At 29.9% G+C, this 57,671-nt stretch carries 49 protein-coding genes, 1 pseudogene and 1 riboswitch (2 of these 51 running past the window's edge); of the genes and pseudogenes, 11 read left to right on the forward strand and 39 right to left on the reverse strand.

The genetic code is table 11. The features are described 5' to 3' along the window. Positions 1-66: the beginning of a DUF3783 domain-containing protein gene (locus tag Q3304_RS11550; RefSeq protein WP_407815430.1), read on the reverse strand. It extends 357 nt beyond the left edge of the window; only the first 66 of its 423 coding nucleotides appear in the window; its start codon is at positions 64-66; the stop codon falls past the left edge of the window. 193 nt (positions 67-259) lie between these two features. Here Q3304_RS11550 and Q3304_RS11555 point away from each other — a divergent pair, with 193 nt between their 5' ends. Further along, positions 260-1,540 (forward strand): conjugated bile salt MFS transporter, encoded by a 1,281-nt coding sequence (locus Q3304_RS11555; RefSeq protein ID WP_054271750.1) that lies wholly within the window; start codon positions 260-262, stop codon positions 1,538-1,540. 76 nt (positions 1,541-1,616) lie between these two features. Here Q3304_RS11555 and Q3304_RS11560 read toward each other — a convergent pair whose 3' ends face one another. The 8 genes from Q3304_RS11560 to cprR form a co-directional block, all read right to left on the reverse strand. Further along, complete coding sequence (locus Q3304_RS11560) at positions 1,617-2,132, reverse strand: 4Fe-4S dicluster domain-containing protein (RefSeq protein WP_054271751.1); 516 nt, start codon at positions 2,130-2,132, stop codon at positions 1,617-1,619. Continuing rightward, positions 2,132-3,508, reverse strand: coding sequence for a [FeFe] hydrogenase, group A (locus Q3304_RS11565; protein ID WP_223153360.1), 1,377 nt, complete (start codon positions 3,506-3,508; stop codon positions 2,132-2,134). The genes Q3304_RS11560 and Q3304_RS11565 overlap by 1 nt, the downstream gene beginning before the upstream one ends. A 24-nt stretch (positions 3,509-3,532) precedes the next feature. After that, positions 3,533-4,084, reverse strand: coding sequence for a 4Fe-4S dicluster domain-containing protein (locus Q3304_RS11570; protein WP_054271753.1), 552 nt, complete (start codon positions 4,082-4,084; stop codon positions 3,533-3,535). Between the two features lie 40 nt (positions 4,085-4,124). Beyond that, entirely contained in the window at positions 4,125-4,337 is a 213-nt protein-coding gene (locus tag Q3304_RS11575) for a hypothetical protein (RefSeq protein WP_167640292.1), read from the reverse strand. Further along, positions 4,306-5,139 (reverse strand): formate dehydrogenase accessory sulfurtransferase FdhD, encoded by an 834-nt coding sequence (gene fdhD, locus Q3304_RS11580; protein ID WP_054277670.1) that lies wholly within the window; start codon positions 5,137-5,139, stop codon positions 4,306-4,308. Before fdhD ends, Q3304_RS11575 begins: the two co-directional genes overlap by 32 nt. A 48-nt stretch (positions 5,140-5,187) precedes the next feature. Further along, positions 5,188-7,332, reverse strand: a complete 2,145-nt coding sequence (gene fdhF, locus Q3304_RS11585; protein ID WP_407814670.1) for a formate dehydrogenase subunit alpha — start codon at positions 7,330-7,332, stop codon at positions 5,188-5,190. Between the two features lie 246 nt (positions 7,333-7,578). Beyond that, positions 7,579-8,637, reverse strand: coding sequence for a lysylphosphatidylglycerol synthase transmembrane domain-containing protein (locus Q3304_RS11590; protein ID WP_054277672.1), 1,059 nt, complete (start codon positions 8,635-8,637; stop codon positions 7,579-7,581). Between the two features lie 211 nt (positions 8,638-8,848). Then, complete coding sequence (gene cprR, locus Q3304_RS11595; protein WP_407814671.1) at positions 8,849-9,508, reverse strand: two-component system response regulator CprR; 660 nt, start codon at positions 9,506-9,508, stop codon at positions 8,849-8,851. Between the two features lie 312 nt (positions 9,509-9,820). Here cprR and Q3304_RS11600 point away from each other — a divergent pair, with 312 nt between their 5' ends. Beyond that, positions 9,821-10,450: a DUF3786 domain-containing protein gene (locus Q3304_RS11600; RefSeq protein ID WP_407814672.1), complete on the forward strand. Its 630-nt coding sequence runs from the start codon at positions 9,821-9,823 to the stop codon at positions 10,448-10,450. 227 nt (positions 10,451-10,677) lie between these two features. On the opposite strand, the gene Q3304_RS11605 is transcribed toward Q3304_RS11600, so the two are convergent. The 5 genes from Q3304_RS11605 to Q3304_RS11625 form a co-directional block, all read right to left on the reverse strand. Continuing rightward, positions 10,678-11,253 (reverse strand): DUF1062 domain-containing protein, encoded by a 576-nt coding sequence (locus Q3304_RS11605; protein WP_054271761.1) that lies wholly within the window; start codon positions 11,251-11,253, stop codon positions 10,678-10,680. 298 nt (positions 11,254-11,551) lie between these two features. Continuing rightward, the gene (locus Q3304_RS11610) at positions 11,552-11,827 is read right to left on the reverse strand and encodes a CD3324 family protein (RefSeq protein ID WP_054277675.1); all 276 of its coding nucleotides are present in this window, start codon (positions 11,825-11,827) and stop codon (positions 11,552-11,554) included. Between the two features lie 277 nt (positions 11,828-12,104). Further along, positions 12,105-12,866, reverse strand: a complete 762-nt coding sequence (locus Q3304_RS11615) for an epoxyqueuosine reductase (RefSeq protein ID WP_407814673.1) — start codon at positions 12,864-12,866, stop codon at positions 12,105-12,107. A gap of 147 nt (positions 12,867-13,013) precedes the next feature. Next, a complete protein-coding gene (locus Q3304_RS11620) occupies positions 13,014-15,617 on the reverse strand; it encodes an exosporium glycoprotein BclB-related protein (RefSeq protein WP_407815431.1) in 2,604 nt (867 codons plus the stop codon). An 82-nt stretch (positions 15,618-15,699) separates the two neighbouring features. Continuing rightward, a complete protein-coding gene (locus Q3304_RS11625; protein WP_407814435.1) occupies positions 15,700-16,773 on the reverse strand; it encodes a glycosyltransferase in 1,074 nt (357 codons plus the stop codon). Positions 16,774-17,052: 279 nt separating this feature from the next. Between Q3304_RS11625 and Q3304_RS11630 the strand changes: the two genes are divergently transcribed. Continuing rightward, positions 17,053-17,544: a DUF2284 domain-containing protein gene (locus Q3304_RS11630; protein WP_167640306.1), complete on the forward strand. Its 492-nt coding sequence runs from the start codon at positions 17,053-17,055 to the stop codon at positions 17,542-17,544. A gap of 119 nt (positions 17,545-17,663) precedes the next feature. Here the strand turns inward: Q3304_RS11630 and clpP are convergent, their stop codons facing one another. The 3 genes from clpP to Q3304_RS11645 all read right to left on the reverse strand — a co-directional run bounded on the left by clpP (position 17,664) and on the right by Q3304_RS11645 (position 19,506). Further along, entirely contained in the window at positions 17,664-18,248 is a 585-nt protein-coding gene (gene clpP, locus Q3304_RS11635; RefSeq protein WP_054271767.1) for an ATP-dependent Clp endopeptidase proteolytic subunit ClpP, read from the reverse strand. Then, positions 18,245-18,727: a helix-turn-helix transcriptional regulator gene (locus tag Q3304_RS11640; protein ID WP_054271768.1), complete on the reverse strand. Its 483-nt coding sequence runs from the start codon at positions 18,725-18,727 to the stop codon at positions 18,245-18,247. Before Q3304_RS11640 ends, clpP begins: the two co-directional genes overlap by 4 nt. A gap of 260 nt (positions 18,728-18,987) precedes the next feature. Then, on the reverse strand, positions 18,988-19,506 hold the full coding sequence (locus Q3304_RS11645; protein WP_223153354.1) for a nitroreductase family protein: 519 nt from the start codon (positions 19,504-19,506) through the stop codon (positions 18,988-18,990). A 152-nt stretch (positions 19,507-19,658) separates the two neighbouring features. Here Q3304_RS11645 and Q3304_RS11650 point away from each other — a divergent pair, with 152 nt between their 5' ends. Further along, a complete protein-coding gene (locus Q3304_RS11650; RefSeq protein WP_054277684.1) occupies positions 19,659-19,982 on the forward strand; it encodes a helix-turn-helix domain-containing protein in 324 nt (107 codons plus the stop codon). Between the two features lie 4 nt (positions 19,983-19,986). Here Q3304_RS11650 and Q3304_RS11655 read toward each other — a convergent pair whose 3' ends face one another. The 4 genes and pseudogenes from Q3304_RS11655 to Q3304_RS11670 all read right to left on the reverse strand — a co-directional run bounded on the left by Q3304_RS11655 (position 19,987) and on the right by Q3304_RS11670 (position 24,328). Continuing rightward, positions 19,987-20,571, reverse strand: coding sequence for a DJ-1/PfpI family protein (locus tag Q3304_RS11655; RefSeq protein ID WP_407814434.1), 585 nt, complete (start codon positions 20,569-20,571; stop codon positions 19,987-19,989). 72 nt (positions 20,572-20,643) lie between these two features. Then, on the reverse strand, positions 20,644-20,964 hold the full coding sequence (locus Q3304_RS11660) for an Lrp/AsnC family transcriptional regulator (RefSeq protein WP_407815432.1): 321 nt from the start codon (positions 20,962-20,964) through the stop codon (positions 20,644-20,646). Continuing rightward, positions 20,965-21,099: pseudogene (locus tag Q3304_RS11665) on the reverse strand (Lrp/AsnC family transcriptional regulator); the annotation flags it as partial. 358 nt (positions 21,100-21,457) lie between these two features. Next, a complete protein-coding gene (locus Q3304_RS11670) occupies positions 21,458-24,328 on the reverse strand; it encodes an EAL domain-containing protein (protein ID WP_407814433.1) in 2,871 nt (956 codons plus the stop codon). Between the two features lie 523 nt (positions 24,329-24,851). Further along, positions 24,852-25,010: riboswitch (M-box (ykoK) riboswitch) on the forward strand. Positions 25,011-25,354: 344 nt separating this feature from the next. On the opposite strand from Q3304_RS11670, the gene mgtA reads away from it, so the two are divergent. Further along, positions 25,355-28,045, forward strand: a complete 2,691-nt coding sequence (gene mgtA / locus Q3304_RS11675) for a magnesium-translocating P-type ATPase (protein WP_407814432.1) — start codon at positions 25,355-25,357, stop codon at positions 28,043-28,045. A 542-nt stretch (positions 28,046-28,587) separates the two neighbouring features. Continuing rightward, positions 28,588-30,126: an ABC-F family ATP-binding cassette domain-containing protein gene (locus Q3304_RS11680; protein ID WP_074179253.1), complete on the forward strand. Its 1,539-nt coding sequence runs from the start codon at positions 28,588-28,590 to the stop codon at positions 30,124-30,126. Between the two features lie 175 nt (positions 30,127-30,301). Here the strand turns inward: Q3304_RS11680 and Q3304_RS11685 are convergent, their stop codons facing one another. From Q3304_RS11685 to Q3304_RS11710, 6 genes are all read right to left on the reverse strand, one after another. After that, complete coding sequence (locus Q3304_RS11685; protein ID WP_054271776.1) at positions 30,302-31,015, reverse strand: response regulator transcription factor; 714 nt, start codon at positions 31,013-31,015, stop codon at positions 30,302-30,304. Positions 31,016-31,500: 485 nt separating this feature from the next. After that, on the reverse strand, positions 31,501-32,880 hold the full coding sequence (locus Q3304_RS11690; protein ID WP_407812391.1) for an MATE family efflux transporter: 1,380 nt from the start codon (positions 32,878-32,880) through the stop codon (positions 31,501-31,503). 250 nt (positions 32,881-33,130) lie between these two features. Beyond that, positions 33,131-33,652: a CDP-alcohol phosphatidyltransferase family protein gene (locus Q3304_RS11695; RefSeq protein WP_407814431.1), complete on the reverse strand. Its 522-nt coding sequence runs from the start codon at positions 33,650-33,652 to the stop codon at positions 33,131-33,133. A 21-nt stretch (positions 33,653-33,673) separates the two neighbouring features. Continuing rightward, positions 33,674-34,468 (reverse strand): ABC-2 family transporter protein, encoded by a 795-nt coding sequence (locus Q3304_RS11700; RefSeq protein ID WP_176702494.1) that lies wholly within the window; start codon positions 34,466-34,468, stop codon positions 33,674-33,676. Next, a complete protein-coding gene (locus tag Q3304_RS11705) occupies positions 34,465-35,319 on the reverse strand; it encodes an ABC-2 family transporter protein (RefSeq protein ID WP_227832164.1) in 855 nt (284 codons plus the stop codon). The genes Q3304_RS11700 and Q3304_RS11705 overlap by 4 nt, the downstream gene beginning before the upstream one ends. Next, positions 35,312-36,301, reverse strand: a complete 990-nt coding sequence (locus Q3304_RS11710; protein WP_054271780.1) for an ATP-binding cassette domain-containing protein — start codon at positions 36,299-36,301, stop codon at positions 35,312-35,314. The genes Q3304_RS11705 and Q3304_RS11710 overlap by 8 nt, the downstream gene beginning before the upstream one ends. Positions 36,302-37,007: 706 nt before the next feature. Here Q3304_RS11710 and Q3304_RS11715 point away from each other — a divergent pair. Continuing rightward, a complete protein-coding gene (locus Q3304_RS11715) occupies positions 37,008-37,964 on the forward strand; it encodes a GGDEF domain-containing protein (protein ID WP_407814430.1) in 957 nt (318 codons plus the stop codon). Positions 37,965-38,155: 191 nt separating this feature from the next. Here Q3304_RS11715 and Q3304_RS11720 read toward each other — a convergent pair whose 3' ends face one another. The 12 genes from Q3304_RS11720 to Q3304_RS11775 all read right to left on the reverse strand — a co-directional run bounded on the left by Q3304_RS11720 (position 38,156) and on the right by Q3304_RS11775 (position 52,891). After that, positions 38,156-38,302: a hypothetical protein gene (locus Q3304_RS11720; protein ID WP_167640151.1), complete on the reverse strand. Its 147-nt coding sequence runs from the start codon at positions 38,300-38,302 to the stop codon at positions 38,156-38,158. Positions 38,303-38,513: 211 nt separating this feature from the next. Next, positions 38,514-39,872, reverse strand: coding sequence for a 23S rRNA (uracil(1939)-C(5))-methyltransferase RlmD (rlmD, locus tag Q3304_RS11725; RefSeq protein WP_407814429.1), 1,359 nt, complete (start codon positions 39,870-39,872; stop codon positions 38,514-38,516). A 174-nt stretch (positions 39,873-40,046) separates the two neighbouring features. Continuing rightward, positions 40,047-41,807, reverse strand: coding sequence for a pyruvate kinase (gene pyk / locus Q3304_RS11730; RefSeq protein WP_407814428.1), 1,761 nt, complete (start codon positions 41,805-41,807; stop codon positions 40,047-40,049). Between the two features lie 51 nt (positions 41,808-41,858). Further along, on the reverse strand, positions 41,859-42,818 hold the full coding sequence (gene pfkA, locus Q3304_RS11735; protein WP_054271841.1) for a 6-phosphofructokinase: 960 nt from the start codon (positions 42,816-42,818) through the stop codon (positions 41,859-41,861). A 208-nt stretch (positions 42,819-43,026) separates the two neighbouring features. Beyond that, positions 43,027-46,596, reverse strand: a complete 3,570-nt coding sequence (locus tag Q3304_RS11740) for a DNA polymerase III subunit alpha (RefSeq protein ID WP_054275750.1) — start codon at positions 46,594-46,596, stop codon at positions 43,027-43,029. A gap of 153 nt (positions 46,597-46,749) precedes the next feature. Beyond that, positions 46,750-47,700, reverse strand: coding sequence for a DNA-binding protein WhiA (gene whiA, locus Q3304_RS11745; RefSeq protein WP_054271843.1), 951 nt, complete (start codon positions 47,698-47,700; stop codon positions 46,750-46,752). 16 nt (positions 47,701-47,716) lie between these two features. Beyond that, the gene (locus Q3304_RS11750) at positions 47,717-48,142 is read right to left on the reverse strand and encodes an NUDIX hydrolase (RefSeq protein WP_003416968.1); all 426 of its coding nucleotides are present in this window, start codon (positions 48,140-48,142) and stop codon (positions 47,717-47,719) included. Between the two features lie 68 nt (positions 48,143-48,210). Continuing rightward, complete coding sequence (yvcK, locus tag Q3304_RS11755) at positions 48,211-49,317, reverse strand: gluconeogenesis factor YvcK family protein (protein WP_161803422.1); 1,107 nt, start codon at positions 49,315-49,317, stop codon at positions 48,211-48,213. Positions 49,318-49,328: 11 nt separating this feature from the next. After that, on the reverse strand, positions 49,329-50,186 hold the full coding sequence (rapZ, locus tag Q3304_RS11760; protein ID WP_054271845.1) for an RNase adapter RapZ: 858 nt from the start codon (positions 50,184-50,186) through the stop codon (positions 49,329-49,331). A 27-nt stretch (positions 50,187-50,213) separates the two neighbouring features. Beyond that, entirely contained in the window at positions 50,214-50,930 is a 717-nt protein-coding gene (locus Q3304_RS11765) for a PHP domain-containing protein (RefSeq protein WP_054275752.1), read from the reverse strand. A 3-nt stretch (positions 50,931-50,933) separates the two neighbouring features. Continuing rightward, positions 50,934-51,848 (reverse strand): UDP-N-acetylmuramate dehydrogenase, encoded by a 915-nt coding sequence (gene murB / locus Q3304_RS11770; protein ID WP_054271847.1) that lies wholly within the window; start codon positions 51,846-51,848, stop codon positions 50,934-50,936. 272 nt (positions 51,849-52,120) lie between these two features. Next, the gene (locus Q3304_RS11775; protein WP_054271848.1) at positions 52,121-52,891 is read right to left on the reverse strand and encodes a formate/nitrite transporter family protein; all 771 of its coding nucleotides are present in this window, start codon (positions 52,889-52,891) and stop codon (positions 52,121-52,123) included. A 317-nt stretch (positions 52,892-53,208) separates the two neighbouring features. Here Q3304_RS11775 and cls point away from each other — a divergent pair, with 317 nt between their 5' ends. From cls to Q3304_RS11795, 4 genes are all read left to right on the forward strand, one after another. Further along, on the forward strand, positions 53,209-54,690 hold the full coding sequence (gene cls, locus Q3304_RS11780; RefSeq protein WP_054271849.1) for a cardiolipin synthase: 1,482 nt from the start codon (positions 53,209-53,211) through the stop codon (positions 54,688-54,690). A 317-nt stretch (positions 54,691-55,007) separates the two neighbouring features. Then, on the forward strand, positions 55,008-55,505 hold the full coding sequence (locus Q3304_RS11785) for an NAD(P)H-dependent oxidoreductase subunit E (RefSeq protein ID WP_003416946.1): 498 nt from the start codon (positions 55,008-55,010) through the stop codon (positions 55,503-55,505). 16 nt (positions 55,506-55,521) lie between these two features. Next, the gene (locus Q3304_RS11790; protein WP_054271850.1) at positions 55,522-57,408 is read left to right on the forward strand and encodes an NADH-quinone oxidoreductase subunit NuoF; all 1,887 of its coding nucleotides are present in this window, start codon (positions 55,522-55,524) and stop codon (positions 57,406-57,408) included. Positions 57,409-57,430: 22 nt separating this feature from the next. Beyond that, a protein-coding gene (locus Q3304_RS11795) for an NADH-dependent [FeFe] hydrogenase, group A6 (RefSeq protein ID WP_407814427.1) crosses the window boundary here: on the forward strand, positions 57,431-57,671 show its beginning. Its footprint extends 1,541 nt past the window's final position; only the first 241 of its 1,782 coding nucleotides appear in the window; the start codon lies at positions 57,431-57,433; the stop codon falls past the right edge of the window.

Consider the following 57,671-nt stretch of genomic DNA (forward strand, 5'->3'; position numbering starts at 1 on the left):
AAACATGATACACTTTCTATTGTGTATTTTATCTAGATTATTATTATTTATTTTTTCAAATGACATTTCATCCATCCTTTCATTTATCTATCTATATATGTTAATTTACCCCATCCGTTTAAAATAATCAATTTTTAATAGAGAATTTTTATATTAATACCCAAAATTATATTTAAATAGCTACACTATCCAAAACTAATCTGTAAAACTGGAATAATTAGATTAATATTTACAAATCCTAATCTAAAGGAGAGATACAATGAATACACTAAATAATAAATTTAGCATTAAAAACTTTTCAAACGCTTGGGTTATAGTACTTGGTTGTATGTTGATACAGGCTATTCCATTTAATCTCGTAGCTACTATACAACCTCAGTTTATAAGTTATGTTGTTGAAGGGGAAGGCTTTAGTTTGGCATCTTTTTCTCTAATATTCACCATTGGTACGATTGCTTCAGCAATTGTATCACCTTTTATTGGTAAATTGTTTTCTAAAGTCAATCTTAAGACACTCTATTTATTAGGCTGTATAATTTCTAGTATTGCTTTTGCTACTTTTTCTATATGTACTAAGCTATGGCAATTTTATACTTTATCATGTATTGTGCAAGTTGGTGCTACAATTATATCTGCTATAGGTATACCTGTTTTAATAAGTGCTTGGTTTGATGAAGAAAGTAAAGGAAAGGCTCTAGGATTTGCTTTTGCTGGTGGTTCTATTGGTAGTATATTTCTACAACCACTTGTAGTTCGTTTATTAGCATCTCAAGGATATAGTCGCTCTTATCTAATATTTGGGATTGCAGCATTGATAATTGGTATACCTATAATATTATTCATACTTAGAATGCCTAAGGATGCCAGTGAAATAGTAAGGTCTAAAGGAAAAAAAGAGAACTCATCTGATGCAATTTCTTCTTCAGTATGGGGTTATACGTTGAAAGAAGCTAAAAAAATTAAATATTTTTGGATTATGGCAATTGGATTTATATTTGTAGGTATATATGTTTCATCATTATCTGTACAATATCCAACTTACCTTAGAAATTATCTAAATCCAATTTTAGTAGGAACAGTAGGCTCCGTTTTTGCTTTATTCGCTCTCATTGGTAATATATTTGGAGGATTGCTGTTTGATAAATTTGGTCAAGTAAAGCCACTTATTGTAGCTTTTATATTAGTCCTTGTAGCTACTTTATCACTACTACTTGTAGATAAATCTTCCACTTTTGCATTTGTGTTTGCTACCTTAAAAGGGCTTTCTGTATTTGCTTATATGATTGGACCCGCTTATTTAACAGGTACTTTCTTTGGCCAAAAAGAGTTTGGTAGTATATATGGAATCGTACAATTAATTTTTGCAGTAGGCTTTGCATTAGGTTCGACATTATTTGGATTACTAGTTGATAACTTTGGTTATAGATTTTCTTGGTACATCATAATTTTATCAGTTATAATTGCTTATACTTTACTTATTATAACTTCTATAGGAATGAAAAAAATGAATAGAGAAAGGCTCGATAAACTAATGCAATAATTGATTTTTTAATATATAAACAATAATTAAAAAGATGGAACTCTTAATAATAAGGAGAGCTCCATCTTTTTATATATTACAATATAGCTAACTTTCTTTTATTTTTAACTTTGCTATCTATATCCTCATCCTTAACTATAGTAAATGCTTTAGTTGGACAGACATTTACACATGCAGGTCCTTCTGGAGATTCTATACAAAAATCACATTTATTTGCTGTCATTCTTTCTCTAAAACAAAGCTTTCCTTCGTCTATGTCTTTTAATGTAACTATATCTATTGCACCTATAGGACATGCTAACATACAAGTCTTACATCCTATACAATTTTCTTCATTTATTTTTATTGTGTTACCTATCCTAACTATACCACCATTTGGACATGCCTTTGCACAAGGGGCATCTTCACAATGTCTACATTGTATTGGGGCACTTACTTCCTTTGTCTTTATAACAGAAAGTTTTGGATTAAAATTTATCTCATCTGGGTTTTTGTAAAAAATATCCTCATCTGAATGTGCAACTACACATCCTATCATACAAGTTCTACATCCTATACACTTATCAGGGTCCGCTATAACAAAATAGTTCATTACTTAGCCACTTCCTTTCCTATACAATATGTAGTGTGTAATAAATGATGAGATTTTTCTCCTAATGGTTCTACTAGATATTCATCATACAATTTTTTAATCTCAGGGTTCTCATGAGATTTTCTAACTGCCAAATGTTCATCATGCACATATGTTGCCTTTGTTCTGTTTTCATAGGCTAATTCTTTATATTCTTCTAGTAAAATTTTTGGTTGACCTCCGCCACTTACACATCCCACAGGACAAGTCATAACTTCAATAAAATCTACATCTAATTTTCCTTTTTCTAAATCTTCAAGTACTGGTATTACATTTTTTAGTCCACTCACTACTCCAACTCTTAGGTCTAAATCTCCTATCTTAATAGTTGACTTTCTAAAACCATTCTCTCCTCTTACTTGTTTTACTTCTACATTAGGAATACTTTCTCCAGTTATAAGCTCATAACCAGTTCTTATAGCCGCTTCCATAACTCCACCAGTAACACCAAATATAGTTCCAGCTCCACTATAGCTACCTAAAGGACTATCAAACTTTTCTTCTCTTAAGTTTTTGAAATCAATTCCCATATCTTTTATTAGATAAGCTAATTCTCTTGTAGTCAACACTACATCTACATCTCTATATCCACTAGAATCCATTTCTTCTCTATCACATTCATATTTTTTACATGTACATGGCATTATAGAAACACTAAATATTTTTGATGCATCTATATTATTTATTTCTGCACCATAAGTTTTAAATATTGCACCACCCATCTGTTGAGGTGATTTACAAGAAGATAAATGATTAGTTAATTTAGGATAATTTTTTTCCATAAACTTTACCCATGCTGGACAACAAGATGTAAACATTGGAAGAGTTCCACCTTCTGTCACCCTTTTAATCAACTCGCTACCTTCTTCCATAATAGTCAAATCTGCTGCAAAGTTAGTATCATAGACTCTATCAAAATTTAAAGCTCTAAGTGCTGCTGCCATTTTTCCAGCACCTAGGTATCCTAGGTAATATCCAAAATCTTCACCTAAAGCTACTCTAACTGCAGGTGCACATTGAACCATAGTAAATACATTTGGGTCATTTAAAGCCTTTTTAACCTTATCTACATCACATACATTATATGCTGCAAATATAGGTTCATTTATAGATTCTGGTATATCTCTTTCTTGTTTTTTACTTTGCAAAAATTCGAATCCTTCATCTATAACTGAGGCATATGATTTACAAGTTTGAACACATTGACCACACATAACACATCTATCTAAATTTATTTCTTGTGGTTTCCCCTCTTCACCTTCAATAGCATTTACTGGACAGACTTTGGAACATTCTCTACATCCAGTACATAAATCTTTATCTATATTTATTATCATAAACGTCACCTACCCCTGTATCCTTTATTTATTTGTTAACAATAAGCTAAGTGCAGCCTGTCTATTCTTAGCCTTTTTGTCATCTATTGGAGTAACAAGTTTTAAAGCTTCCTGAGGACATGCACTTACACAAGCTATCTTTTCATTGTCTTTACATAAGTCACATTTATAAGCTATTTTTTTATTTTCTTCTAAAATTACTTGTTCTACTTCTTTACCATCTTCATATTGTGGAAGTAAATCTATAGCTCCAAAAGGACATGCTAGCAGACAAGTTTTACATCCTATACATTTTTCTTCATTTACAGACATAATGTTATTTTCTTTGATTATAGCTTTTTGTGGACATGAGTTTAGACAAGGAGCATCTTCACAGTGTCTACATTGTATCGGCATACAGAAAGTATCACCTTTTACCAAATAAAGTCTAGGTATAACAGGTATATCAACCGTTCCAACTGTATAACCTACATTGTTATGTTGATTATGCATTGTAAAACAAGCTACTTCACAAGCTCTACAACCTGTACATTTGTTTGGGTCTGCTATTACAAAAGAGCCTATTTTATTTTTCATATTATCCCACCTTTCAATTTGTATATTTCTAAATCCCTAGTTATTTTTCATTATATATATTTATATATTTTAAGATTTTCTCAGTACTTATATTTCGCTTACATTTTTTACACAAATTGTATGTGTTTTCATATACTTTATCAGTGTCATCAATTAATGCTCCACAGATTTCACACTTTGAATATTTTTGTTCTTCTTTTTTAGCACACATATACTCAGTCTCACTTTTTGATAACTCTCTGTGGGTTTGCATAAATATTCATTCGTCTTCCTCTCACAAACCCAATAAGAGTTATATTTAATTTTTTAGAAAGCTCTATTGATAAATTAGTTGGTGCTGATTTTGATACTACAATAGGAATTTGGGTCATAGCCGCTTTCAATATCATCTCTAATGATATTCTTCCACTTACTGCTATAATTTTATCTTTCAAGGATATCTCATTTAAGACACAAAATCCAATTGCCTTGTCCATTGCATTATGTCTAGCCACATCTTCACAGGTTACTATATTTTCATCGTAATTAAATATGGACACACTGTGCACCCCACCCGTGTTTTTAAATAAGTATGACGAATTTAAATTTCTATCCATTATGCTATAAACTGTATCATAATTTATTTTTATATCACTCTCTACAGGAGTACATTTTATATAGTCTAGTGAATTCAAAAATATAATTTGTTCATCTTCGCTTTCCTGTTTATTTTGAATATTTACTTTTGCAAAACGTTCCTTCTCATTTATCTCCAAGCTCAATAAACTTCTTTTGTTTTCTATATATCCCTTTGTTTTCAAAAAACCAACTACAAGTTCTTCTAAATTATATGGCGTACATAAAAATGTATTTACATATTTATCATTCAAAATAAAACTAAGCGGATATTCTGCAATTATTTCTTCATTGTCTGTTGATAGTTCATATTCATTTACTTTGTTTATTTCTACATTAAAAGAATTTAAATATTTATAATCCACTAGACTATAACTGTTTTCAAAAACTTCATCTTTGCTATTTTCTTGTAATTTAGTTTTTGAGTATATATTATTCATAAAATATTAGCCTTTCCGCTTTTTATAAATCTTTATTACAATTAACTACTAAATATTTGTAGCAGTCATTTTATCTTTAAGATTTTGATACTCTTCTTTCACACATTTTTCTGCTAATTCTTGGTCTTCAAGTTTCTCCAGTTTAACAGCGCAATATTTATATTCTGGTGTTTTAGATATAGGGTCCAAGTTTGCTATTGTAAGTTCATTACAAGCTCCAATCCACCACTGATAAGTCATATATGTTGCACCTTCCTTAACTCTATCAGTAACTGTTGCTCTTGTTATTACACTTCCTCTTCTTGAACTGATTCTAACTAGTTCATCATCTTCAATCCCTAGTCTCTCTGCATCATTACAATTTATTTGAACACGACCTGGTTCATCTTCTAATGAACTAAGAGTTCTACAGTTACCAGTCATAGTTCTTACTGAATAATGCCCAACTTCTCTTACAGTACATAAACTAAATGGATACTCATCATCTTCAACTTCCATAGGAGGTCTCCACTCAGCAGCAAATAAATTACCTTTTCCATTAGGAGTAGAAAACTTCTGACCTTCATATAAATACATAGTTCCTTTATCTTCTACACTTTCACTCTTACAAGGCCACTGAACACTCCCTTGAGCTTCTATTTTTTCATAAGTGGCACCTAAGAAGCTTGGACATAATTGTCTAAGTTCATCCCATATTTCTTTAGTGTTTTTATAGTTCATAGGGTATCCCATTGCTGTAGAAATTTCGCTTATAATTTGCCAATCTGGTTTTACATCTCCTTGTGGCTCTATAGCCTTTCTCATCAACTGGAATCCTCTATCTGCACATGTATATACTCCTTCATGTTCTCCCCAAGAAGTAGCTGGAAGTATAACATCAGCATGAAGCGCTGTCTTATTCATAAATATATCTTGAACAACTACAAACTCCAACTCATCTAGAGCTTCTCTAACTTCTGATGCATCTGGGTCACTTTGTACTGGGTCTTCTCCAAATATATAATAAGCCTTAAGCTTTTTCTCTTTTAGTACTAAATTTGGAACTTGAGTTAAACTATAACCATTATTAGGAGATAACTTTACTCCCCAAGCGTTTTCAAACTTTTCTCTTATCTTATCATCAGTTACATTTTGATACCCTGGATATACATTAGGAAGAGCTCCCATATCGCAAGCCCCTTGAACATTATTTTGTCCACGTACAGGTCCTATTCCAACGCTTTCTCTACCAAAGTTACCTGTAAGTAAAGCAATTGATGCAAGTCCTTTAACTACATCAACAGCTTGTCCAAATTGACAGACACCCATTCCATAAAGTATCATAGCTTTCTTACCTTTTGCATATTCCCTCATAGCTTTTCTTATAAGCTCTTCTGGAATTCCTGTAATCTTTTCAGCATATTTAGCTGTATATGGTTTAACAATTTCTTTATATTCATCAAAACCTTGTGTATGATTTTGAACAAAATCTTTATTATAAAGACCTTCTTCTATCAAGACATTTCCAAAAGCATTTACTAAAACCATGTTTGTTCCACCTTTTATAGGTAGATGTATATCCGCAATTCTTGCAGATTCAGTTAGTCTAGGGTCAGTAACAATTAGTTTAGCTCCATTTTTTTTAGCTTTTATTATTCTATTTGCTACTATTGGATGTGAATCTGCTCCATTATATCCAAATATAAATAAGACATCTGCATTTTCTATCTCTGGTATAGAATTTGACATTGCACCACTACCTAATGAGTAAGCCAGACCGGCTACAGATGGTGCATGTCAGACACGAGCGCAATGGTCAACATTATTAGTTCCTACTGCAGCTCTCATAAATTTTTGCATTATATAGTTTGCTTCATTACCAGGTCCTCTTGCGGAACCTGTTCCCATAATAGAATCAGGGCCATATTTTTCTTTAATTTCATTTAATCTTGAAGCTGTGTAACTTATAGCTTCATCCCATTCAACCTCTTCTAATACACCTTGTTTTCTTATCATTGGCTTTTTTAGCCTAGGTGTTAAAATTTTAGGGTCATTTAGAAAATCCCATCCATAACGACCTTTTAAGCACAAACTTTCTTGATTTGTTCTACCATTAGCTGGCTCAGCTCTTAATATCTTATTGTCTTTTACCACTAGATATAGTTGGCATCCAGCTCCACAGTATGGACAAACTGTTAAAATTTTTTTCTCCATACATTTCCCCCCTTAGATTTATCCCCCTGATAAGTAAAATTTACCTTAAAGATAATGAAATATTTTTATAATATGCAAAATTACAAATATTTTGCAATACTATCTATTAAATTCAACAATTTTCTCACAATTCCTTTTATATTTTAAAAAAAAAATATGTCATAATAATCTTTATATTTCAACTATCTAATTAAAATATTCTAGCTCTTATGACATATTTTTTAATATACGCTTATTTAAATCTATTTAATTTTCACTTAAAACTACATTTCTTCCAATCCTATTTTTCATTCTGTAATGAGTGATTACAGTAAATATTCCACTTCCAATAAGAATCAAGTAGTACATAAACCCACCATATAAAAATACTGCATATCCCATCAAAGATTGAGGGAATACTGATTTGAATATAGTGAAAAATGCCAATTCATTAGCTCCTACATTCCCAGGTGTTGGTATTGGTGATATCGCCATATATAAAAATGCTTGTAGTGTTAATATATAGACGTAACTGTAACCTTGTAAATTAAATGCTTTGTATATCCAAAATGAAACACTAAAGTAAGCACTTAATTGAATAAAAGTTACTATTATAGTTGAAATCAATACTTTTTTATTCTTGGCAAAAAAACTTATCGCTTTACTATAATCATCTATAAAACTTTCTATAGAGTCAATCTTATTATCTAAAAATTTTAAAAATTTAATCTTTGATATATGTTTGATAGAAACTCTCATAAAATATTTTATTTTTTCAGGATTTAAAATAACTAATATTATCATAATTAGGACAAATGAGTTAATAGCTATCCCTAAAAAAACTAAAGGCATAATCATTTTCATCTGTTTTTCTAACATAGAAAAATTCATTAGCACAAGTATTGTACAATAAAAAGTAACTACTATTTGAAAAATAATAGACTTATTGGTAATAACTGCACTTGCCTTACTAAGTGGCATTTTACATTTTTTAAGTACATATATCTGCACTGGTTGACTTCCTGAAGCAAAAGGAGTTATTAAATTATAATAGAATCCCATAATGGCCAACTTAAAACCAATAAATCTAATATTAACTTTGTGAGTACTTTCTATAATTATCTTCATTACTACTCCTTCAAGCATTATATGAGACATTATTGCCAAAGCACCTATGAATAAAAATTTCTTATCTACCATAACTATAACATTTGATAACATTTTAATGTCTAATGTTTTAAACACTAGATAAATCGTTATACCTATTAGTAAAAATAAAAATGTATACTGTAGTAAACTCTTTCTAATATTCTTTAGTTTATCCATTAGAGATAACCATCCTTTTCTCAAGATTTAATACCAAATACCTTATTATTAGTATACACTACGAATATTAATATTTTATAACAAAATACCTTACAATTTTGTCATTCACAAAAAATATTAATCTATAAATTAAATTTTAATATATAGATTAATATTTTACAAACATTTTGTAGATATATATAATATTTTCACTAAATTACACTTCTATTTATTACACCCATTTATATCCTATACCCCATACAGTTTCTATAGTATAAACATCACATTGTTTTAATTTGCTTCGTATATTTTTTATATGTTCTGTAATAGCACTTATATCACTTTCTCCATCAAAGCCATATACTGACTCATATATTCTTTCTTTTGAAAATACTTGCCCCTTATTTTTAGCTAAAAATTCACATATTAAATACTCACTCTTAGTAAAATTAATTTTTTTGCCATCAACTGAGACTTCTTTACCTAAAAAGTTAAATTGAACATTTGATATAGTTAATAAATTTTTTTTCTCTCTATTTTCTCTTCTTAGATGAGCAGTTATTCTAGCCCTTAACTCTCCTACACCAAATGGTTTTGTTATATAATCGTCTGCTCCTATACCAAGACCATACATAATATCACTTTCCATATTTTTAGCTGTCAAAAACAGTATTGGACAATCAACCTTATTCCTTATAGCTTTACATACTTCAAAACCATCAATCTTAGGCATCATTACATCTAATATTATTAGATTAAAAGAGTTAAAATTTATATCCATAGCATTCTCTACATCACTAATTACCTTCACTTCATGACCATCTCTTTTTAATACATTTTCAATCAGCTTTAACATATCTAGCTCATCATCTATTACTAATATCTTAGACATACTAACTCCTCCATTTATATGTTTAATAACATTTTAATCCGTACTTTTAATAAATCTCTTTGCAAATTTACATCTACTATTATACTCCCATATTATAGCTTACAATAACTACTTAATATTTTACAAATAAAATATTTTAGATACAAAAACTTTACATTTCAAGTACTTTGTATTTATTTTATATGTATTTACTTAAATAGCAAAATTTATTTAATAACTTATTATTGTAATATTTTAAATATGTAATAAAATCAATAATAAGAGAACTTCTTCTAAACACATCTTTAATTATTTAAATTGGAGGAAAAAATTATGGATGAAAAGTTAACAAAAAGTAATTATAATGTTCCATTTAACTATGCTCGAGAAAAATTTAAAGAATTAGACCCTCATACAATTAGCAATTTAAGTAATATATCTTTCAACAGTAATTTGAACAGATTCACACTAAATTTTTTTGGTAAACGATATATCATAGATTATCCAAGTGGAGAAGTTTGGAATGATAATGGTAGTATCTGTAAAAACTTTGAACTTAAAATTTTGATAGTTAGATACTTAATTAATGCTAAGGGTATTCCTAGAACTAATAAATATGTAACTTTTAAAGAAATACCTGGTGGCAATGTTTACTATCCAAACTTTTTAAACAGAACTCTAGCTAGGCTTTCAGAAGTTTTTACATCTCAAATAGAAAAATATAAGTTGGTTATGGAAAATATGGGAGCTGAGAAAGTAGACATGGGTGATTTAGCCTACAAGTTTACATATATAGGTAATACTTCTATGATATTTATACTTTGGTTTGGAGATGATGAGTTTCCTCCAAATTCAAATATATTATTTGATTCTAATATAATCTATTATTTTAATGCAGAAGATTTGGCAGTTGTTCCTGATACAGCTATAGATGCTATCCTGAATAAAATAAAGCAAACATAAATATCAATAATATAATAATAAAATTTTTTATAGATTTATGCTAAATATAATATGAAATGGAGTCAAAAAAGACAACTCAAACACATTGGCTATAGCACACTACTATGAGATATTAAAAAATTTAGAGAGATAATAGTTATATAAAAAATAGTGGCTATTCATTTTTAATAGCCACTATTTTTTAAACTGATTTAGTTATAGAAAATATATTAAGTTAGTTATTATAGCTAATTTGAAGACTTCTGCTTCTCCTCACCTATCTCTAACATAATTTCATAATTTAATTTACTTTTCTTTAAATCAACTCCAGATATACTTTTAATAATCCCACAGTCTAACATTTCATCAAATTTCTTTCTGGATAGACCTAGTTTTTCACGTAATAATGTTGATACCTTTAGTTGAGACGGATACTTACTTACAACTCTAATTTGTGTAAATTCATTAATATTAATCTCTTGACCTACTATTTTATATTCTGGAATACCAACTTCTGCTCCATTTCTATGTAAAAGTTCTACATTCATAGCATATTGCTTAACAAGATTATTATCATTTGTATGGAATTGTTCTAGTATTTCTGGATTCAAGCTTTTTGGATTAACACGAGAATATATAGTTGAGTTCCATGTTGAATCACAATTTGAACACTTATATATTAACCATATATCTAAATATTTATGTTGAGCATTAACTCTAAATAAATCTGAACAAATATATTCAGTCTTTTTTCCACATTTTTTACAATACCTAATTACAGGTAGCTGGGAAGTATATTCTACTTCCCAAATTATTTCTTGCATAAACAAAATTTCCTTTCTATTAATATTACTAATCTAATAGAAAGTTATGAAAAGGTGGAATATAATCAAGTATTTTTCTCAAAACAAGACCTCCTAATTTTAATAAATTTTAATTTCGCTTATACAAAAGACTATTACTTCTTATTAAGTACTTTACAACTAACTTTGTTACCTAATTGTATAAGTTATTGAAATTAATTAAATTATAACATCCACCTAAAAGAAACTATACCTCAAACACTTTTACCAAAAGAAAATGAGTCAGTATAATTATAAAATTACACTGACTCACTCTTAACTATCTTTTCTTTTTCTCTTGTAATACAATTCTTTGAATGCTTTTCAAAGATAGATAATATTTTTCTGATAAATATTTCAAATCATATCCAACTTGATAATCTTCGTAAATTTGCATATTTCTAATTGATAACTCCTCACGAGTAGATGTATTACTTCCCCATTCTTTTTTATTATTATATTTTCTAGGAATATATATATATTCTCCATCTACATATTCTTGTATCAATTTGAGTAATTCCTCTGGTAATATATGTATTGCTTTTTTATAGCTCATTTTTGCTCTCCTATTAAATATTAATTTTTTATTAGGAATAGCAAAGGGCTATTTATATATTAAATTTTATATTTGCAATAGCCCTTGCTATGCAAAAATAAAGATTAAATCAAACATAAATTCTCACCCCTCCTTACATGTCACAACGATACATACAAGTCTATCAATAGCATAAATGGTTGTCAATCATTACAAATTCTTTATTTATATTTTATATTTTTTCTATCTTTACGACTCATTACACATATAATCAGAATCTTTAATCGATATTAAATCTTTATCTTGATGGACTTATTACTGAACAAGGAACTCCAACTATACATTTTCCACAAATGTCACATCCACCTATATAAGAATACTTAGCTTCATTTAACATGCACATCTCATAACACTGATTTCTATCAAACCCATCTTCTTTTAAGGCTCCTTTTACACATTTACTTACACACTTTTTGCAACTTTTATTTTTTTTATATAAACAGTATTCTTGTTCTGGTCTTTTAGTTGGTTCTAACTCTAAACTTGTCATTATACTTCCTATCCTTCCACAACACCCTTTTTCTGTAATAAGCATATTATTTAATCCAAAGGTTCCCAGACCTGCTATGAATGCGATATGTCTTTGTGACCAATCACTAACTAATTTGTTGTTATCAAAATTATATGACCCAGGAATAGCATATGAACTAAATCCTATCTTTTCTAGCTCTTCACATAAAAAATTATTCAAATCTGAAATTAATCTATTAGTTTCTATATATGCTTTTGCCCAAATTTCTGAACATTCAAATCCCTCAATGTTACTATCATTTACACTTTCATCAAAAGGTATAAAATATGTAATTATAGTTTTACCATCTTTCAGAAAGTCTTTTGGCATTGCATGAGATGTTCCTACAACACTTTTTAATTTCTGAAACATATCATCTTCAGCAGATGCATAAGCAAATAAAAGTTCTTGCCATTTTGTAGTTATATTATTTGATTTACAATAATCTTTTACAAAGTTATTCATTAATATTTCAATTTTATTTTTCATAATATCCCCCCTAGACAATTTTATCTTTCAAGTTTAATGTTATTATTTTATATTATATAATAGTACTTTCCATTATGCTTATCAATTAATATTAAGAAAGCTTCTAATATCCATAAGATACTAGAAGCCTTTTTTTAATTGTCTAATCTAATTTATTGAAATTCCTGCACTTGCATATCCTGCTACAGTATTAACTAATGAAAGTCCTGAAGCTGTTGCAGTAAATACTAGTAAGAATCGTGTTTCTGCTGTTACTGCTATATTTAATCCAGTTGTAATTCCACTAGAAATTGAACCAATTGATAATATACCTGTAAGAGGAGGAGCCAGTGTAACTGTTGCTCCTGGCACAGCTGTAAATGAGTTATTTGGTGCAGTTGATTGGTAAAGTGTTGCTGTAATTGTAACTGTTGAACCAACAATTGAAAGTGCTGCTGTTGTACTAAAGAAAGCTGAAATAGATGTTATTGTTCCAGCTCTTGGCATTGAGAATGCAAAGTTAGTCAATGTTCCTGCTGCATTTGTAAGGTCTATTACTCCACCAACTATACTTAAACCTGGAGCTGAACTACCAAAACCAACAAATCCTGGTGTACCTACTAATCCGCCAGCTATAGTTGTAAGTGATAGTGGTATACCTGATGTAAAAGGTATTATTGCACTAGCTCCTGCTATTCCTGTATTTCCTGTTACTCCTGTATTTCCTGTTGGACCTGTTGCTCCTGTTGCTCCATTTACTCCTGTTGCCCCTGTTGCTCCTGTTGGACCTACTAATCCATCTGCTCCTGTATTTCCTGTTGCTCCTGTTGGACCTGTTGCTCCATCTGCTCCTGTATTTCCTGTTGCCCCTGTTGGACCTGTTGCTCCTGTTGCTCCATTTACTCCTGTTGCCCCTGTTGCTCCTGTTGGACCTACTAATCCATCTGCTCCTGTGTTTCCTGTTGCTCCTGTTGGACCTGTTGCTCCATCTGCTCCTGTGTTTCCTGTTGCTCCTGTTGCTCCTGTTGGGCCTGCTACTCCATCTGCTCCTGTATTTCCTGTTGCTCCTGTTGGACCTACTAATCCATCTGCCCCTGTTGGACCTGTCGCCCCTGTTGCCCCTGTTGCTCCTGTTATTCCTACTCCTGTTGCTCCTGTATTTCCTGTTGGACCTGTTATCCCTATTCCTGTTGCTCCTGTTGCTCCTGTTGGACCTACTAATCCATCTGCTCCTGTGTTTCCTGTTGCTCCTGTTGGACCTGTTGCTCCATCTGCTCCTGTGTTTCCTGTTGCTCCTGTTGCTCCTGCTACTCCATCTGCTCCTGTATTTCCTGTTGCTCCTGTTGGACCTACTAATCCATCTGCCCCTGTTGGACCTGTCGCCCCTGTTGCCCCTGTTGCTCCTGTTATTCCTACTCCTGTTGCTCCTGTATTTCCTGTTGGACCTGTTATCCCTATTCCTGTTGCTCCTGTTGCTCCTGTTGGACCTACTAATCCATCTGCTCCTGTATTTCCTGTTGCTCCTGTTGGGCCTGTTGGACCTGTTGCTCCATCTGCTCCTGTATTTCCTGTTGCTCCTGTTGGACCAATTAGACCTGCTGCTCCTGTATTTCCTGTTGGGCCTGTTGGACCTGTTGCTCCTGTATCTCCTGTTACCCCTGTTGGACCAATTAGACCTGTTGCTCCTGTTACTCCTACTCCTGTTGGGCCTGTTGGACCTGTTGGACCTGTTATTCCTATTCCTGTTACTCCTGTCGCCCCTGTTACTCCAGTTGCTCCATCTGCTCCTGTTGCCCCTGTCGCTCCTGTTGGGCCTGTTACTCCGTCTACTCCTGTTGCCCCTGTTGCTCCTGTTGGACCTGTTATTCCTATTCCTGTTGCTCCTGTCGCTCCTGTTGGACCTGTTATTCCAGGTGCTCCTGTTGCTCCTGTTGGACCAATTAGACCTGTTGCTCCTGTTACTCCTATTCCTGTTGCCCCTGTTGGACCTGTTGGACCTGTTATTCCAAATCCTGTTGCTCCTGTTGCTCCTGTTGGACCTGTTACTCCATCTGCTCCTGTATCTCCTGTTGCTCCTGTTGGACCTGTTATCCCTGTTGCCCCAGGTGTTCCTGTTGCTCCTGTTGGACCTGTTGGACCTGCTAATCCGTTTGCTCCTGTTGGACCTGTTGGACCTGTTGGACCTGTTGTTCCAGGTGTTCCTGTTGCTCCTGTTGCTCCAGCTGCACCTGTCCCTCCAGCTGCACCTGTCCCTCCAGCTGCTCCATTTGCTCCTGTTGTTCCTGTTGGACCTGTTGGACCTGTTATTCCTATTCCTGTCGCTCCTGTTGCTCCTGTTGGACCTGTTATTCCATTTGCTCCTGTTACTCCTGTTGGACCTGTTGGGCCTGTTACTCCATCTGCTCCTGTATTTCCTGTTGCTCCTGTTACTCCTGTTGGACCTGTTACTCCAAATCCTGTTGCTCCTGTTGGACCTCTTAATCCTGTTGCTCCTGTATTCCCTGTTACTCCTGTATTTCCTGTTGGGCCTGTTGGACCTGTTGGACCTGTTGCTCCTACTCCTGGACCTCTTGGACCTGTCGGACCTGTTGGACCTGTCGCTCCAGTTCTACCCCTTGGACCCATCGGACCGGTTGGCCCTACACATGATGGCGGACATCCATGGTGACAATCACAACTATTAAAATTATCATGACCACCATTGCAATCATCATAGCTATTATTGTCGCAATCATTGTCATCAAATGGGCCAAAATATTTATTTCTACTCATTATTAAAAGCACCTCCTAATATATTTGAGCTTTTAAGCTCTTTATATAATATGTCAAAATTAGTATTATTGTGACTTATCAATTATTTTTTAAGTTTACTAAAATAGGTTTCATTATGCAAAATAGCGCTATCATTAGGTTTGATTTCTTTTGCTTTTTCATGATAATAAATAGCTTTATCTGCTTCTCCTAATCTGTCATAACAAACACTCAATTGTATATATGGTATATATCCATAACAATCATTTGATTTAAATCCTCCATTAATATCATCTTTATCTCTTGTTAATGCTACCTTATACCAAAAAGCAGACTCTTTATATTTTTGTCTATCAAACATATGCTTTCCTACATCACAGCAAACTTCTGCTCTTGGCTCATCAAATTCAAAACTTCTAAATAAAGAATATAAGGCATTTTTTTCATCATTAATTAAGTAATAACATGTGGCTAAATCTCTGCAAGCACTGATACAATCCTCAATCCAACCTCTAGATGAGTCTAAGAACTTAGTAAAACCTGCTATTGCTTCCTCATACCTCGCATTATAATAAAGTTCTCTTGAGTAATAAAATTGATGTCTTGGCTCTAATACTCTACCTTCTGAAATCATTTTTTCAAATATTCTAAGATTTCTTAGAGGGTCCTGTCTGTGTAGTTTTTTATGAGATATTGCAATGTCAGAATAAAATAGTTTTCCAACAAGAGGTATTACTTCGTGAATAGGGTCAACCCATCTGTAATTAGAACTTCTCTTAAATAATCGTTCTCTATAATATGATAAAGTTGGTTTGCCATTTTCATCAAAAGAAACATTGTATTTTGCCATTACAATATCAATAGAAGTATCTAAGCTTTCCTTAATTTTTAATAAATTTTTTCTATCATCTTCTAAAATTATGTCATCTGCATCAAGCCACATTATATAGTCTTTAGAAGCTTTAGAAAATGAAAAATTTCTTGCAGCAGAGAAATCATCTATCCATTCAAAATCGAATACTTTGTCTGTATATTTTGAGACTATTTCTTTTGTGGAATCTGTAGAACCAGTATCTACAACTATAATTTCATCTACGATATCTTTTACACACTCTAAACATCTTCCTATAACTTCTTCTTCATTCTTAACAATCATGCACAAACTTATTGTAATCATAATGTACAACTCCTTTGTCTTCTATATATTACAGACATAAGTAATATATGGTATTTATCATCAATTTGTTATTGAAATTTCATAAACTTTTAACGACAAAAAAATAGTATATAACTTTATTTATCCAGCATATCTATAGTTCATTTTTATTTAATTCAGAATTCTAATACTTTGATTTGTTTGATATATATTTTTGAGCTATCATAAATATAAGAAATCGTTAAATTTATTTATTCATTTATAATAAAAAATCAAACTAATTTTTATGGGAGGCAAATTATGAAAAAATACTTTGAGGTATTAAAATCTAATGGAGCTGATATCGCTATTTCAATAGACCCTAAAACTATTCTTACAGCAGCATGGACGATTTACAAGTGTCAATTTGGTTGTAACACATTTGGTCATAGCCATTGTTGTCCACCTAATGTTCCAACCTATCAGCAAACACAAGCAATAATAGATTGTTATGACAAGGCTATTCTATTTAGATGTCATGAAATGAGTATTGTTACTCCTTTAGCTGTCAAACTTGCAAGAGAAATGTTTTTAGATGGATATTATAAAGTAATTGCTTTTGGAAGTGGACCTTGTACAATGTGTGCTAAGTGTAACCCTACTACTTGTAATTTTCCTAACAAAACAGCTCCATCAATGGAAGCTTGTGGCATTGATGTATTTGCTACAGTAAGGTCAAATGGGCTAGAAATAAATACCTTAAGAGAAAAAGGAGAAATTCAAAACCATTTTGGTCTATTGTTGGTTGATTAAAAAATATGGTTATAATTCCAAGAAACTTTTCTTTTTGAAATAAAAAATAACCAAGTTTATCTAAACATGGTTATTTTTCATTATCTATATATTGTAGATTGGATTCTGAAATAAATTTTCTACTCTTCTTTATTCATTATATAATCAATTAGCCCATATTCTTTAGCCTCTAGTGCAGTCATAAAATTATCTCTGTCTGTATCTATTCTAATATCTTCTATTGATTTTCCTGTATTTTTAGAAAGAATTCCATCCAATTTTTCTTTTGTTTTCAACATATGATCTACTGCTATTTTTACATCGGTTGCTTGACCTTTAGCTCCACCCATTGGCTGATGAATCATAATCTCTGCATTGGGTAAAGCACATCTTTTTCCATTTGTCCCTCCTGCAAGTAAAAAAGCACTCATACTTGCAGCCATACCAATACAAATAGTTGATACATCACATTTTACATAATGCATCGTATCATATATAGCGAATCCTGCTGTAACAGAGCCTCCAGGACTATTTATATATATAATTATATCTGAATCTGGGTCCTCTGATTCTAAAAACAGTAATTGAGCTACTACTAGACTTGCAATATCATCATTAATTTCTTCTCCTATAAATATAATTCTATCTTTTAATAATCTCGAATATATATCATAAGACCTTTCCCCTTGACCAGTTTGTTCAATTACATGTGGTACTAAACTCATGCTACTTTCACCTCACAATTAATGTTAAAGTTAAGATAAGAATTGATTTCATCTCTTCTTTGTTTATAGTTAATACTTGTATAAGACATACATTTTGCATTTTGGATTTGATGATTTAGATTTAAAACAAATCTCTGTTGTATAGGATAAAACTCATCTTTATTTCTATATACTTGTGGAGACTCTTTGTATAAGTTTCTAAATGCCAGTGTAAATGATTGATGTGTAGAATATCCTACTGTAATAGCTATGTCTATAATATATTTATCTGTAAATATAAGTTGTCTAGCTGCTTCAGTAAGTCTCCTTCTTTGTATGTATTGATGAATAGTACATCCTACAATATTTGTAAACATTCTGTGTAAATGATATTTTGAATAATTAGCAATATCAGCTATTTTATCTAAATTTAGATTTTCTGTAAGATTTTCTTCTATATAATCAATGATTTCCATAATCACATCTGTATTTGTTTTCAACTCCATCATCTCCTTTTAAGTATTATAACCTATGCAAAAACTTTTTTCTTAATATAAATTGCTATCTTAACTTAGTGTACAATTGCAAAATATCAATAGCACAATATCAAATATTTTAAACAAATAAATTCGTGAAGTATATCTTTTATTAAAACTAAATATACTCCACTAAAGTTAATTTCATGAAAATATTACTTATTTAGAACTTTACTTATAGTGACTATTTTATGACATTTATATGTAAATAACTTAATTTTTGATTAAAGAGTTTCATAAGAAACTATTTCACTTAAAGGGACACGAGTTTTTTCATGTCTATCTGGACTTTCTGGTGTCTTAGACTCATATCCTATCAATAATATATTTACTGGTTCTAAATTATCTGGCATGCTAAACTCTTCTCTAATTACATCTGGATTAAAATAGCACACCCAAACACTTCCTAATCCAAGTTCAGTTGCCTGTAACATCATGTGGTCAGTGACTATGCTTGTATCAATATCTGTAAGTTGTTTCCCATCAAAAGGTCTTGTCCAAACTTTTTCCTTATCTCCACACACGATAATAGCTAATGGTGCATCATATATATTAGCAGCCTTCGAAAGTTTATTTAGCCCTTCCTTTTCTTGAATAACAATTAATCTTTGAGGTTGACGATTACCACCAGTTGGAGCTATTCTCGCAATATCTAAAATTTTCTCAAGTTTTTCTTTTTCGACCTTTCTATTTTGATAATTACGACAAGAATATCTTTTTTTTGCAAGTTCAACAAAATTCATTTAATTACCTCCCATCATTTTATTAGGTCAAGTTGATGATTCATTTAACCTATGCTATAATTTTATCACTATAGTTTTATATTACAATAATGCACTTTTTTGTAATATAGTACCTAAAAAGATACTTTAAAATATATGAAAGGAGCTTAAAAATGAAAAAATGTTCTAGTGAATACAGTTGTCCAATAGAAGCAACACTCGCATTGATTGGTGGTAAATACAAGACACTTATACTTTGGCATCTTAAAGACACTATATTGAGATTTAATGAACTAAGAAAATTAATTCCTAAAGCAACTCCTAAAATGTTAACTCAACAGCTACGTGAATTAGAAGCAGATGGTTTAATTATCAGAGTTGTTTATCCTATTGTTCCTCCAAAAGTAGAATATTCACTATCGGATTTTGGAAAGAGTATTATTCCAATTCTAGATTGTATGTGTGATTGGGGTTCTGATTACTTAGAACATCTATAGCTCATTATAGTTTAAATCCCATAGCTAGTTTAACAATCTCCATTTGTTCTCTGGATGTCAACATTTCCAAAAGTTTAAAAGCTACATGTGGAGCAGTTTCTGGACAATATGAAGTTATAATATTTTTATCTACAACAATTGGTTCATTAATTACATTTACATCAAACTCGCTTAACTGTCTTTGCCTTTGACCATTTTTCAAATGATATGTAGTAGCTTTACGATTTTTTAAAACCCCACTTTTACCAACTGGTAATGCCGCCACACAAATAGACGCAATTATCTTTTCTTTTGAATCAAACTCTCTTATTAAGTTTAAAAAAGACATGTCATATGCTTCTTCATAAAATCCAAACTCTTCAAAGCCTCCAGGAATAGCAAGAGCATCATAATCATCAACACATACTTCTTCTATGGTCTTATCAACAAGTATTGGAATATTAAACGTACTTATAACCTTCTTTTTAAAGCCACAAGTTACTACATCGATATCACAATCATAATCATTACGAGCCCATCCCATAACATCTATAAATACGCTAAATTCCATAGTTTCAAAACCTTTTGCTAAAAAAACTAAAATTTTCATATTATATTTTCCTCCTAAAGTTTAGTTAAAATAAAGATAAGTAATATACTTAATATTTAGCTGCTAATATATTTAAAAAATATTTTTACATGTATTAATTTCTTCTTTAATTGTAGATAGAACAATAGTTGTATTAGCTTTCTGAATTCCCTTGATTCTTTTTAATGTAACAGATATAAATTCTTCAAGGTCACTTGTATCTTCTGCTAATACTTTTATCAAATAATCATACTCTCCTGAAATATGATGACACTCCAATACAGTCTCATGTTTCAATATAGTTTGCTTAAAATCTTCCATACTTTCAGATAAATCAGTATTGATAAATATAAAAGCTAAAAGTTTATATTTTGTTTTTTCTCGATTGATTTGGATAGTATACTTTTGAATTATATTTGACTGCTCAATTTTCTTTATGCGTTCTGATACTGCTGGTATTGATAAATTGACTTGCCTGCTTATTTCAGAAGTTGAGGCTCTACTATTCTTCTTTAGAGAATTAATTATTTTTAAATCTATCTCATCTATCGCTACTCACCTCCTTAATTATTTAGTATAATTCTAACTAATAAGTTATATTAAGTAAATAATTTTTATTATTTCAATAAAATTTAATACAATCATATTATTTCACCTTAAAATTGAAGTTTTTTCAAAGTAAATCATATATTATACCTAAGATTATCTAAGATTTAATTAATGTTATTATTTTTGTTATTCATAATATATTACTTATTTTTACAATAATAAAAAGCACTTCATAATTTATGAAGTGCCTTTACTATACATTTAACTTTTTCATTCATTTATATATGTCATACACAAATATTTTATTTATTATAATCTTTAATATACTACTATAACAACTTAAATACTTATACAATTTCTATATATCTTTAGACTTCTCCACCTTCTGAACAAACATATCCTTTGGCATAGGTTTAGCATACAAATACCCCTGTGCATAATAACAATTAATACTCATTAAAAACTCTGCCTGTTCTATATTTTCAACACCTTCACAAATCACTTCTAACCCTAAGTCATTTGCCATTTCAACTACTTTACTTATAATCTTCCCTTCTCCTTTAGAGTTATCTAATAGAGATTTATCTATTTTTAGAATGTCTACAGAAACCTGATTTAGAAGATTCAAAGAAGAGTAACCTGAACCAAAGTCATCAACAGAAATAAAAAATCCAAGCTCTTTAATCTTTTTTATCATATCATTTGATATACTATCATTTTCAAACAAACTTTCAGTTATCTCAAGTTCAATTATATTTCTAGGTATATTATATTTAACAAGTATATTTTGTAATCTATTTATATAATCTTTTCTTTGAAAATGTGCTCTTGATTGATTTACAGAAATTGAAATTGGTTTAATTCCAGAATCCATCCAAAAACGAGTCAATCTACATACTTTATCCAATACAAAAAAATCAACATCTATAATTCCACCACTCTTTTCAAGTATAGGAATAAATTCTCCTGGATTCATAAAACCAAGCTCTTTATGATTCCACCTAACAAGTGCTTCTGCTCCAATAATTTTATTTGTTCTCATATCAAATTTAGGTTGATAATAAACTTGGAACTCCTCATTTTCTAATGCATAATCTATCCTATCAACAATCTCTTTTTCTTTTCTAAGATTTTCTCTAAGTGACTCATCAAAATAGACTATAGAATATTTACTTTCCTTTGATTTTCTTCTAGCAATTTCGGCATAATCTATCGCCTTAGTTACAGGAATATTCTCAGTTTCAATATTGTATACTCCAAAGTTAGGTTTGACTTTAATACTAAAACCTTTCACTTCAAAATATGATATATTTTCATTTATATTGTTAAGAACTAGTTCCAAATCCTTTTTAAACTCATATGGTAAAAGAAAAAGGAAATGGTCTGCTTTTACATGAGCTAATAAGGCTGTATCACCTATAATTCTTTTTAAAACTGAAACTATTTCTTTTATGATTATATCTCCAGAATCTCTACCATAATTCTCATTTATCACAGCAAATTTCTTTATATCAAAAGCAACCAATGCATAATACTTCTCTTTATGTTTCTCTAAAATTTTTGTTGTTTCTTTTTCAAATCCGTTATAGTTCCAAATTCCATTAATTGTATCTTTAAATGCTAAATCAAAAATATGTACTGAGTGTCTTCTATTAATTGCAATTATATAAAAAAGCACTGCTATTATAATTAAGAAAAAGCAAAAAGAAACTAAAACTGTCTGAACTGGATGCTGATGTACAAATTGAGACAAACTAGTATCATAATTTTGAAACATTGTATGCTTTGCAATAATTTCAGAACACTCATCCTTATTAAGTGAATTTATTCTTTTATCCAAAATAGAATATAATACTTGATTTGTATCTTGGTTAACACCTAAAGATATATTGGTTTTATAATCAGTAACTAAAATTGCTTTTAAATTATTATAATCTTTTTGTATATAATTTTCAGCAGAATATGTATTTATAAATGCTACATCTGCATCGCCTCTTTCTACTGCATTTATAGCTAAGTTTTCAGATTTATAACTTTTAATCTTTGCTTTCTCATAACGTTTTTTGATATACTCATCATTAAATTTATCATTATCTACAACAGCAATATCATTAAATTCAGTATTCCTATAATTCTTAGTTATTGCACTGTAATTCAATTCCATATAAGGAGATGTAATTTTTATTCCATTCTGTTCTGCCCATCCATAATCAGAATTAAAAAAGCATATTACATCTGCTTTTCCCTCTTTTAACATATTAATTGAGTCTTTATATGAGTTGGTTTCTATATAATTTATATTCAAACCAAGGTCTTTAACAATTAAATTAAACATGTCTGATATTATACCATTAAATTTTCCATTGTCTAAATACGATAGTGGATATGATTCTGGCATGCTAACTACACGTATACTATTATTTCTTTTTAGATAATTATGTTCCTCTTTAGAAAGAATAAACTCATTTTGATTACTAGATTGATAATACTTACTGTACAAATTAAACTTATATGCAGGATTATCCATTTCTATATCTTCTAGAGCGTTATTAACTTCTTGTAATAGTTGAGTATTACCTTTTTTTACAATACAATAAAATGAAGAAGGAGAAAATTGAGCAATTACACTTTCATTTTTAGCCTTTCTTAAGCTACTAGTTAATATAGCATCTACTTTTCCATTTTCCAATGCACTTTCTAATTCTTCTTGGTTCTTGAAATATTTAGATGTATAATTAAAATTCTTTTCGTTTGCAAATTTTTTTAAATCTTCATTTCTACTATTACTATCAAGTAGCCCAATCACTATTCCATTAAAATTTTTATAATCATTTGGTAAATATTTTGAATTTCCACGTTTTACTGTAATGCGTGCATAACTACTTCCCATAGGCAATTCTGAGAAGTCAAATCTTTCTGCACGCTCTTTTGTATACTGTGCAGATGTAAGCAAATCAATCTGACCATTTTCTAACATAGCTTGACATTCTTCCCATGTACCAGATACATATTCATATGTCCAGCCAGTATGCTTTGCAATCTCATGAAGATACTCATATCCATACCCACTTCTATTTCCAGTTTCATTATACTCATGATACCCTTCGAACTCAAAAAAACCTACTTTTACAACACGTTTTTCTGATGTAGCAATTGCTTGTATTGGGAGACACATAAATACTATACAGCTAATTAAAGACATTATAAAAACAATTCTTTTAATCGACACAAACCTGATTCCCCCCTTTATAAAGGTCTTTATTGAAATTACTTGTGATTATTTTCATAATAATACTACTATCCCACTAATTACATTATATTCAAAGTATACTTGTTTATATAATCATATATAAACACATATCCTTAATGATTACTTTAAATGTATACTTTCATATATAAAGTTTGCATTTATTTTATTTCCAACAATTATATATGTATATTAGCACATACTTGAAAATTCAACAATAGTATTCAGCCAGTTCTACAGGTTATAATATTTCACAAAGATAGTAAAACTATATCAAAATTATGGAGCCAATAGCCTTAATTATATTCATAGATTATACAATTTTATCAGAAATAAATTTTTATATAGCTTTGTTTAAAAAAGGCATATATTAAAGGTAATTGTAATTCTACAAATACAAGATTTGGAACAATAATTTTGTCAAAAGAATATAATATATTGGTTGTGTATGTAGTTTTTCATGTATTGACAAATAGTTTTTTATGTATTATAATCTCATATAAATTAAATATCTCGGTAGGTGAGGCTACCATAGGGATACGGGTTGCTGCCGCAAAATAGTGGAGACACTATGAGAAGGTCAACAGTCTATGTCGATTCCAAGGCATAATCTAATGCAATTTCATTGCCCTATGAAGTTAAAGCTTGAACGATGATTAAATATTTTACTGTATTATAAATATACTTAGGTTTTCTATGCCTTGGTTGTTTTTATTATAGGTTTAATTCCCTTGTCATTGTTTATGCTTTGATAAGGGATTTTTTAATGCTTATTTTAGATTTATATATTTTGAATTTTGGAGGTGAGAAGAATGGACGCAGGAAGTAGTAATAACATAAGCTCTGTTGAGCGAAGTAGTCACTTATTTGAAGAATTGTACTATTTTGTACGTCTTATTTCTTCTCCCTATTTTTAATAAATTTAAAACTAGTGATGTTTTTCGTCACAGGCTTATGTCTTTACTTCCTTATTTTAAAAATAGATAAATATTTAAGGAGGTCTCAGACATGATAAAAAAATTAAATAAAAAGTTTATTACACAAACTACATGTAATTCAACTTCAAAAGAAGATATACTTGATTCAGCTATAATGAACGACTCTATTTTATTAAATGAATATAGAAATTCTTATAGTGGTTACTCTGAAAAAATGGTTAATATAATGAGAAACAAGTATGGTAGTAATGAAATCACTCAAAAATCTAGTAACTCAATGATAAAAAAATTTGTCAAAGCTTTTATAAACCCATTCACTATTGTACTTCTTATTTTAGCTATAATTTCTTTTATCACAGATGTTATTTTAGCAAATCCAACTGATAAAAACGCAACTACAGTCATTATCGTATTGACAATGGTAACTATAAGTGGATTGCTACAATTTATTCAAGAATCTCGTTCTGGCAAAGCGGCACAAGCCCTAAGTGATATGGTAAATACCACTATATCAGTTATGCGTGATTCTAAAGGATTAATAGAAATACCACTAAGAGAAGTTGTTGTAGGAGATATTATTCATATCGCTGCTGGTGATATGATTCCAGCTGATGTACGTATATTACAATGCAAAGATTTATTTGTTAGTCAATCTTCTCTTACAGGAGAAAGTGAGCCAATAGAAAAATTTTCTGATGTCTACAAAGGAACTACCAATAACATACTTGATTTAGATAATATTGCATTTATGGGTAGTAACATAATTAGTGGCTCAGCCATAGCTATTGTTATTTCAGTAGGTGATTGTACTATATTTGGTTCTATGGCTCAACAAATAACAAGCAAAAAAACTGTAACAGGTTTTGAAAAGGGTGTTAACTCAGTTTCATGGCTACTTATAAGATTTATGTTTATTATGGTTCCAATAGTTCTCTTTGTAAATGGCTTTACAAAAGGTAATTGGATGGAAGCTTTTTTGTTTGCACTTTCAATAGCTGTTGGACTTACACCAGAGATGTTACCAATGTTAGTATCTGCTAACCTTGCTAAAGGAGCAGTTGCTATGTCAAAGAAAAAAGTTATTGTTAAAGATTTAGGCTCTATACAAAACTTTGGTGCTATGGACATACTTTGCACTGATAAAACTGGGACTTTGACTAAAGACAAAGTAGTTTTAGAGTATTCTCTTGATATTCATGGAAAAGAAGATAAACGAATTCTTCGACATGCATTTTTAAATAGTTATCATCAAACAGGACTTAAAAATCTTATGGATATAGCTATTATTAACCATGCAAATGATAATGGTATGCAAGAACTTTGGAGAGATTATACAAAAATTGATGAAATTCCATTTGATTTTAATAGAAGAAGAATGAGTGTAGTAGTTAAAAATAAATTTGGAAAAACTCAGCTTATCACAAAAGGTGCTATTGAAGAAATGTTATCAATCTGTACTCATGTTGAGTATAAAGATGAGATTCAATTAATGACAGATGAAATATGTAAAGAAGTTATTGCAACAGTTTCTAAATACAATGATAAAGGTATGAGAGTTTTGGGAATTGCACAGAAAAACAATCCTTCACCTATAGATGAATTTTCAGTTTCTGACGAAAGTAACATGGTTTTAATAGGTTATCTTGCATTCCTTGACCCACCAAAGGAAAGTACATCTAGTGCAGTAAAAGCTCTACTTAAAAATGGAGTTGATGTAAAGGTTCTAACTGGCGACAACGATGCAGTAACAAAGTGTATTTGCAAACAAGTAGGCATCAAAATTGAAAATATCTTGCTTGGCTCAGATATAGAAGGCTTGGATGATAAAAATCTTGATAAAATGGTAGAACATACAAGTATATTTGCAAAGCTTTCTCCAGAACAAAAATCTCGTATAGTTGAATCTCTTCGCAGAAATGGACATATTGTTGGATTTATGGGAGATGGTATAAATGATGCTGCTGCTATGAAGGCATCTGATGTTGGAATATCTGTAGATACCGCAGTTGATATAGCTAAAGAATGTGCAAATATTATACTACTTGAAAAAGACCTTATGGTACTAGAGCAAGGTGCTATTGAAGGAAGAAAAATATATGCAAATATAATAAAATATATAAAGATGACTGCAAGTTCTAATTTTGGTAATATGTTCTCTGTATTAATAGCAAGTGCATTCTTGCCATTTTTACCAATGTTACCAATTCAACTCTTAATATTAAACTTAATTTATGATATTTCATGTATAACTATTCCATGGGATAATGTAGACGATGATTATCTAAAAATTCCAAGAAAATGGGATTCATCATCTATAAGTAAATTTATGACTTGGATTGGTCCAACTAGTTCAGTATTTGATATTACAACATATATACTAATGTATTTTGTAGTATGCCCAAATGTATTTGGTGGAAGTTTTCATAGCTTAGATACTATAGGTCAGCTTGGGTTTATATCTCTATTTCATGCTGGATGGTTTGTAGAATCTTTATGGTCTCAGACATTAGTTATTCATATGATAAGAACTCCACACATCCCATTTATTAAAAGTCGAGCTTCATGGAAATTAACTCTTTTTACAACAATGGGAATTGTGATTGGTACTATTATACCATATACATCTCTTGGTCATGCTATTGGTATGATGCCACTTCCAGGTATATATTTTATTGGATTGATTTTTACTATTTTATCTTATATGGTTTTAGTAACTATATTAAAAAAGGTATTTGTAAAAAAATATGGAGAATTATTATAATTAAAACTATCCTTCATCTTAATAATATAAATTTTAATTTATTATGTTATCAAAGTGACTACATGAAAATAATTTTCTTGTTGACTATAACTATGTATTATGATAACATAACTTAAGTTATAATTAGTAAATTATATTTTAAATAAATAAGATGATACCAAAAGTACAAAGTACAGTTTAAATATAAATAAACTAGAATTAAGATTAGGATGTGAATAATTATGATTTATATAGAATTAGTTAAACTTGTTAGAAAACTTAACTCTACACAAATGTATACGATGAAGCGTTGTGTAGAGGTTAATCTGGAGGCTTAGAGCTTTCTATCTTCGTCGGCAAATATAGGTTAGTATAGTTTTTTTAGCTATGCTTATTTAAAATCGCCTATTTGCCGATAGATATATAGATTTTCTGGTCATAGACAACAATGCTTGTCTATGACCTTTTGTTTTTCCAAAAGCAGAGGTCGGCATTTTAGAATGCCTTTCCTCTGCTTTTTTTATTTTCATAAATTTTTTAATAAAAGAAAAGGAGTTTGAATTATGAGTTTATTAAAAGTAACTAATTTATCACAAGGTTTTATGGATAAGTCACTGTATGAGAAAGCTAACTTTGATTTATTCAAAGGTGAACATATTGGTATAGTTGGTCAAAATGGTGTAGGGAAAAGTACCTTAATCAAAATTTTATTAGGAGAAGTTATTCCAGATGAAGGAGAAATTAAATGGCAAACTAATATCAAAATTGGTCATCTAGACCAATATGCAGAAATTAATAGAGATACAACAATATCCCTCTATTTGCACTCTGCATTTGAAGAGCTTTATAAAATAGAAAAAGAGATGAATTTGCTATATCAAGAGAGTGCTCTGTCTGGAAATGAACAACTACTAATTAAGGCATCAGAATATCAAGAACAACTAATAGCAAACAATTTCTACTCTGTAGACAATGAAGTTAACAAAATAGCAAATGGTCTTGGGTTAGATTCAATAGGAATGAATCGTGTAGTTGGAGAACTTAGTGGCGGGCAAAGAGCAAAAGTAATCTTGGCGAAACTACTACTTTCTAATCATGAAGTTTTATTATTAGATGAGCCAACAAACTTTTTAGATAAAGAACATGTTGAGTGGCTTTCAAGTTATTTAAATACATTTGCTGGAGCATTTATTGTAGTTTCCCATGATTTTGACTTTTTAGAGAAAATCTCTACAGGCATTCTTGATATAGAATTTGGTATGATTAAGAAGTATCATGGAAAATACTCAGAGTTTCTTAAACAAAAATCGCATTTAAGAGAGGATTATATTAGAAGATATCAAGCACAACAAAAGAAAATAGAAAAAGAAGAAACATTTATACGTAAAAATAAAGCTGGAGTAAATTCAAAAATTGCAAGAGGAAGACAAAAACAATTGGATAAAATAGAAAGAATAGCTCCTCCTAGCTTTGTAGGAAAACCAAATGTTCAATTTTCAGAGATTGAAATATCTGCTCAAAATGCTCTTACAGTTACCAATCTTGAAGTCGGCTACTACTATTCTTTGCTTCCAAAACTAAATTTATCTGTTGATGGAGGTCAAAAAATAGTTATAACTGGATTTAATGGAATTGGTAAATCAACTTTGTTAAAGACATTAGTTAAAGATATTCCTTGTATCGCTGGAAGTTTTAAGTTTTCAGAACAAGTTAAAATTGGTTATTATGAACAAGATTTAAAATGGGAAAATCCTACTAAAACACCACTTCAAATAGTGGCAGATAAGTATCCAAAATTTAATACAAAAGAGATTAGACGTCACCTAGCTAAATGTGGAGTAAAAGAAGAGCATGTTTCAAGAAGTGTATCTACTCTAAGTGGTGGTGAACAATCTAAGGTTAAATTGTGTTGTATGATGTTATCTCCTTGCAATTTTTTGATTCTAGATGAACCAACCAACCATTTTGATGCAGAAACAAAGGATGCTTTACAAAATGCCTTGAAACAGTTTAAAGGAAGTATCATACTAGTATCTCATGAAGAAAAATTTTATAAAGGTTGGATTGATAAGGTATTTAATATAGAAAAACAATTAATATAAATCTATCTGTAATATTGTTTAATCAATACTTCAATACATGTATTAATCTTTTGGCTGAAGTTTCATTGCTAAGAAACTTAAAAAATAAGAATCTACTAGATTATAAAGTCTATTACTAGAATACAAATATTAATAGGCACTCATAAATAAGTGCCTATTAATATTAAAATCCATTCTAATCAACTCTATTTACAAGTTTATATCCTAGACCTTTAACTGTTATAAGTATTTTAGGATTTGAAGGATTATTTTCAATTTTTTCTCTTATATGACGTATATGTACCATAATTGTATTATCACAGATGCTACTATATGCCCCCCACACTTGTTCATATAATCTTTCTTTACTTATAATTTTATTTACATTTTGAGCCATATAACTTAAAAGTTGATACTCTCTTCCAGTTAACTCAATTTCATTTCTATCTTTATAAACACGACTTCCTTCTGTATCTATAGTAATATTCCCTAACTTAATAAATACATCGTCTGATGGTATAATGCTTTGGTATTGTTGTCTACGTAATTGAGCTTTAACTCGAAATACAACCTCTCTTGGGCTAAATGGCTTCGTTATATAATCATCCCCACCACTACTAAGACCAAGTATTTTGTCAATATCATCATCTTTTGATGAAAGAAAAAGAATTGAACAGTATGAGAACTCCCTAATTTTTTTACACACTTCTATTCCATCCACATCTGGTAACATTATGTCAAGAATAATGACATCTGGGCATTCTGTCTTACATAAAGAAATAGCATCTAAACCATTGTAGACTTTAACAATATTTTTAAAACCATCATTTATAAGTACTTCTTCAATTAAATCTATTATATCTTTTTCATCATCCACGAGTAATATTTTTTTATTAAAGTATGTCTCCATTTTAAAATCGCTCCTATAAAGAGTTCTTATTTTTTGTCTATTTCATCCCTCTCACTCCCTATGTTCTGCTTAAAGTATATTCAAATAATTAAATAAAATCAAGTATATATCTCTATCGATTAATGAAAACTATTTACTATATGCATGTCAATGCATATTTCACAGTATAATTCGATGTTTCATAAATATGTCAAATTAAAGAATATAGGATAAATGAGTAAAATATTGTATCATCCTACTATATATGAAAATTTTATTTATAAATTCACCTTTTTCTGGACATGTCTACCCTACCTTGGGTTAGTAGAAAATTTATATTTATCCCTTTACACCATAACTTAAAATATTAGAAAAAGCAGTTGTTTTTATTACTCATGGTGCTTTAAATAGTGTTATGTAATCTCTTTATTTTGGAGCTCCCATGGTGGTTAGGCTAAATGATATACAGTTAAAAAGATATATGTTAACTATGATTATTCTTATATTTATATATAGTTATACTTATTCTTATATTTATATATAAAACTAACTGTTAAAAATAAGGTTAATAACTCAGCAATTGGTACCGCTAGCCATATCCCATATATATCAAATATATTTGGTAATATCAGCAAACCTATAGTTATAAAGCCAAATGTACGTAAAAAAGATAGTATTGCAGATATTTTTCCATTTGATAGTGCTGTAAACATAGATGATGTAAAAATATTGAATCCACAAAAAATAAAACTAAAAGAAAATATATAAAATCCAGACCTTGCAATCTTATAAACATTACTTCCTCTTTGAGAAAAAATCTCTACTAAACTTGGTGAACATATCATAGAAAACACAAACACCAATAAAGAAGCTATTGAGATAAATAACATACAAATTTTAAAAATGTATTTTAATTGTATATTATTTCTACTTCCATAATTATAGCTTATTATTGGAGCAACTCCCATTGAAAAACCTATATAAATTGAGGTTAAGAGAAACTGAGAATAAATAATTATTGTAATAGCCGCAACTCCATCTTCACCAATCAACTTCATCATTATAATATTAAATAAAAAAGTGGTAACTGCTGTGGATAATTGACTTACCATTTCAGATGAGCCATTAAAACAAGTCTCAAACAACACTTTCTTATCTATTTTAGGTATACAAAATCTAAGTACCCCATTACTTTTTGAAAAGAAACCTAACCCTGCAATAGTAGGAATCAAATATCCTATACCAGTTGCAAGCGCTGCCCCACCAAGACCCATTTGTAATGGAACAATAAACACATAATCTAAAATTATATTAGTACACCCTGCACCTATTACTAACCATAATCCAAACTTTGGTTTTCCAGCTGTCACAAATAGACTTTGAAATAATACTTGTAATATGTTGGCAAAAGCGAAAATCAAAATAATAAGAAGATATGAGCGACAATATTTAATCAAAATCTCACTTGCTCCTAACCATATAATAATATAATCCATAAATACAAATCCAATACCAGTAATTATCATCCCAAGTACAACTCCAGATAATACAATTAAAGTAAAAACCTTATTTGCTTCATCAGTCTCACCGCTTCCCATCTTACGAGCTACTATAGCACTCCCCCCAGTAGCAAGCATCGTTCCAAGTCCAACTATAATATTAATAATAGGACAAACAATATTAATTGCTGATAAAGCATTTGTATTAACAAATCTTGATACGAATATAGTATCAACAATTGTATATAATCCCATAAAAACCATCATAAAAATAGTGGGAAATGCAAATTTTAATAGAGAAAACAAATTAAATCTTTGTGCAAGTAAATTATCCTTCGCATGAAGATTATCTTGTTTCCGATTTTCTGAATAAGATATATCACTCATTCAGGTCATTCTCTTGTGCATTGCTTATATTTAAAATTATATCCAACCTATTAGACATTAAAGGACCTCCTTTCTCCATAAAGATTATATCTAATTACTTGGATAGATTTTTAATTAATCTTGCTATTATACGTTATCATAATATCTAAAAATAACTCCTTAACCTTTACTCCAAGCATTTTACGATTTTAATCACTAACACTTGTTTTTATTGTTTAGTATCACATGAAACCTGTTTACTTATAAACATTCATATAGTATCTTTTTTCAACTCTTTAGAAAATATATGTATCATTACTTCTTCAATAGCCGAGATACTTGCTACAATACAAATAATACTAGTAAACAAACTTATGTTAACCAGATTATAAAATAAAGGTAAACAGAACAACATAAATCCAGATATTTTATTTCCATATGTGTGTAATATAAAAAATGTATTGTATTTATAAATTACTATAATTATTGATGTAATACGAATGATAGCAATTACTACTACCCATAACACTATATACTTTGGTATATTTATTATGGGAAACATAATAACAGATGTGGAGATTACAAAACATATATCTGCTATGCTATCAAGCCTTGAGCCAAATTCACTTGTTAGATTCATTCTTCTAGCTATATATCCATCTAAAAAGTCACTTAAGCCACAAACAATATAGATTATAAAAAATAAATTAGAGAATACTTCTGTTTTAAGTAATACTATTGATAAAATAACTCTAAAAATAGTAATAATATTTGCTATATTTTTAATTCTCATCACCTCAAAGCTGTAAAGTTATTAACTACTTGCACTTTTATAATGCTTCATACCTAACTTCCAAAATCTCCACATAAATAATGTAAACAAGAATACAATTAAGATTGAATATATCAATCCATTCATTGTTATTGTTCCTGATAAAATTTGAGTTGGAATTGTTGACATAATTCCATATGGTAAAATTAAATAGAATAATAATTTAAAAACACCTTCATATATTACTCCAGGAATTTTCATGTTCATTGGTAATAAATTATCTTCTAGTCTCATTATAGCAGAAGATGATATAACAAAAAATGAAACTGTTCGAAGTATAATACCTACATCATAGAAAAGCAATGTCATCAATAATACCATACAGATATACATTATTATTGTGATATAAGTTATTTTTGGATTTAATTCAGATACCCCATATAAAACTATAAGTATACTTGCCAAAATTAATGGAGATGAACCAATATTAATGTTTTCAAATGTCAATCTAAATAGTGGGTCTATTGGTTTTGTAATATAATAATCTAACTCTCCTTCTTGAATTTTCCTTGGAATATCATAAATACCAAAACAGAAAATTGTCATATTTATTGCATTTATTAATGAAAAAGTTCCTATAAATATTAACATCTCTCCATGTTGCCAACCTCCTATTGAGTCTATATGAGAATATATACCATTAAACATTAATAGTTGTAATATAAATAGTGAACTATCTACAAAAAATGCTCCAAAAAAATCAAATCTAAATACCATCATCTTTGATAATTTCATCCTTAATAACATAAATATTATTTTAAAATTTTTTTTCATCATATACCCACCCCATCAAATAGTGTTCTCATTCTTTTATACATGATTTTATTCACTATAAAAAAGAACAAAACCCATAATGATATAATAATCAAGCCTTGTACTGCCTCATTGCTGTTTCTTCCTATTAGTAACATAGATGGTAAATATGTTGTATAATAAAATGGAAATACCTTCATGACTGTTACTAAAACTTCTGGTAAAAGTATAAGTGGTATCATTGTTCCTGTAACAAATTCAGAGATATTTTCAATTATCATTCTAAAAAAACCAATCTCAAGAAATTTAAATGACAAAATACCAATAAAGAAATGGAGTTGCATCATAAAAATAAGCCCTAAAAAAATCATTAAGATTGAAATTACTATTTGAACTGGATTAGATGTAAAAGCAAAATCCAATTTAAATATGAAAATCCATACAAAAGCAGAAATCATGTTAAATACAAAATAGAAACATGTCATTCCAAAATTTTTAGCAATAAAATAATTTTGAACATTAATTGGAATAATCATATATTTTGAAAATGTACCTAGTTTTACACGATTACATATCTCTTCACTAGTACTCTTTGACATATCAATACCTGATAAAAATGAGCTTATTATGTAATAAGACAACATTGAATTAAATGTAAAACCAGAAACTATTTTATTTTCACCAAAAACTGCTTTCCATAAGATATAAGCAAATAAAATTTTTATAATAGTAAACATCATATTAACTACTACATCAAATCTCCAGATAAGTTGTACTTTAAAATTAATTTTGGCTACTTCATAATATCTTCGGATATTTTGTTTAAATTTATAAAACATTGAATGACTAGAATATACCTGATTGTAGTTACTCACGATACTCCTCACTTCCTTTCTTATATATTCTCTCTACAATATTACCTATATCTTCTTCTTCAATTATCACGTCCTTGACATCATAATTATCAAAAATCCATTTAACAGTTTCATTTCCTCTTTCTTTTGGCATAACTACTGATATCTTATGCTTCGTTTGCTCAATGATTTTACAATCTTTAGGAAATTTAATATCAGCTTCATCAGTGAAACTAACTGTTATTTTTTTATATTTCTGGAAATGATTAAACAATTCTTCTGTAGAGCCATCATATATTTTATGACTATTTTCTACAACAATACTTCTACTACATAGACTCTTAATATCCTCCATATAATGAGAAGTAAGTATAATAGTAGTTCCCTTTGTTTCATTCACTTCTTTTAGAAAATATCTAATTTGCTTTTGTGCTACTGCATCTAGACCTATTGTTGGCTCATCTAAGAACAATATTTTAGGATTATGTAGAAGGGCTACTATTAATTCCATTTTCATTCTCTCCCCTAAAGAAAGTGTCCTAACTTGAACGTTTAGATACTCTGATACATCAAATAATTCGATAAAGTAATCCAAGTTTCTTTTATACTCTTCATCAGATATATCATATAACTCTTTAAATAAAAGAAATGTATCTGCTGGTGTCAATTCAAAGAATAATTGACTTTTCTGTCCCATAACAATAGCGTACTGTCTTTTAAAGCTATTTTCCAATTTATTAGGATAATAACCCATAACAGATATATCTCCAGAAGATGGTGAAATAATACCAGTTAGCATCTTAACAAGAGTGGTTTTACCAGCTCCATTTTGACCTATTAATCCAACAAATTCTCCTTCCTCCACTTTTAAATCAAATGATGATATAGCTGTTTTCTCTGTGTATTTCCTGTTAAATAAAGATTTTACACTTCCCATAAGCCCTGCTTCTTTCTCAAATCTTTTATAAGATTTAGTCAGCTGCCTAAGTTCAATTATACTCATTTCAACTACCTCCATATTTTATAATTTATATAAAAAAAGCCCACAGGTATATCTGCCTTTTTCTGTGCATGTATTGACCAGCACAAAAACAGAAAACTCCTGTGGACTAGAAAAGTTAATACTTTCTATTTCAACATAATTATAACCAAAATAATACTATGCAAAATTAATAAAAGCGTAGCAGATTAAAGCCTACTACACCATAGTTTAACAAAGTAATATATATTTCAAATACTATCTGTTGTCATATGTCAGTTATCTATAAAGGCAGAATAAGACACACAAATTAAATGTATCAAAAATACACTTAAAAATTCTGCTTATACAGAATATATGCGTCTCCAACTATTTAATTGTTGGTTACCATTATATAACTCCGACATCAAGGCACTCCTTTCATAGTATCATTATTGACATCATATCATAAAGATTATTTATGTTCAAGTATAGATTAAAACACTAATGCATTTAGATTTATTTTATTTCTTCATAGTTAAATTCAAATCTAATTTACCATTTTTCTTCATAGTTTTAAAATGTAATACTTCTATTAAATTGATTACTTTACTATAATAATTTCATTATAAAAAACATACTTCTCTTTACATATGATGCAATTTATTTAGTTCTATATTATAATATTGTAATAATAGCTTAATTTATAATACACTAAAACTATAAACCGCAAATCTTAAGGGGGTAATCCATGGAAGATAATACAATACAAAAAACATTAAATGATTTATCAAAAAAGATTTGGCATATTTATGTTTTAAATCCAGAAGAAGAAGGTATTAAATTTATTATTTCCTTATTAGATGATAACCTTACATTAATTGGAACAGGAAAACATGAATTTTATGAATCATTAGAAGAATTTATCATGAATCTTAAAAAAGACCAAAAAGAATCAGAACAGATAGACTTTAAAATTATAGATGAATGGTATTCATGTGTCAAAGTCACAGATGAAACTTTTATCGTATATGGAACTCTTTGGGTTATAGAAAAAGATTATTTAGAAAAAGATGTTTATATAGAAATGGATACTCGCTTTACAATAGTATATAAAGTTACAGGTGATATAATTAGACTTATACATGTACACCATTCTATTCCAAATTTTGACCAAATGAAAGATGAATATTATCCTAAAACTATAGCTGAAAAAGCACAAGAAGCATTAGCGATGGCACATGAGTTTAAGCAAAAATCAGAAAAAGACCTCATGACTGGACTATATAATCGACATTTTTTTGAAGTACATATAAAAGAAATGCTTGAAACTGTTTCACATGGCTACTTTTACATTTTTGATTTGGATAATTTCAAACAGGTAAACGACATATTTGGTCATATTCGAGGAGATGAGATACTAATACATTTTTCAGAAATTTTGACTAAAGTATTTATCAATGATGCTATTATCGGAAGACTTGGTGGAGATGAATTTGCTGTTTTTGAATATGGCAATCAATCAAAAGAGGATGTTGAAAATAAAGCAAAAAAGGTTTTAGAATTGTGTTCTAGTAGCAACGCTTGCTCTATAGGTATATCTAGATTAGAAAATAATTTAGAGACCTTTCAGTCTTTATATAAACAGTCCGATTATGCTTTGTATTATTCAAAAAGAAATAATAAAGGAAGTTTTAGTTGGTTTTAGCACAAATACGCTTCTAACCCATCTGGAAATTTTTACTTAATAGACAATAAATTTGCCACCAATACATCGTTAAAGTATCGAACTGGTGGCAAATCTAACATATTAATAGTATAATACTAAGAAAATAAATGAACATAATAAAAACAACTGCACTCATATTCTAATTATCTTACTTATTTTTAAAATATTTTTTATTTAGTTTTGTTTTTATTGCTATCTAATACTACTCCTATAACTAACCCAAAAGATAGACCAATAGCTAAATTTTTAAATATTAAACCCAAAATAACACCAAAGCATAATCCCAATCCCAAATAACTTACGTTCTCATCTTTCATGTCTCTTACTCTCTCCTATCCATATTTATCTATATTATATTAAAATAATCTATATTGCATTTTAAAAGTGCATATCTTACATTCTTAAATTTTATAAGATTACGAGCTTTGTTCCTTAATTTATCATTTTAAAATTTTAATTTATAAACTAAATTTGCCACCGAAATTAAATTACAGTGGCAAATACAATATATCATCTATATAAATATTACTATTTCTTGACTATCTTAGCTACAGTTTCCACATGCGTAGAATGAGGGAACATATCTACAGGCTGAACCTCAACACATTTAAATCCATGCATATTTAGATAATCTAAATCTCTCGCTAAAGTAGAAGGATTACAAGAAACATAAACTATTCTCTCAGGATTCATTGAAACAATAGTTTCTAGGACTTTTTCGTCACATCCCTTTCTAGGTGGGTCTACAACTACGACATTGGCAGTTTTACCCTCACTATACATCTTAGGCACAACCTCTTCTGCCTTGCCAACATAGAATTCTGCATTATGTATGTTGTTTAATCTAGCATTTATCTTAGCATCCTTTATAGCGTCTTCTATAATTTCTATACCATAAACTTTTTTAGCCTTTTGTGCCAAAAATAAAGATATTGTACCTATACCACAGTAGATATCAAAAACAGTATCAGTATCCTTTAGATTTGCATACTCAAGAGCTTTATCATATAATACTTTGGTTTGGACAGGATTTACTTGGAAAAATGATAATGGTGAAATCTCAAACATTAAGTCGCCTATATAATCATTTATTTTACCATCACCATAAATAACTATATTTTCTCTTCCCAAAATAGCATTTGTATCTTTCTGATTTACATTTACAACCAAAGTTTTAAAACCAGGTATATTTTCCTTAAGTACAGAAGCTAATTCTTTAAGATATGGAAGTTTATTTCCATTAGCCACTAATACAACCATCACTTCTTTAGTTGTAAAACCTATTTTTGTTACCAAATGTCTAATTAATCCTGTATGAGTCTTTTCATCATATATACTCACTTTATATGCTCTTATATATGTTTTTATTATCTTAACAATTTTGTCATTTATCTCATGTTGTATTACGCATTTTTCTGTCGATATTACATCATGAGTCTTCTTTTTATAAAAACCAATAATCGGGACACCATCATTCTTTTGTATTGGAAATTGTGCTTTATTTCTATATCTATATGGATTCTCCATTCCTATAGTGTCATGAACTTCTACATCTTCTAACTTACCTATTCTAGTAAGTACTTGCTTAACTTCATTCGTTTTCATTTCAAGCTGCTTATTATAATCTAAATCCTGTATCTGACATCCTCCACAATCCCTAAGATTATCATTACACACTCTTTTTACTCTAAATGGAGATTTTTCTATTATCTCAACAATATCTCCTACAGCATAATTTTTCTTTAATTTATTAATCCTAACTTTGACCTTATCTTGTATTAATCCGCCCTCTACAAAAACTGTAATACCATTGTACTTTCCTACTCCTACTCCGCCTTGTCCAATGTCTACTATATCTACAATATACACCTCGTTTTTCGAAAGCATAAATCACCCTCCAATCAATCTATTATATTTAAACCTTTACAAACTTTTTTCTTTAAATTTATATTAAAATATTGCTATTAACTAAACTATATTTTTTACTAAGCTACAATATTTTATTTTACCAAAAAAAAAGGAGCTTATAAAGCCCCTTGATAAATAAATTTATTATTTTTCCTATAAAACTCTAGTTGAACCTCTATATACCACACCTCTTGATGCATCCACAGTTACAACATCTCCATCTTTTACTAGATTTGTTATATCTGTAGCAGACACGATAACTGGTATATCTAAGTTTATACCTACAATAGCTGTATGTGATGTCATTCCACCATTTTCCGTTACTACAGCTCCTGCTTTCTCTATATAATTGTTCATTTCAGCATCAGTAGTAGTAGAAACAAGTATGTCTCCTTCATTGAAATCTATACAAGTCTCACCATTCTTTACTATACGAACTTTACCTTCAACTGTTTGATTACCTACACCTATACCTTGAACAATTTCTTCACTTATTACATGTACCTTTATTAAGTTAGTAGTTCCACTTACTCCTACTGGTACTCCAGCAGTTATAACTACTAATTCTCCATTATCTATATAATCTGCTTGTCTAGCTGCTTCTATTGCTTTTTCTATAACTTCATCTGTATTTCCTGCAACAGAAGATTTAACTGGATAAACTCCCCATGTAAGAGCTAATTTATTCATAGTCTTTTCATTATTTGTAGTGGCTATTATTGGAGATTTTGGTCTAAACTTAGATACCATTCTAGCAGTGTATCCTGAAGAAGTAGATGTTATTATAGCTGATGCATTTAAATCTACTGCTGTTGTACAAGTTGCATGACTTATTGCATCTGTTACAGTAACATTGTTAGTACCATTTTCCTTTAGTAATCTATCATAATCTAAAGTTTCTTCTGTTCTTTTTGCTATTGTAGCCATCATTTTTACTGCTTCTACAGGATATTTTCCAGCAGCAGTTTCTCCAGATAACATTATCGCATCTGTTCCATCATATATAGCATTAGCAACATCTGTAACTTCTGCTCTTGTTGGTCTTGGATTTCTTATCATAGAATCAAGCATTTGAGTTGCAGTTACAACTGGTTTTGCTAATTCATTACATTTTTTTATCATCATTTTTTGAACTATTGGCATCTCTTCAGTAGGTATTTCAACACCTAAGTCACCTCTAGCTACCATTATACCATCAGAAACCTTTAATATTTCGTCTAGGTTCTCTACACCTTCTTGGTTTTCTATCTTAGATATTATTTGTATATCAGTTGCATTATTGTTCTCTAGTATTTCTCTTATCGCTAGTACATCAGATGCCTTTCTTACAAAAGAAGCTGCTATATAATCTATACCTTGACCTATCCCAAACTCTATATCGCTTATATCTTTAGGAGTTATTGCTGGTAAATTTATCTTAACACCAGGTACATTTACTCCTTTATGATTTTTAACTATTCCCGAGTTTTCAACAATACAAACTATATCTTCCCCATTTATTTCTTTTACTCTTAAACCAACTAGACCATCATCTATTAATATAGAATCTCCTGCTTTAACGTCTTCAGCAAGTCCTTTATAGCTTACTGTACACATTTCTTTAGTTCCCATAACGTCTTTCATAGTTATAGTAAACTTTTGTCCTTCTTCTAAAAGTACCTCTGGGTCTTCAAAATTACCTGTTCTAATTTCTGGACCTTTAGTGTCTAATAATATAGCAACTGGCTTATTTAATTTTTCTCTAACTTTTTTCGCCATATCTATTCTTTCCTTATGCTCTTCATGAGAACCATGAGAAAAGTTAAATCTACACACATTTAGACCATTTTGCATAAGTTGAGTTAAAACCTCTTCACTTTGTGATGCTGGACCTAGTGTACAAACAATTTTTGTCTTCTTTACATTATTTAACATATTTGCTCCTCCTGAGATATTATTCCACAGATTTATTTTTAATACTAAAACTTATATAGATAATATTTTTGCCATCTCATAAGCTTCTTTATCAAATACTTTCTTTTGAGCTAAAGCTTCACTTATTTCTAAATCAATTATCTTATTTTCTTTTATTCCTACAACTCTAGCTGATTTTCCATCTAGTAATAATTCTACTGCTCTTACACCAAGTCTACTTGCTAGTATTCTATCAAATACAGTTGGGCTTCCTCCTCTTTGGACATGACCCAATACAGTTACTCTTAAATCTGCTCCTGACTCTTTTTTAAGTTCTTTTTCTAAATCGCTAGCACTTCCGACTCCTTCTGCTAGAACGATTATACTATGTCTCTTACCTCTTTTTTGAGTAGTCTTTAGTCTTAAAGCAACTTCATCCACTTTAATTTCTACTTCTGGTACTATTATAGTTTCAGCTCCCCCTGCAAGACCTGCATATAGAGCTAAGTCTCCACAGTGTCTTCCCATTACTTCAACTATATTAACTCTTTCATGAGAAGATGATGTATCTCTTATCTTACCTATAGCATCTATAATAGTATTCATTGCAGTATCAAATCCTATAGTATAATCTGTATATGCTAAATCATTGTCTATAGTTCCTGGTATACCTATAGCTGGAAATCCTAAGTCACTAAGTTTTTGAGCTCCTGTAAATGAGCCATCTCCACCAATTACAACTAAACAATCAATTTTATACTTTTTAAGAATTTTTACTGCTTTTAGTCTACCTTCTTCTGTTTTAAATTCTTCACATCTAGAAGATTTTAATATAGTTCCTCCTCTGTGTATGATATCTCCAACAGAAGATAAGTTCATTTCAGTTAAATCTTCCTCTAGTAATCCCTTATATCCTCTATTGATTCCATATACTTTGCATCCATAATATATTGCTGACCTTACAACCGCTCTAATCGCAGCATTCATTCCTGGAGCATCTCCTCCACTTGTTAGTAATCCTATAGTTTTCATTTTTTACCTCCTTGGATTTTATGTCAATTTTTTATTATAATCATTGTTATTGTATGTTAATGGACTTTTTTTGTCCCTATATCATTTTTCAATCCCATCAAGACTAAAAAAATTAAATGTCCTTAAATGTCCATTTTGTGATATTATATCACAAAACGGACAATATTTTTCATATTATTATAATATATTTAGATTTTTATCCAAAAAACTAAGCTTTTATTTTTATGTTATCTTTAGGAAGTAACTTTTCTAAGTTATTTATAAATTCATCGCATATACAGGTCAATACCCCTGTCATTTTATACGCTTTGCGCTTACCATTTATATTTTCATCCATAGGATATAGGTATATACTATCATTACCTGGATGTTGTTTAGCTATTTCTACAATATTATTGGTTGTATCTGTGTCAGACATACTATCTATTTTCAAATACAATTTTTTACCACTTTCTGGTTTAATGTTTTGTATACTTTTAGTTCTTCCTGAATTGTAGCTTCTAGTTGCAAAATCAGTGCTATCGTTTATATCTTTTATTTCTCTAGCTATAAGTTTTGCATTTTCGCCTTCTTTTATACTTAATGTTCCTTTTACATAGATTATATTATCTTCATTTAAAATGACATTGTATTTTTGTAATAATTGAGGAAAAACTACTATTTCTATAGCACCATACAAATCTTCTAATTCAATAAATGCCATAATTTCATTTCTCTTTGTAGTTTTTATAGTTTTATTCACAATCATTCCGCCCATTATGGCATCTGTTTCATTCATTTGTATATATGCTTCTTCGTCCTCTTTTAATGAATTTAATTTTCCATTATCTATAGATGTCTTTTCTTGCAACTCTTTTTCAAATTGTGATAAAGGATGTCCACTTACATACATTCCCAGCACTTCCTTTTCAAGGTTAAGTTTCTCTCTTTCCTCATACTCTTGCCTTTTAGGTAAACTATATATCTGTTGAAAATCATTATCTTCTTCACTATCTCCAAAAGCATCAAATAGAGAAATTTGACCTTGAACATTTTTCTTTCTATCCATAGATACACTTTCTAATAAGCTTTCATAACCAACCATTAAGCTAGCTCTATTTTCACTTATGTTATCAAAAGCTCCACATTTTATTAGACTTTCTATTACTCTTTTATTTGTATCTTTTTGGTCTAATCTTTTAACTAAATCTACTAAATCTACAAATAATCCATTAGATTCTCTTTCATCAATTATGTTGTTTATTATGTTTACACCAACATTCTTTACAGCAGCTAGGCCAAACCTTATATTATTCCCTTCAACTGAAAACTTTGAAAAACTTTTATTTATATCTGGAGGTAATACATCTATTTCTAATGCTTTACATTCTCTTATATACTCAACTACCTTGTCAGTATTTCCCATAACACTTGTTATTAATGCTGCCATAAATTCAACTGGATAATATGTTTTTAGATAAGCTGTCTCATATGCTAAAACTCCATATGCTGCTGCATGTGATTTATTAAATGCATAACGAGCAAAGTCTATCATATCATCAAATATTTTATTAGCTATTTCTTCTTCTACACCATTTCTTATGCAGCCTGCAATTTCTATGTTACCATCCTCATCAAACTTACCATGAATAAAATACTGTCTTTCTTCTTCCATTACATCCATCTTTTTCTTACTCATGGCTCTTCTAACTAAGTCACTTCGACCATAACTATAACCGCCCAAATCTCTAACAACCTGCATAACTTGCTCTTGATACACCAAACAACCATAGGTTACTTCCATTATAGGCTTTAGTTTTTCATGTAGATATGTTACATCTTTTGGATTACTTTTATTTTTTATATATGCAGGTATAGAGTCCATTGGACCTGGTCTAAATAGAGATATTCCCGCTACAATATCTTCAAAGTTATCTGGTCTTAGTTGCTTAATAAAGCTTCTCATACCAGCACTCTCCAACTGGAATACTCCTAATGTATTTCCAGATGAAAGCATCTCATATACCTTTGGGTCATCATAATCCATCTTTGAAAAGTCTATTTTTTCTGTATAATTTTTTATAACTCTATTTTTTTCTATTAGGTCAAGAGTATCTCTTATAACTGTCAGCGTTCTTAATCCAAGAAAGTCCATCTTTAAAAGACCAAGTTCTTCAAGTGTCGTCATAGTAAATTGTGTTGTTATTGCATCTTGATGCTTATATAAAGGCACATACTCATCCACAGGATTTTTTGATATAACTACTCCTGCTGCATGAGTAGAAGCATGTCTTAGCATTCCTTCTATCTGTTTAGATATATTTATTATCTCTTTTGTTTCAGGGTCTTGGTCATACAATTCTTTAAGATTAGGATTTGTATCTAGAGCTTTATCTATTGTCATCCCTAAAGCAAAAGGAATTTCTTTAGCTATCTTGTCAACTTTATTGTAGCCTATATCTAACACTCTACCAACATCTCTTATTGCAGCTTTTGCACCCATTGTCCCAAAAGTTATTATTTGTGCGACATGGTCATCACCATATTTTCTCTTTACATAATCTATAACTTCTTCTCTTCTCTCATAACAAAAGTCTATATCTATATCTGGCATAGATATACGTTCTGGATTTAAAAAACGTTCAAACAAGAGAGAATATTTTATTGGGTCTATATCAGTTATCTTAAGTGTATAAGCCACTATTGAGCCTGCTGCACTACCTCTACCTGGACCTACTATAATATTATTTTCTTTAGAGAAATTTATGAAATCCCATACAATTAAGAAGTACTCCACATAACCCATTTTTTCAATTACATCTAATTCATAATTTAACCTCTCTAATACCTCATCACTAGGACTATCATATCTCTCTTTTAATCCATTAAAACATAACTCCCTTAAGTAAGTTTCTGGTGTATATCCTTTTGGAACATCATACTTAGGAAGATGTATAGTATTAAAATCAAACTCTACATTACACATGTCAGCTATTTTCGTAGTGTTGTCAATAGCTTCTAATGCATATGGAAATAGTTCTTCCATTTCTTCTCTTGATTTCAAATAAAACTCATCACTACCAAATCTCATTCTATTTGGGTCATTTAATGTTTTTCCCATTTGAATACACATAAGTACATCGTGTATCTTTGAATCTTCCTTATTTACATAGTGAACATCATTAGTTGCAACCAGTGGAATACCAGTCTCTTTTGATAACTTCACTAGTCCAGAATTTACTTCTTTTTGCTCAGGCAAATTATGGTCTTGAATCTCCAAAAAGAAATTTTCTTCTCCAAATATATCTCTGTAATCAATAGCAAATTGTTTTGCCTTATCATAATTTCTATTCATTAAAGCACGTGCTACATCTCCTGCAAGACATGCAGAAAGTGCTATAATCCCTTTATTGTGTCTTTTAAGTTCTTCCATGTCAACTCTAGGCTTATAATAAAAGCCTTCTACATATGAAGTTGAAACTATTTTTATTAAATTTTTATAACCTTCTATATTTTTAGCTAATAGGACTAAATGTCCTTGATATTTATCATAGTTTGGGTCTTTATCTCTAAGCCCACGTGCAGCTGTGTAAACTTCACACCCTATAATTGGCTTTATTCCTTCTTCCATAGCTGTTTTGTAGAAATCTATAACACCAAACATACAACCATGGTCAGTGATAGCTATTGAGCTCATATTTAACTCCTTAGCTCTTTTTATAAGTTTTTTCACCCTCGAAAATCCATCAAGTAAACTATACTCAGTATGTACATGAAGATGAGCAAAATCTTTGTTCATTAAATCACCTCCTGTTTTATAAATTTAATTTTACCACAAATATATGTCTTAAAACAAAAACAGAGACTTTTATCTCAAAATAGGGATTAACTTCAACATATCCCATTATATGTTAAAAATTAATACTTATTCTGAGATTGTCCCCTCATTTTATTACAACGATTTTTTTCTCAAATCTGTCGCGATTTCCTCTATTTTTCTAAGTCTATGATTTACACCAGATTTTCCTATTGGTGGCTCTAACATCTCTCCAAGTTCTTTGAGAGTCATGTCCTCATACTCAATTCTAATCTTAGCTATTTCTTGTAGATTTTCTGGCAAACTGCTAATTCCTATAGTTTCTTGTATGAACTTAATATTTTCCACTTGTCTTACTGCTGCATTTACTGTTTTAGAAAGGTTAGCTGTCTCACAATTTACTATCCTGTTTACATTATTTCTCATTTCTTTTACTATTTTAGTATTTTGGAGACTTAAAAGAGCGTGGTGTCCTCCTATAATACTCAGCAAATCAGATATTTGCTCACTTTCTTTAATATAAACAACATGATTATTTTTTCTAGCCACAATTTTACTATTAAAACCTAAAGAGTTTATAAGTTCTTTTAAAGAATCTGCAAACTCCTCATTGTTAGTCACAAATTCCATATGATAGTTCTTTTCTGGGTCACTTATAGAACCTCCGCCAAGAAAAGCACCTCTTATGAAAGCTCTTTTACACCCTTCGTGTTTAATTAAGTTATCTGGGATTTTGTTTATAGTAAAAAATCCTTCTTTATCTTCAAGTATACCTAATTTTTTTAATAATATTTCTGAACCCATTTCACTCGTTACCATTAATACATAACTGTTATTTCTCTTCAACATTTGATTCTTATTTACAGAGATTGTAGTATTAATATTAAAATTCTTTTTTAATAACTTAAATACTTTTCGGGCTATCGAATTTAATTCAGTTGTTATCTTTAGATTTAGCTTTTTATATCCAACGATTTGTATACTTCCCCCTGATTTGACTAAAGCTGATAATTCAGCTATATTACAACATTCATTCTCAGATACAATTCTCGCTAGTTCATTTTTGGTTTCAGTTGAAAAAGACATCTCTATCACCTATTAACTAATTTTTCTTTAACCTTTTTTTTATTTCTTGTAAAGCAACCTTTATTATCTCCTTTTCATCATCGTACCTAGCTAGGTCTACTACTCTATCTAGATGGATAAATTTGGCATCAATAAAGCCTTCCTCTTTTTGTGGAATAGTATCCATATTCTTTGCTTGCATCAAATACCAAAAAACTGTTTTATGAACTGCTCTGTTTTCATCCCAGTTTTCTTTGAATGTATAATGTATTTCACCTAAATATTTCAATATATCTGCCTTTACTCCAGTTTCTTCACTTACTTCACGTAATGCTGCCTCTTGGTTATTTTCCCCTTCTTCTACTTTTCCTTTGGGTAGCACCCAATCTCCATTGAACTTCCTTAGTAAAAGAATCGTATTGCCAAACAGGACTACACCACCAGCACTAACCTCTTCTCTCATCGATGTTCACTCCTTAAAACTAACATAATGATAAGGATTTCTACACAATTTTTTAAAATCCTTTTTTACTAACTTTTGTTGTAATTATGATTTAGGGCTAACTCAATAACTATGTTAGATATATACTTTGCATCATGTCTTATATAATTATTTTTTATTTCAATTAAATTCTTTTCTACAGTTCTTATACCCATATCTTTTAATTTATCTTTTTGCTTTTTATCTAGCAAAACTTGTTCTGCTCCATCTTGTCTATATAAGTTGAGCATTTCCTCAGGTAATATCTCATTATTTGCTATTACATAATCTATCAAATTTTCATCAGTATGCTTTACTATAGCCTCAACATGTTCTAATACATTATAACCTTCTGTCTCGCCTGGTTGAGTCATTATATTTGATATATATACTTTTGGAGCTAAAGACGATTTAATTGCATCTACAATCCCATCTACAAGCAAATTTGGTATTATACTTGTATATAGGCTTCCAGGACCCATGATTATAATATCAGCATCATAAATAGAAGCAATAACATCCTTTAATGGTTTTACATCTTTTGGATTTAAGAAAATTTTGTCAATAGAGCTTTTCTGACTTTTTGATTCTTTAGGTATGCTAGATTCTCCATTTATTATGTTGCCATTCTCCAATTTCGCGACCAAGTTTACATCTTCTAAAGTTACTGGCAAAACTCTTCCTGTTATAGCAAAAATCTCACTTAATTTATATACAGCTTTTTCAAAGTTTCCATATAATCCATTCATAGCAGCTAAAAATAGATTTCCAAAACTCTGACCTTTCAAAAGTCCTTCTGTAAACCTATATTGCATGACTTCATTCATTGTTGGTTCTATATTTGCAAGTGCTAATAGACAGTTTCTTATATCTCCTGGTGGTAGCATCCCTAAGTCTTCTCTCAGTACACCTGAACCTCCACCATCATCAGCAACAGTAACAATCGCAGTTATATTCTGTGTAGTATGTTTAAGACCTCTTAAAAATACTGACTGACCAGTACCTCCACCTATCACAACCACATTTGGGTCTCTATTTTCAACAATAGACCTTTGAAATAATTTTACTTTTTCATTCTTTGCTTTCTTATATATAAATAACGATACAATTAATGCAATCCAACCTAAAATTCCTACAATAATAAGTAATTTAGCCATGTTTGCCTCCATTATCGTAACATAGAGTCTCTGTGTTTCTTTACAACCCTATATCCTTTATTAGATAAATCCTCCGCTATAAGATTTGTTATAGTAACTGACCTATGTCTTCCACCTGTACATCCAACACCAATTACTAAATGTTGTTTTCCTTCCTCTATATATTGAGGCACTAAAAAATGAATCATATCTAAAAGTTTTATATAAAATTCTTCACTTATTTTAGAATTCATAACATAGTCTCTAACTTCTTTATCATCACCCGTTTTAGACCTTAATTCTTCAATATAATAGGGATTTGGAAGAAATCTTACATCGAATACTAAATCTGCATCAGCAAGTATACCATGTTTAAATCCAAAAGATACTACAGATATTGTTAAGTTTGGATTATCTTCACCAGAAGAATATATTTTCTTTATTTCTTCTTTAAGGTCTTTTGGCTTCATATTAGTTGTATCAATTATACAAGTGGATAATTCCTTTAAAGGCTCCATTATTTTTCTTTCCATTTTTATACCTTCTGGAATCTGCATATCTTTTGCCAATGGATGATTTCTTCTTGTCATTTTATATCTTTTTAACAATACATCATCATTGCAATCCAAATATACCATTTCATATTCATAATTTTCTTTTTCCAAGTAATTTAAGCTTTCATGAAGAGCTTCAAAAAACTTTCTTCCTCTTATATCTATACCTAGAGCAACTTTATCAATACTTGAATTCGGCTGATAACATAATTCTGCAAATTTAGTTATCAAAGCAGGAGGTAGATTATCTACACAATAAAATCCCATATCCTCTAAAGCTCTCATTGTCTCACTTTTTCCAGATCCTGAAAGACCTGTAACTATAACAAATTTCATTGCTAACTCCTCCCTTTTATCTTATGTTTATTCTATTATAATGTTTTCTACTAATGATACATCTAGATTAGAATCAAATATAGTCTTTATAGCCAGTTCAAAGTCACCGACTCTTTGTGGACAATGTGCATCTGAGCCTATTACAAATGTATTTTTTAACTCTTTTATCTTGTTTAACTGATTCACATTTAAAAAAGAATGGCTACTATTTATTTCAAGTCTAGTATCTGTCTTTTTTGCTATCTTTGCTACTTCTTCTATATAAACATCGCCTTTATCTCCAGGATGAGTAATTATAAAAATATCATTATTACTCATTGCATTTATTACAGCTTTTGTATTATATTCTTTTGCTTTTTCAGTTTTGAATACATAATTATTACAATGATTTAATAGACTTTTGAATGATGTTGGAGTAGAACCAAAATGATATCCAGCCATAATATAATCAAATTCTTTAATAAATTTATCTTCCATATCTATATTGCCTTTATCATCTAATATGTTACATTCCATACCCAAGAGTATATTTATATCACCATATTTATCATTCAAATAGTTTACTTCTTCTCTCATTTTAAGAATATCTTTTTTCTTTACACCATATGCAATATGCTTATAACTATGGTCTGATATCCCTATTGTCTTTATTCCTTTAGAAATGGCCACCTTTACATTGTCTTCAATAGTCCCTTTTCCATGACTATATAATGTATGTGTATGATAATCAGCCAGTATTTTCATCAGTTAATCCTCTCCAAGTATTTTGACTTCTTCTTCCAACATAACCCCAAACTTGGCATATACAGCACTTTTTATAACATATATTAAATCTAAGATATCTTTAGCATTTGCTTCTCCTCTATTAACTACAAATCCACAATGCTTCTCAGACACTTGTGCTCCTCTCAAAGTAAGACCTCTTAATCCAGTTTCTTCTATTAATTTACCTGCAAAATATCCTGTTGGTCTTTTAAATGTACTTCCTGCACTAGCAAAATTTAATGGTTGTTTAGTTATTCTTCTTGTTGCCAAATCGTCCATTAAACTTTTTATTTCATCATAATTGCCTTTTTGCAATTCTAATTCTGCGGATAAAGCTATATAGCCATTTTTTGATATTATGCTTTTTCTATACCCAAATTCCATCTGTTCATTTGATAATTCAAATATATTTCCTTCCATATCCATCAATTTTACTGACTTTACTATATCCTTCATTTCACCACCATATGCTCCAGCATTCATGGCTAATGCTCCTCCCAATGTTCCAGGTATTCCTGATGCAAATTCAAATCCTTTTAATTCCTGCTTTTGAAGAGCTTTACCTAAAACTGATAATAAAACTCCTGACTGAGCAATCATCCTAGTATCATTTATCTCATAAGAATTGAAATTATCTGCCAATTCTATTACAACGCCTCTTATTCCACCATCTTTAATTAAAATATTTGAGCCATTTCCAATTATTAAATATGGAATTGATTCCTTTTTCACCAAAAGAAGTACATTTTTTAATTGCTCTTCTGTTCTAGGTCTAACCAATATATCTGCTGGTCCTCCTACTCTAAATGAAATATGCTTTTTCATAGGTTCATCAACCTTTATATCATCTTTACTTAATATATTTAATAAATTTTCATATATATCTTGATTATTCATTGTATTTCCTCCCAAATTATACTGAACTTTAGCTGTCATTCTTATTTAAATTACATTAATATATAGTATTAACTATATTCAATAATATATGATTTTGCTTATCATATGGATTTTATATTTTAAGTTTCTTAATTACAAACTATATTCAATAAATATATAATAAATTAAAAAAAAAAAAATAACAACATATAAAAGAATATAAATAATTTAAAAAAAGCATCAATATCACTGATATCAATGCTTTAAAAGGCAATTTAATTCGTATTATTTATCTAACTATTTTTAACATAGCAAAGATAATAAATTCCTCCAACTATTATGGAGCCCCCAACGATATTTCCAAGTGTTACAAATACTAAATTAGTTATGAATTGAACCATAGTTATATTTGCTCCTAATACCATCCCCATTGGTATAAAAAACATGTTTGCAACGCTATGTTGGAATCCACATAACACAAATAACATTATTACTGTCCAGCATGAACCTAACTTTGAAATTACATCTTGTGATGCTGTAGCCATCCATACAGCTAAAACTACTAGAACATTACAAAGTATTCCTTTTAAAAACATGGAAACCATAGTTGAATTAACTTTAGCTTCTGCCACAGCTATAGCTTTTGTAGCTACATCCCCTGTCAATGTAGAAGAATAAAATAAAATTGCTACTAACAAAACTGAACCTACTAAATTTGCAAAATAAACCAGTCCCCAGTTTCTTAACATTTTTCCTAATGTTATTTTTTTGTCCATAAGTGGAATAAGCATTAAAGTATTTCCAGTGAATAACTCTGCTCCTGCTACCACTACAAGCATAAGACCTACTGGAAATATCATAGCACTTAAAAAACTAGCTACCCCTGGGTCTATCTTAGCAAAAGTCTGACTAACTATCATACTTCCCAATGCCCCTAACCCTATAAATGCTCCTCCAAATAAACCTAATAAAATTGCATTTTGTGTTGAAATATTCGCTTTTTTGATGCCAGCACTTATTGTTGCTTGTGCTGTTTCCCCAGGTGTCAAGAATCCTTTACTCATAAATCCTTCCCCCTTAAAAATTATACTTTTCCTTGTCTTTTTATGGCAATAATTATATAATAACAATATGATATATAATAAATTTTATTAACATAAAAAATATACTATATGCATATATATAGCTGTCTCATATAATTATACTATTTATTATATACCAACTTTGTTAATTTCGAAATAATTTATATTGAATTTGAAAAATTTACCTCTCGATTATTTATTTTACTTTTTTATTGTTGAGGTATTATATATAATAGATATATGTTTGTGTTATTATATATAATTACTTATTTTAATAAATATTTGAAGGAGGAAATTTTATGTTTGATATATCATTTTTCGAAATGTCAATATATGAAATAGCAGTTACTACAATATATATAATTAATTTCATGGTTATACTGAACCTTATCTTTAGGGAAAAAAGAAACATAAATACAACTCTAACATGGCTTCTTATATTAGTGTTAATCCCTGCACTTGGATTCATACTTTATATAGCTTTTGGTAGAAACATTTCAAAAAACAATATGTTTAGATTAAAAGAAAAGGACGATAAGATAATCAAAAGTAACATCCTAGATACTCAGGTTAAGTTACAGTCTACTTCTGAAATTGATTCAGATATACATCAACATAAGGATATGATTTATGCATTAGCTAACTCAAATAATGCTCATTATACCAATAATAACGATGTGTGGATTTATGCTGAGTCTAGTCAATTTTTTAACAGTCTTCTTGAAGAACTTAAAAAGGCTAAAAAATATATAAACATACAATTTTACATTTTCAAAGATGACAAAATCGGAACTGAAATAATCGACATTCTAGTAGCTAAAGCTAAAGAAGGTGTCGAGGTAAGACTTTTATTTGACGCCGTTGGTGGTAGAACACTAAAGAATAGTACACTTTCTAGGCTTAAAGAAAGTGGTGTTAAGGTTGGAAGTTTCTTTCCATCATTCTTAAAAATCGTAAACTTTAACTTAAACTATAGAAATCACCGAAAAATTGTTGTCATTGATGGTAAAGTAGGATTTGTAGGTGGATATAATGTTGGTGATGAGTATTTAGGTAGAAATCCAAAATTTGGTCTATGGAGAGATACACATACCAAACTTACTGGTGATTGTGTAATTGACCTAAATATGAGATTTATCCTTGATTGGAGATACACAACTAAAGAAGATTTAGACTTAGAGAAGTACTTTATAGAAGAAGAAACAAACTCTAATCATCCTTCTGAAAATATTGGGATTCAGATAGTATCAAGTGGTCCAGATATATCAGAGCTTGACGAAATTAAATATGGTTACCTTAAAATGATTCAGAAAGCTAGAAAGTATATATATATACAGAGTCCTTATTTAATACTTGATGCAACATTTATAGATACTTTAAAAATAGCTTGTTTATCTGGTGTTGATGTAAGAATTATGATTCCTTCTAAACCTGACCATCCTTTTGTATACTGGGCATCATATTCATATGCTGGAGAACTTTTAAACTTTGGAGCTAAAATTTATACTTACGGTCAAAATGCATTTTTACATGCTAAGACAATAGTTATAGATGACTCTATCTGCTCTATAGGAACAGCCAATATGGATATAAGAAGTTTCGAACTTAATTTTGAAGTAAATGCATTTATGTATTCTTCAAAAAAAGCACTGGAACAAAGAATTATATTTGAAAATGATATTTTAAATTCAAAAGAAATAACATTAGATATATATAATTCTAGGTCTACTTATATAAAAATCAAGGAATCAATTTCTAGACTATTATCAGCAGTTTTATAAATCTTTTATTTTATAAAAATTTTACATTCCGGTTTATTTTTTAAAGTTTTTTATATATATTATTTTTTTTTTATTGAATTTAGTTCATTTTTTTTATTTTTTTTAACTATTCTGAATTATTTTATATTATAATAGACTAGTATAGTTTTTATTTTTGATAGGTAACTTTTTTGCATTGTTTTTATGAATAAAGAAATTGTTGTATATTGTTCTTTCTTTATTGTTTTGGTTTTGTTCACCAACATAAGGTTGGGGTCAACTCATGGTTAATTATTTTTTGAGAAATAATAACTTTAAAAAGAAAAGGGGGATTTGTTATGTGCGATTTTATTTCACACAACAAGCAATTATTTGACGAACTAGATATATTTATTGACTCTCTTGCAACAAAAGAAGGTGCGTTAATACAAGTTCTACATGAAGCACAAGGTATATTTGGATATCTTCCAAAAGAAGTTCAGCTTCATGTTGCTAGAAAACTTGGAGTAGCTCCTGCAAAGGTATATGGGGTTGTTACATTCTATTCTTATTTTACTACAGAACCTGTAGGTAAGTATAAAATCAGTGTCTGTCTAGGTACTGTATGTTTTGTAAAAGGTGCTGATAAAATATTAAGTGCTTTTGAAAAACAACTTGGTATAAAAGTTGGAGAAACTACTAGTGATTTTAAATTTTCTTTAGAAGGTTTAAGATGTTTGGGGGCATGTGGTTTAGCTCCAGTTGTTACTGTAAATGGTAAAGTTTATGGTAAGGTAAAACCTGACCAAGTAAGTGAAATATTAGATACTTATAGAGAATTAGAATTGAATTGTTAAGAGGGGTGAATAAATAATGCGTAAAGTAAATTCATTTGATGAATTAAAAGTTTTAGCTGATGAGCTGAAACCTAATCTTAGCTTAAGAAAAAATTATTCTAAGGAAAATGTATTAAGAAGAGAATTACTTGTTTGTTGTGATACTGGATGTACATCTTCAAACAGTATGGAAATAGTTAGTGAATTAGAAAATGAAATAAAAAAATCAGGAATCCAAGACAAAGTTACTGTTCGTTTGACAGGTTGTTTTGGCTTCTGTGCTCAAGGTCCTATCGTAAAAGTTTATCCTGATAACGTTTTCTACGTGAAGGTTGAACCATCAGATGCTGAAAAGATAGTTCAAAGTCACTTAATTAGAAATACAGTTGTTGAGGAATTATTATATGAAGAAGAATCTTTAAGCAAAAAAGTAGAAGAGCAAGAAGAAATGTCTTTCTACAAAAAACAATTACGTATAGCTTTAAAAAACTGTGGACTTATTGACCCAGATAGCATAGAAGAATATATTGCCAATGATGGTTATTTAGCTCTAGGCAAATGTTTAACTTCTCTTACTCCTCAAGAAGTTATTGCAGAAGTAAAAACTTCTGGTCTTCGTGGTAGAGGTGGTGCTGGTTTCCCTACTGGTTCTAAATGGGAAGCTGCTTCAAAAAATCCTGCTGGCCCAACAGATAAAAAATTTGTTGTTTGTAATGCTGACGAAGGTGACCCAGGTGCATTTATGGATAGATCAGTACTTGAAGGTGACCCTCACAGTGTACTAGAAGCTATGGCAATATGCGGATATGCTATAGGCTCTGATACAGGTTACATATACATAAGAGCAGAATATCCAAAATCTATAGAAAGATTAAAAGTAGCTATAGCTCAAGCTGAAAAATACGGTTTACTTGGTGAAAATATATTAGGTACTGGATTTAACTTTAAACTAGAATTAAAATACGGTGCAGGAGCTTTCGTTTGTGGTGAAGGTACAGCTTTAATGCATTCAATTGAAGGTAGACGTGGTGAACCTAGAATGAAGACTTATAGTTCTTCTAAGAGTGGTTTATGGAAATCTCCTACTTGCTTAAACAATGTTGAAACTTTTGCCAATATACCAGCAATCATACTGAATGGCGGAAGCTGGTTTGCTAACTTAGGTACTGAAGATTCTAGTGGTACTAAAGTCTTTGCTCTTGGTGGAAAAGTGGAAAATGTAGGGCTTGTTGAAGTTCCAATGGGTACTACTTTAAGAGATATTGTATTTGAAATTGGTGGAGGAATCCCTGAAGGTAAACAATTCAAGGCAGTTCAGACAGGTGGTCCATCTGGTGGATGTATACCAACTGAGCATTTAGACATCCCTATAGACTTTGGTTCATTAAGCTCTATAGGTTCAATGATGGGTTCTGGTGGTATGCTTGTTCTTGATGAATCTGACTGTATGGTAGATATAGCCAAGTTCTTCCTTGAGTTTACTGTTGAAGAATCTTGTGGTAAATGTACTCCTTGTCGTATAGGTACTACAAGATTATTAGAGATATTAACTAAAATTACAGAAGGTAATGGTACTCTACAAGATTTAGATGACCTAGAAAACCTTGCTGAAACTATACAAACTGCTTCATTATGTGGTCTTGGTAAAGCTGCTCCAAACCCTGTTTTAAGTACTCTTCAATATTTCAAAGATGAGTATATAGCTCACGTTGTAGATAAGAAATGTCCTGCTGGCAAATGTCAAAACTTACTTTCTTACTTTATAACAGATGCTTGTAAGGGTTGTACAAAATGTTCTAGAGTGTGTCCTGCTGGTTGTATAACAGGTTCTGTTAAGGAACAACATACAATAGATACTTCTAAGTGTCTAAAATGTGGTGCTTGTATAGATAATTGTACATTTAACGCTATAATCAAGAAATAACTTATTTGGAGGAGGAATAACAATGAGTTTAGTTAATTTAACTATTAATGGCAAACACGTTTCAGCACCTAGTGGAACTTCTATCTTAGATGCTGCGAAATTAATAAATATAAAAATACACAACCTTTGTCATTTACATATGAACGAAATAGATAAGCTTGACACTTGTGCTTCTTGTCGTGTTTGTATGGTTGAGACAGAGAGAGGCTTAGTTCCAGCTTGTGGAACAGTTATAAAGGAAGGTATGAGAGTTCAAACTAATA

The organism is Clostridioides sp. GD02377, from assembly GCF_045899875.1.
GTDB lineage: Bacteria > Bacillota > Clostridia > Peptostreptococcales > Peptostreptococcaceae > Clostridioides > Clostridioides difficile_A.

Excerpts from the sequence above, each read along its gene's own strand:
- Q3304_RS11555 (WP_054271750.1), top strand. The coding sequence starts at position 260 with ATGAATACACTAAATAATAAATTTAGCATTAAAAACTTTTCAAACGCT.
- Q3304_RS11560 (WP_054271751.1), bottom strand. The coding sequence starts at position 2,132 with ATGAACTATTTTGTTATAGCGGACCCTGATAAGTGTATAGGATGTAGA.
- Q3304_RS11565 (WP_223153360.1), bottom strand. The coding sequence starts at position 3,508 with ATGATAATAAATATAGATAAAGATTTATGTACTGGATGTAGAGAATGT.
- Q3304_RS11570 (WP_054271753.1), bottom strand. The coding sequence starts at position 4,084 with ATGAAAAATAAAATAGGCTCTTTTGTAATAGCAGACCCAAACAAATGT.
- Q3304_RS11575 (WP_167640292.1), bottom strand. The coding sequence starts at position 4,337 with ATGCAAACCCACAGAGAGTTATCAAAAAGTGAGACTGAGTATATGTGT.
- fdhD (WP_054277670.1), bottom strand. The coding sequence starts at position 5,139 with ATGAATAATATATACTCAAAAACTAAATTACAAGAAAATAGCAAAGAT.
- Q3304_RS11590 (WP_054277672.1), bottom strand. The coding sequence starts at position 8,637 with ATGGATAAACTAAAGAATATTAGAAAGAGTTTACTACAGTATACATTT.
- cprR (WP_407814671.1), bottom strand. The coding sequence starts at position 9,508 with ATGTCTAAGATATTAGTAATAGATGATGAGCTAGATATGTTAAAGCTG.
- Q3304_RS11600 (WP_407814672.1), top strand. The coding sequence starts at position 9,821 with ATGGATGAAAAGTTAACAAAAAGTAATTATAATGTTCCATTTAACTAT.
- Q3304_RS11605 (WP_054271761.1), bottom strand. The coding sequence starts at position 11,253 with ATGCAAGAAATAATTTGGGAAGTAGAATATACTTCCCAGCTACCTGTA.
- Q3304_RS11610 (WP_054277675.1), bottom strand. The coding sequence starts at position 11,827 with ATGAGCTATAAAAAAGCAATACATATATTACCAGAGGAATTACTCAAA.
- Q3304_RS11615 (WP_407814673.1), bottom strand. The coding sequence starts at position 12,866 with ATGAAAAATAAAATTGAAATATTAATGAATAACTTTGTAAAAGATTAT.
- Q3304_RS11620 (WP_407815431.1), bottom strand. The coding sequence starts at position 15,617 with ATGAGTAGAAATAAATATTTTGGCCCATTTGATGACAATGATTGCGAC.
- Q3304_RS11625 (WP_407814435.1), bottom strand. The coding sequence starts at position 16,773 with ATGATTACAATAAGTTTGTGCATGATTGTTAAGAATGAAGAAGAAGTT.
- Q3304_RS11630 (WP_167640306.1), top strand. The coding sequence starts at position 17,053 with ATGAAAAAATACTTTGAGGTATTAAAATCTAATGGAGCTGATATCGCT.
- clpP (WP_054271767.1), bottom strand. The coding sequence starts at position 18,248 with ATGAGTTTAGTACCACATGTAATTGAACAAACTGGTCAAGGGGAAAGG.
- Q3304_RS11645 (WP_223153354.1), bottom strand. The coding sequence starts at position 19,506 with ATGAATTTTGTTGAACTTGCAAAAAAAAGATATTCTTGTCGTAATTAT.
- Q3304_RS11650 (WP_054277684.1), top strand. The coding sequence starts at position 19,659 with ATGAAAAAATGTTCTAGTGAATACAGTTGTCCAATAGAAGCAACACTC.
- Q3304_RS11655 (WP_407814434.1), bottom strand. The coding sequence starts at position 20,571 with ATGAAAATTTTAGTTTTTTTAGCAAAAGGTTTTGAAACTATGGAATTT.
- mgtA (WP_407814432.1), top strand. The coding sequence starts at position 25,355 with ATGATAAAAAAATTAAATAAAAAGTTTATTACACAAACTACATGTAAT.
- Q3304_RS11680 (WP_074179253.1), top strand. The coding sequence starts at position 28,588 with ATGAGTTTATTAAAAGTAACTAATTTATCACAAGGTTTTATGGATAAG.
- Q3304_RS11685 (WP_054271776.1), bottom strand. The coding sequence starts at position 31,015 with ATGGAGACATACTTTAATAAAAAAATATTACTCGTGGATGATGAAAAA.
- Q3304_RS11690 (WP_407812391.1), bottom strand. The coding sequence starts at position 32,880 with ATGAGTGATATATCTTATTCAGAAAATCGGAAACAAGATAATCTTCAT.
- Q3304_RS11695 (WP_407814431.1), bottom strand. The coding sequence starts at position 33,652 with ATGAGAATTAAAAATATAGCAAATATTATTACTATTTTTAGAGTTATT.
- Q3304_RS11700 (WP_176702494.1), bottom strand. The coding sequence starts at position 34,468 with ATGATGAAAAAAAATTTTAAAATAATATTTATGTTATTAAGGATGAAA.
- Q3304_RS11710 (WP_054271780.1), bottom strand. The coding sequence starts at position 36,301 with ATGAGTATAATTGAACTTAGGCAGCTGACTAAATCTTATAAAAGATTT.
- Q3304_RS11715 (WP_407814430.1), top strand. The coding sequence starts at position 37,008 with ATGGAAGATAATACAATACAAAAAACATTAAATGATTTATCAAAAAAG.
- Q3304_RS11720 (WP_167640151.1), bottom strand. The coding sequence starts at position 38,302 with ATGAAAGATGAGAACGTAAGTTATTTGGGATTGGGATTATGCTTTGGT.
- rlmD (WP_407814429.1), bottom strand. The coding sequence starts at position 39,872 with ATGCTTTCGAAAAACGAGGTGTATATTGTAGATATAGTAGACATTGGA.
- pyk (WP_407814428.1), bottom strand. The coding sequence starts at position 41,807 with ATGTTAAATAATGTAAAGAAGACAAAAATTGTTTGTACACTAGGTCCA.
- pfkA (WP_054271841.1), bottom strand. The coding sequence starts at position 42,818 with ATGAAAACTATAGGATTACTAACAAGTGGAGGAGATGCTCCAGGAATG.
- Q3304_RS11740 (WP_054275750.1), bottom strand. The coding sequence starts at position 46,596 with ATGAACAAAGATTTTGCTCATCTTCATGTACATACTGAGTATAGTTTA.
- whiA (WP_054271843.1), bottom strand. The coding sequence starts at position 47,700 with ATGTCTTTTTCAACTGAAACCAAAAATGAACTAGCGAGAATTGTATCT.
- Q3304_RS11750 (WP_003416968.1), bottom strand. The coding sequence starts at position 48,142 with ATGAGAGAAGAGGTTAGTGCTGGTGGTGTAGTCCTGTTTGGCAATACG.
- yvcK (WP_161803422.1), bottom strand. The coding sequence starts at position 49,317 with ATGGCTAAATTACTTATTATTGTAGGAATTTTAGGTTGGATTGCATTA.
- rapZ (WP_054271845.1), bottom strand. The coding sequence starts at position 50,186 with ATGAAATTTGTTATAGTTACAGGTCTTTCAGGATCTGGAAAAAGTGAG.
- Q3304_RS11765 (WP_054275752.1), bottom strand. The coding sequence starts at position 50,930 with ATGAAAATACTGGCTGATTATCATACACATACATTATATAGTCATGGA.
- murB (WP_054271847.1), bottom strand. The coding sequence starts at position 51,848 with ATGAATAATCAAGATATATATGAAAATTTATTAAATATATTAAGTAAA.
- Q3304_RS11775 (WP_054271848.1), bottom strand. The coding sequence starts at position 52,891 with ATGAGTAAAGGATTCTTGACACCTGGGGAAACAGCACAAGCAACAATA.
- cls (WP_054271849.1), top strand. The coding sequence starts at position 53,209 with ATGTTTGATATATCATTTTTCGAAATGTCAATATATGAAATAGCAGTT.
- Q3304_RS11785 (WP_003416946.1), top strand. The coding sequence starts at position 55,008 with ATGTGCGATTTTATTTCACACAACAAGCAATTATTTGACGAACTAGAT.
- Q3304_RS11790 (WP_054271850.1), top strand. The coding sequence starts at position 55,522 with ATGCGTAAAGTAAATTCATTTGATGAATTAAAAGTTTTAGCTGATGAG.